General features: G+C 66.6%; 51 protein-coding genes and 1 pseudogene (1 of these 52 running past the window's edge). 22 read left to right on the top strand and 30 right to left on the bottom strand.

From position 1 onward, the window contains the following. From AC1DK4_RS24315 to AC1DK4_RS24295, 5 genes are all read right to left on the bottom strand, one after another. On the bottom strand, positions 1 to 903 hold the 5' portion of the coding sequence (locus AC1DK4_RS24315) for an ABC transporter permease subunit (RefSeq protein WP_441643502.1). It extends 255 nt beyond the left edge of the window; 903 of the gene's 1158 nt are visible here — the first part of the coding sequence; it begins with the start codon at positions 901 to 903; the stop codon falls past the left edge of the window. 11 nt (positions 904 to 914) lie between these two features. Beyond that, positions 915 to 1850 (bottom strand): branched-chain amino acid ABC transporter permease, encoded by a 936-nt coding sequence (locus AC1DK4_RS24310; RefSeq protein ID WP_477131830.1) that lies wholly within the window; start codon positions 1848 to 1850, stop codon positions 915 to 917. Positions 1851 to 2057: 207 nt separating this feature from the next. Then, on the bottom strand, positions 2058 to 3263 hold the full coding sequence (locus AC1DK4_RS24305) for a branched-chain amino acid ABC transporter substrate-binding protein (protein ID WP_441618584.1): 1206 nt from the start codon (positions 3261 to 3263) through the stop codon (positions 2058 to 2060). A 726-nt stretch (positions 3264 to 3989) separates the two neighbouring features. Further along, positions 3990 to 4946, bottom strand: coding sequence for a 4-hydroxy-3-methylbut-2-enyl diphosphate reductase (ispH, locus tag AC1DK4_RS24300; RefSeq protein ID WP_441618582.1), 957 nt, complete (start codon positions 4944 to 4946; stop codon positions 3990 to 3992). A 49-nt stretch (positions 4947 to 4995) separates the two neighbouring features. Further along, positions 4996 to 5487, bottom strand: coding sequence for an FKBP-type peptidyl-prolyl cis-trans isomerase (locus AC1DK4_RS24295; RefSeq protein ID WP_441618580.1), 492 nt, complete (start codon positions 5485 to 5487; stop codon positions 4996 to 4998). A 111-nt stretch (positions 5488 to 5598) separates the two neighbouring features. Here AC1DK4_RS24295 and radC point away from each other — a divergent pair, with 111 nt between their 5' ends. From radC to nadB, 4 genes are all read left to right on the top strand, one after another. Further along, on the top strand, positions 5599 to 6273 hold the full coding sequence (radC, locus tag AC1DK4_RS24290; RefSeq protein WP_441618578.1) for a RadC family protein: 675 nt from the start codon (positions 5599 to 5601) through the stop codon (positions 6271 to 6273). 212 nt (positions 6274 to 6485) lie between these two features. Further along, on the top strand, positions 6486 to 6719 hold the full coding sequence (rpmB, locus tag AC1DK4_RS24285) for a 50S ribosomal protein L28 (RefSeq protein WP_006575661.1): 234 nt from the start codon (positions 6486 to 6488) through the stop codon (positions 6717 to 6719). Between the two features lie 13 nt (positions 6720 to 6732). After that, the gene (gene rpmG, locus AC1DK4_RS24280) at positions 6733 to 6903 is read left to right on the top strand and encodes a 50S ribosomal protein L33 (protein ID WP_477131829.1); all 171 of its coding nucleotides are present in this window, start codon (positions 6733 to 6735) and stop codon (positions 6901 to 6903) included. A 198-nt stretch (positions 6904 to 7101) separates the two neighbouring features. Further along, entirely contained in the window at positions 7102 to 8700 is a 1599-nt protein-coding gene (gene nadB / locus AC1DK4_RS24275) for an L-aspartate oxidase (RefSeq protein ID WP_477131828.1), read from the top strand. Between the two features lie 111 nt (positions 8701 to 8811). Here the strand turns inward: nadB and nadC are convergent, their stop codons facing one another. The 9 genes and pseudogenes from nadC to AC1DK4_RS24230 all read right to left on the bottom strand — a co-directional run bounded on the left by nadC (position 8812) and on the right by AC1DK4_RS24230 (position 20999). Then, on the bottom strand, positions 8812 to 9675 hold the full coding sequence (gene nadC, locus AC1DK4_RS24270) for a carboxylating nicotinate-nucleotide diphosphorylase (RefSeq protein WP_441618574.1): 864 nt from the start codon (positions 9673 to 9675) through the stop codon (positions 8812 to 8814). 32 nt (positions 9676 to 9707) lie between these two features. Next, on the bottom strand, positions 9708 to 10859 hold the full coding sequence (gene nadA / locus AC1DK4_RS24265) for a quinolinate synthase NadA (protein ID WP_441618572.1): 1152 nt from the start codon (positions 10857 to 10859) through the stop codon (positions 9708 to 9710). 150 nt (positions 10860 to 11009) lie between these two features. After that, a complete protein-coding gene (locus AC1DK4_RS24260) occupies positions 11010 to 12200 on the bottom strand; it encodes a DesA family fatty acid desaturase (protein ID WP_441618570.1) in 1191 nt (396 codons plus the stop codon). 369 nt (positions 12201 to 12569) lie between these two features. Next, positions 12570 to 13973: a mechanosensitive ion channel family protein gene (locus AC1DK4_RS24255; RefSeq protein ID WP_441643501.1), complete on the bottom strand. Its 1404-nt coding sequence runs from the start codon at positions 13971 to 13973 to the stop codon at positions 12570 to 12572. Between the two features lie 141 nt (positions 13974 to 14114). Next, on the bottom strand, positions 14115 to 15860 hold the full coding sequence (locus tag AC1DK4_RS24250; protein ID WP_441618566.1) for an alpha/beta hydrolase: 1746 nt from the start codon (positions 15858 to 15860) through the stop codon (positions 14115 to 14117). Positions 15861 to 15914: 54 nt separating this feature from the next. After that, the gene (locus AC1DK4_RS24245) at positions 15915 to 17564 is read right to left on the bottom strand and encodes an amino acid adenylation domain-containing protein (RefSeq protein WP_441618565.1); all 1650 of its coding nucleotides are present in this window, start codon (positions 17562 to 17564) and stop codon (positions 15915 to 15917) included. 479 nt (positions 17565 to 18043) lie between these two features. Next, positions 18044 to 18726 (bottom strand): annotated as a pseudogene (locus tag AC1DK4_RS24240) (CoA transferase). A 95-nt stretch (positions 18727 to 18821) separates the two neighbouring features. Next, positions 18822 to 19799, bottom strand: a complete 978-nt coding sequence (locus AC1DK4_RS24235; RefSeq protein ID WP_441618563.1) for a Bug family tripartite tricarboxylate transporter substrate binding protein — start codon at positions 19797 to 19799, stop codon at positions 18822 to 18824. Positions 19800 to 19838: 39 nt separating this feature from the next. Beyond that, on the bottom strand, positions 19839 to 20999 hold the full coding sequence (locus tag AC1DK4_RS24230; protein WP_441618561.1) for an acyl-CoA dehydrogenase family protein: 1161 nt from the start codon (positions 20997 to 20999) through the stop codon (positions 19839 to 19841). A 170-nt stretch (positions 21000 to 21169) separates the two neighbouring features. Here AC1DK4_RS24230 and AC1DK4_RS24225 point away from each other — a divergent pair, with 170 nt between their 5' ends. Further along, positions 21170 to 21952 (top strand): IclR family transcriptional regulator, encoded by a 783-nt coding sequence (locus AC1DK4_RS24225; RefSeq protein WP_441618559.1) that lies wholly within the window; start codon positions 21170 to 21172, stop codon positions 21950 to 21952. Next, the gene (locus AC1DK4_RS24220) at positions 21949 to 22743 is read left to right on the top strand and encodes an IclR family transcriptional regulator (RefSeq protein ID WP_441618557.1); all 795 of its coding nucleotides are present in this window, start codon (positions 21949 to 21951) and stop codon (positions 22741 to 22743) included. The genes AC1DK4_RS24225 and AC1DK4_RS24220 overlap by 4 nt, the downstream gene beginning before the upstream one ends. A gap of 108 nt (positions 22744 to 22851) precedes the next feature. Here the strand turns inward: AC1DK4_RS24220 and AC1DK4_RS24215 are convergent, their stop codons facing one another. Then, a complete protein-coding gene (locus AC1DK4_RS24215) occupies positions 22852 to 24252 on the bottom strand; it encodes an RsmB/NOP family class I SAM-dependent RNA methyltransferase (RefSeq protein WP_441618555.1) in 1401 nt (466 codons plus the stop codon). After that, entirely contained in the window at positions 24249 to 24905 is a 657-nt protein-coding gene (gene purN / locus AC1DK4_RS24210) for a phosphoribosylglycinamide formyltransferase (protein WP_441618553.1), read from the bottom strand. The genes AC1DK4_RS24215 and purN overlap by 4 nt, the downstream gene beginning before the upstream one ends. Before the next feature lie 241 nt (positions 24906 to 25146). Between purN and AC1DK4_RS24205 the strand changes: the two genes are divergently transcribed. Continuing rightward, positions 25147 to 25806, top strand: coding sequence for a response regulator (locus tag AC1DK4_RS24205; protein WP_441618551.1), 660 nt, complete (start codon positions 25147 to 25149; stop codon positions 25804 to 25806). A 181-nt stretch (positions 25807 to 25987) separates the two neighbouring features. On the opposite strand, the gene AC1DK4_RS24200 is transcribed toward AC1DK4_RS24205, so the two are convergent. Next, complete coding sequence (locus AC1DK4_RS24200; protein WP_441618549.1) at positions 25988 to 27817, bottom strand: sensor histidine kinase; 1830 nt, start codon at positions 27815 to 27817, stop codon at positions 25988 to 25990. 148 nt (positions 27818 to 27965) lie between these two features. On the opposite strand from AC1DK4_RS24200, the gene AC1DK4_RS24195 reads away from it, so the two are divergent. From AC1DK4_RS24195 to lspA, 3 genes are all read left to right on the top strand, one after another. Further along, a complete protein-coding gene (locus tag AC1DK4_RS24195) occupies positions 27966 to 28973 on the top strand; it encodes a bifunctional riboflavin kinase/FAD synthetase (protein ID WP_441618547.1) in 1008 nt (335 codons plus the stop codon). 142 nt (positions 28974 to 29115) lie between these two features. Beyond that, a complete protein-coding gene (gene ileS / locus AC1DK4_RS24190; RefSeq protein WP_441618545.1) occupies positions 29116 to 31995 on the top strand; it encodes an isoleucine--tRNA ligase in 2880 nt (959 codons plus the stop codon). Then, positions 31995 to 32522: a signal peptidase II gene (gene lspA / locus AC1DK4_RS24185; RefSeq protein WP_441618543.1), complete on the top strand. Its 528-nt coding sequence runs from the start codon at positions 31995 to 31997 to the stop codon at positions 32520 to 32522. Before ileS ends, lspA begins: the two co-directional genes overlap by 1 nt. Before the next feature lie 32 nt (positions 32523 to 32554). On the opposite strand, the gene AC1DK4_RS24180 is transcribed toward lspA, so the two are convergent. Then, positions 32555 to 33148 carry a YdcF family protein gene (locus AC1DK4_RS24180; protein ID WP_441618541.1) on the bottom strand — a complete coding sequence of 198 codons (594 nt, stop codon included), beginning with the start codon at positions 33146 to 33148 and terminating at the stop codon, positions 32555 to 32557. Between the two features lie 185 nt (positions 33149 to 33333). Here AC1DK4_RS24180 and coaBC point away from each other — a divergent pair, with 185 nt between their 5' ends. The 3 genes from coaBC to dut all read left to right on the top strand — a co-directional run bounded on the left by coaBC (position 33334) and on the right by dut (position 36153). Next, positions 33334 to 34530, top strand: coding sequence for a bifunctional phosphopantothenoylcysteine decarboxylase/phosphopantothenate--cysteine ligase CoaBC (gene coaBC / locus AC1DK4_RS24175; RefSeq protein ID WP_477131827.1), 1197 nt, complete (start codon positions 33334 to 33336; stop codon positions 34528 to 34530). A 23-nt stretch (positions 34531 to 34553) separates the two neighbouring features. Beyond that, a complete protein-coding gene (locus AC1DK4_RS24170) occupies positions 34554 to 35576 on the top strand; it encodes an LLM class flavin-dependent oxidoreductase (protein ID WP_441618537.1) in 1023 nt (340 codons plus the stop codon). A 76-nt stretch (positions 35577 to 35652) separates the two neighbouring features. Beyond that, a complete protein-coding gene (gene dut, locus AC1DK4_RS24165; RefSeq protein WP_441618535.1) occupies positions 35653 to 36153 on the top strand; it encodes a dUTP diphosphatase in 501 nt (166 codons plus the stop codon). A gap of 25 nt (positions 36154 to 36178) precedes the next feature. Here the strand turns inward: dut and AC1DK4_RS24160 are convergent, their stop codons facing one another. The 4 genes from AC1DK4_RS24160 to clpS all read right to left on the bottom strand — a co-directional run bounded on the left by AC1DK4_RS24160 (position 36179) and on the right by clpS (position 40842). Continuing rightward, positions 36179 to 37021: a VOC family protein gene (locus tag AC1DK4_RS24160; RefSeq protein WP_441618533.1), complete on the bottom strand. Its 843-nt coding sequence runs from the start codon at positions 37019 to 37021 to the stop codon at positions 36179 to 36181. 34 nt (positions 37022 to 37055) lie between these two features. Then, a complete protein-coding gene (locus tag AC1DK4_RS24155) occupies positions 37056 to 38069 on the bottom strand; it encodes a Bug family tripartite tricarboxylate transporter substrate binding protein (protein WP_441618531.1) in 1014 nt (337 codons plus the stop codon). A gap of 146 nt (positions 38070 to 38215) precedes the next feature. Further along, positions 38216 to 40519: an ATP-dependent Clp protease ATP-binding subunit ClpA gene (clpA, locus tag AC1DK4_RS24150; RefSeq protein ID WP_441618529.1), complete on the bottom strand. Its 2304-nt coding sequence runs from the start codon at positions 40517 to 40519 to the stop codon at positions 38216 to 38218. Next, a complete protein-coding gene (clpS, locus tag AC1DK4_RS24145; RefSeq protein WP_006157525.1) occupies positions 40516 to 40842 on the bottom strand; it encodes an ATP-dependent Clp protease adapter ClpS in 327 nt (108 codons plus the stop codon). The genes clpA and clpS overlap by 4 nt, the downstream gene beginning before the upstream one ends. 499 nt (positions 40843 to 41341) lie before the next feature. Here clpS and AC1DK4_RS24140 point away from each other — a divergent pair, with 499 nt between their 5' ends. Then, a complete protein-coding gene (locus AC1DK4_RS24140; protein ID WP_441618726.1) occupies positions 41342 to 41548 on the top strand; it encodes a cold-shock protein in 207 nt (68 codons plus the stop codon). Positions 41549 to 41773: 225 nt separating this feature from the next. On the opposite strand, the gene AC1DK4_RS24135 is transcribed toward AC1DK4_RS24140, so the two are convergent. Together AC1DK4_RS24135 and icd are read right to left on the bottom strand one after the other, a co-directional pair. After that, positions 41774 to 42235: a VOC family protein gene (locus tag AC1DK4_RS24135; RefSeq protein ID WP_441618724.1), complete on the bottom strand. Its 462-nt coding sequence runs from the start codon at positions 42233 to 42235 to the stop codon at positions 41774 to 41776. Between the two features lie 168 nt (positions 42236 to 42403). Next, positions 42404 to 43654, bottom strand: a complete 1251-nt coding sequence (gene icd / locus AC1DK4_RS24130) for an NADP-dependent isocitrate dehydrogenase (protein WP_477131826.1) — start codon at positions 43652 to 43654, stop codon at positions 42404 to 42406. Between the two features lie 350 nt (positions 43655 to 44004). Here icd and AC1DK4_RS24125 point away from each other — a divergent pair, with 350 nt between their 5' ends. From AC1DK4_RS24125 to AC1DK4_RS24115, 3 genes are all read left to right on the top strand, one after another. Then, positions 44005 to 44661, top strand: coding sequence for a pseudouridine synthase (locus tag AC1DK4_RS24125; protein WP_441618525.1), 657 nt, complete (start codon positions 44005 to 44007; stop codon positions 44659 to 44661). Positions 44662 to 44765: 104 nt separating this feature from the next. Next, positions 44766 to 44987: a hypothetical protein gene (locus AC1DK4_RS24120; protein WP_477131825.1), complete on the top strand. Its 222-nt coding sequence runs from the start codon at positions 44766 to 44768 to the stop codon at positions 44985 to 44987. A 207-nt stretch (positions 44988 to 45194) separates the two neighbouring features. Next, positions 45195 to 45644 (top strand): DUF192 domain-containing protein, encoded by a 450-nt coding sequence (locus tag AC1DK4_RS24115; protein WP_441618521.1) that lies wholly within the window; start codon positions 45195 to 45197, stop codon positions 45642 to 45644. A gap of 44 nt (positions 45645 to 45688) precedes the next feature. On the opposite strand, the gene AC1DK4_RS24110 is transcribed toward AC1DK4_RS24115, so the two are convergent. Then, a complete protein-coding gene (locus AC1DK4_RS24110) occupies positions 45689 to 46174 on the bottom strand; it encodes a YajQ family cyclic di-GMP-binding protein (RefSeq protein ID WP_441618519.1) in 486 nt (161 codons plus the stop codon). A gap of 156 nt (positions 46175 to 46330) precedes the next feature. Between AC1DK4_RS24110 and murB the strand changes: the two genes are divergently transcribed. Beyond that, positions 46331 to 47347, top strand: coding sequence for a UDP-N-acetylmuramate dehydrogenase (gene murB / locus AC1DK4_RS24105; protein ID WP_441618517.1), 1017 nt, complete (start codon positions 46331 to 46333; stop codon positions 47345 to 47347). A gap of 36 nt (positions 47348 to 47383) precedes the next feature. Here the strand turns inward: murB and ppnP are convergent, their stop codons facing one another. From ppnP to argF, 3 genes are all read right to left on the bottom strand, one after another. Then, entirely contained in the window at positions 47384 to 47695 is a 312-nt protein-coding gene (gene ppnP, locus AC1DK4_RS24100) for a pyrimidine/purine nucleoside phosphorylase (RefSeq protein ID WP_441618515.1), read from the bottom strand. 138 nt (positions 47696 to 47833) lie between these two features. Then, entirely contained in the window at positions 47834 to 49063 is a 1230-nt protein-coding gene (locus AC1DK4_RS24095; RefSeq protein WP_043349357.1) for an argininosuccinate synthase, read from the bottom strand. A 195-nt stretch (positions 49064 to 49258) separates the two neighbouring features. Further along, positions 49259 to 50182, bottom strand: a complete 924-nt coding sequence (argF, locus tag AC1DK4_RS24090; RefSeq protein WP_441618513.1) for an ornithine carbamoyltransferase — start codon at positions 50180 to 50182, stop codon at positions 49259 to 49261. A 400-nt stretch (positions 50183 to 50582) separates the two neighbouring features. Between argF and AC1DK4_RS24085 the strand changes: the two genes are divergently transcribed. Then, positions 50583 to 50882, top strand: coding sequence for a DUF3579 domain-containing protein (locus AC1DK4_RS24085; protein WP_441618511.1), 300 nt, complete (start codon positions 50583 to 50585; stop codon positions 50880 to 50882). A gap of 296 nt (positions 50883 to 51178) precedes the next feature. On the opposite strand, the gene rpsT is transcribed toward AC1DK4_RS24085, so the two are convergent. Then, the gene (gene rpsT / locus AC1DK4_RS24080) at positions 51179 to 51445 is read right to left on the bottom strand and encodes a 30S ribosomal protein S20 (protein ID WP_006157537.1); all 267 of its coding nucleotides are present in this window, start codon (positions 51443 to 51445) and stop codon (positions 51179 to 51181) included. 362 nt (positions 51446 to 51807) lie between these two features. Between rpsT and murJ the strand changes: the two genes are divergently transcribed. Both murJ and AC1DK4_RS24070 read left to right on the top strand, forming a co-directional pair. Next, a complete protein-coding gene (gene murJ, locus AC1DK4_RS24075; RefSeq protein ID WP_477131824.1) occupies positions 51808 to 53361 on the top strand; it encodes a murein biosynthesis integral membrane protein MurJ in 1554 nt (517 codons plus the stop codon). 151 nt (positions 53362 to 53512) lie between these two features. Continuing rightward, positions 53513 to 54361, top strand: coding sequence for a SirB1 family protein (locus AC1DK4_RS24070; RefSeq protein WP_441618507.1), 849 nt, complete (start codon positions 53513 to 53515; stop codon positions 54359 to 54361). Between the two features lie 42 nt (positions 54362 to 54403). On the opposite strand, the gene AC1DK4_RS24065 is transcribed toward AC1DK4_RS24070, so the two are convergent. Continuing rightward, positions 54404 to 55030 carry a VTT domain-containing protein gene (locus AC1DK4_RS24065; RefSeq protein ID WP_441618722.1) on the bottom strand — a complete coding sequence of 209 codons (627 nt, stop codon included), beginning with the start codon at positions 55028 to 55030 and terminating at the stop codon, positions 54404 to 54406. Positions 55031 to 55189: 159 nt separating this feature from the next. Here AC1DK4_RS24065 and mutL point away from each other — a divergent pair. Beyond that, positions 55190 to 56342, top strand: a 1153-nt coding sequence (gene mutL / locus AC1DK4_RS24060) for a DNA mismatch repair endonuclease MutL (RefSeq protein ID WP_477131823.1), incomplete at its 3' end; no start/stop codon positions are given.

The raw sequence follows: 56342 nt of genomic DNA, 5'->3' as shown, positions 1-56342 counted from the left end.
GCCGCCCAGCACCACGATGGCGAGGATGTAGATCGACTCCCACAGCACGAACGATTCCGGCGAGACGAAGCCCTGGAACGCGCCGAACACCGCGCCCGACGCGCCGCCGAACGACGCGCCCATGGCAAAGGCCAGCAGCTTGATGTTGCGGGTGTTGATGCCCATCGCCTTGGCGGCGATCTCGTCCTCGCGGATGGCCACGAAGGCGCGGCCGATGCGCGAGTTCTGCAAGCGCAGGCAGATGAACACGATGGCGATCACCAGCACCACCAGCAGGTAGTAGTACATGAACACCGGCGTGAACTTGAGCCCGAAGATCTCGTGCGACTTCGAGAAATCGAAGCCGAAGATATGGACCGGGTCCACCGCGGTGATCCCCTTCGGCCCGTTCGTGATGTTGATCGGGCGATCGAGGTTGTTCATGAAAATGCGGATGATCTCGCCGAAGCCCAGCGTCACGATGGCCAGGTAGTCACCGCGCAGCTTGAGCGTTGGTGCGCCGAGCAGCACGCCGAACGTGGCCGCCACCGCCACGGCGATCGGCAGGACGAACCACATCGACAGGTGCAACCCGTTCGGGAACAGGTTGTGGATCCATTCGAACTGGTTGGCCAGGTGCGGCGAGCCGAGCAGCGCCATCAGGTAGGCACCGACCGCATAGAAGGCGATGTAGCCGAGATCGAGCAGGCCGGCGAAGCCCACCACGATGTTCAGGCCCAGGGCCAGCATGATGTAGATCAGCGCGAAGTCGAGCACGCGCACCCAGTAGTTGCCGCCCAGCGTCTGCACGAGGAACGGCGCGCACAGGGCGATCACCAGGAAGGCAAGCAGCGCGGCCATGGTCTTGGCCGGCGTCTTGGTCAGCGGCGCGGGTTGCGCCGTGGATGGAATCGGGGCATTCATGGATTCTCTCCTCAGGCGCGTTCGGAAACCCGCTCGCCCATGATGCCGGACGGTCGGAAGACAAGGACGATGATCAGCACGATGAAGGCGAACACGTCCTGGTAGTTGGAGCCGAATACTCCGTTGGTGAGGTCGCCGATATAGCCGGCGCCCAGCGCTTCGATCAGGCCCAGCAGCATGCCGCCGACCATGGCGCCGGCGAGGTTGCCGATGCCGCCCAGCACCGCGGCGGTGAACGCCTTCAGGCCCGGGATGAAGCCCATGTAGAAGTGGGCGTTACCGTAGTTGGTGGCCATCATCACGCCGGCCAGCGCGGCCAGCGTGGCGCCGATCATGAAGGTGGCGGAGATCACGAAGTTCGGGTTCACGCCCATCAGGCCCGCCACCTTCTGGTTCTCGGCGGTGGCGCGCATCGCGCGGCCGAGCTTGGTGCGGTTGACCAGGGCCAGCAGGCCGGCCATGACCATCACGGCCATGCCGATGATGACCATTTCCTTGCCCGTGATCGTCGCGCCGGTCGACCCGATATCGATCGGCTCCGACGGCAGCAGTTGCGGGAAGGTGAGCGGGTTGCGCGACCAGATCAGCATGCCCATCGTCTGCAGGATGATGGATACGCCGATGGCGGTGATCAGCGGGGCGAGCCGCGGCGCATTGCGCAACGGCCGGTAGGCAACCCGCTCGATGGTGTACGCGAGCACCGCGCAGACCGGCATGGCGATCAGCGTGGCAATGACGAGGGTGAGCCACTCGGGCAGGCCCGGGGCGATTTTCTGGATGCCGAGAATGGCTGAGAGGGCGGTCAGCGCGCCGATCATCAGGACGTCGCCGTGGGCGAAGTTGATGATCCCGAGAATGCCGTAGACCATGGTGTAGCCAAGTGCAATCAGCRCATAGATGCTGCCGAGCACCAGACCATTCACGATCTGCTGGATAAAGATATCCATGAAAACTCCTTGCTCCGTCCGAAGTCCCGCGGCATGGAGTGGTTGCCGGGCGGACGGTGGTGTGTGAGTGGTTTGGTAGTGTGTTTATGTGCTGGTAAGCGGCCTGCCTAGTTCACCCATGGTAAGGATGCTGTACGTTTGGCGAGGCTAAAAAAACGGCACCGCAAAGTGCTCGCGGTGCCGTTCGGATGGGCCGGTAAGCCCGGATTACATCTTCACGACGTCGAGGACGGTCTTTTTCTTGTCCTTGTACTCGTAAAGGGTGATCGTGCCTTCCTTCATGTCGCCCTTCTCGTCGAAGGCGATGTTGCCGATCAGGCCCTTGTAGTTCGTCTTGGGCACTTCGGCCAGGATGGCAGCCGGTTCGGTCGAGTTGGCGCGCTTCATGGCGTCGACGATGACCATCACGGCGTCATAGGTGAACGGTGCGTAGATCTGCACCGGCGCGTTGAAGCGAGCCTGGTAGCGCTTGTCGAAGTCGGCGCCCTGCTCCATCTTCGACAGAGCCAGACCGGCTTCCGAGCAGATGATGTTGGACACGGCATCGCCAGCCAGTTCGGCCACCTTGTCGGTACACACGCCGTCGCCGCCAACGATCTTGGCGCCGATGCCGAGTTCCTTGGCCTGCTTGGCGAACGGGCCGCCGGTGGCGTCCATGCCGCCGTACATGATCACGTCCGGCTTCTTGCCCTTGATCTTGGTCAGAATGGCCTTGAAGTCGGTGGCCTTGTCGTTGGTGGCTTCACGCGCCACCACGTTCACGCCCGAAGCCTTGGCGGTCTTCTCGAACTCGTCGGCCAGGCCCTTGCCGTAGGCGGTGGCGTCGTCGACGATGGCCACGGTCTTGGCGTGCAGGCTCTTGGTGGCGTAGTTGGCCAGTGCCGGACCTTGCTGGGCGTCGGTCGCGACCACGCGGAACGTGGTCTTGAAGCCTTGCTTGGTGTAGTCGGGGTTGGTCGACGACGGCGAGATCTGGACGATGCCGGCATCGCTGTAGATCTTGGAGGCCGGGATCGATACGCCCGAGTTCAGGTGGCCGACCACGGCCACGACCTTCTCGTCGACCAGCTTCTGCGCCACGGAGGTGCCGGTCTTCGGATCGCCCGCGTCGTCTTCGCCGACCAGTTCGAGCTTGATCTTCTTGCCGTTGATCTCCAGGCCTGCCTTGTTGACTTCTTCGACGGCCAGGCGGGCGCCGTTTTCATTGTCCTTGCCAAGGTGGGCGATACCGCCGGTGAGCGGAGCCGCGTGGCCGATCTTGACTACGGTTTCGCCGGCGCCGGCAGCGGGTGCCGCTGCGGCTGCAGGTGCGGACGCTGCCGCGTCAGCCGGCTTTTCTTCTTTCTTGCCGCAAGCAGTAACCAGCGCCACTGCGGCTGCGATCGGCAGAATCTTGGCAAACGTGATTTGCATGAGTGATCTCCTAGGATTCACATGATCAGGGTAAACCAACGCCCCCCGGACGTTTCCCCTGAACCGCCTTAGTTTAGTTTCAATTTGAAACGCGCGAATTGTATCCCCTTTTTTTGCGGATGCAATATGCGACGCAACAACCTGAATGATTAACCCACGAAATGAGCTAGGGAATTTCCCCAATGCACAGATTGGGGCAATTCCCGCCTACTTGTGGGCTAGCCTTCGTAACTAACAAGATTCGTGCCCGCCTTTGCCCGCACATGGCTTTTGCAGCGTTTGCATCACTCCCGGGCCAGCCGTATTAAATAGGCGTTTCATTTAATATGAGCCCGCCTCTGCCTCTCCTAATAGAAGACGCTATTTGTCCGGCACCATAATAGGGAAACTCCTAATTCTAGGGAATTCCCTAATTTGTCTTATAGTTCAGACAAGCATAAGAAAACGACGCACCGCGATTGTGCATTATTGCGTGTTGGACGGCGATATACCCGTGCAATATATCGGTGCACTTCGGCACTGGGGCCGCGCATTGGCATGAGGCAAGGCGGATGGCCCGCGCGCACGGCGTCTGCGCCGCCGACGGAATGCGGCACGGCGTCACGCATGCAGCGCAGCGGAGGAAACCAGCGAGGGAAACGGAAGAGACTCAAGGGGGCGCGCGGCGCGTTGCGCCGGCGCGCTGGCATGGCCCGGAGCGGGCCATGCCAGCGATCGCGGCAGCGATCAGGCCGGCGTGACCAGGCCGCGCGGCAGGGGGAACGACATCTTTTCCTCGATGCCGTCGAGCGCGCGCACATTGCGCACGCCAAGCAGGCGCAGGCGTTCGACGATGGACTGCGCCAGCGCTTCGGGCGCCGACGCGCCGGCGGTCAGGCCGATGCGGCGCTTGCCTTCCACCCATTCCGGCTGGAGCTGGTCGGGTGAATCGATCATGTAGGCCGGCACGCCCAGGCGCTCGGCCAGTTCGCGCAGGCGGTTGGAGTTCGAGCTGTTGGGGCTGCCCACCACGATCACGACCTCGACCTGCGGCGCCATGAACTTCACCGCGTCCTGGCGATTCTGCGTGGCATAGCAGATATCCTGCTTCTTGGGCTCGCGGATCTGCGGGAAACGCGCCTTGAGCGCGGCGACGATCTCCACCGTCTCGTCCACCGACAGCGTGGTCTGGGTCACGAAGGCCAGGCGATCCGGATTGGACACCTCCAGCCTGGCCACATCGGCGGCGGACTCGACCAGCAGCATGCCGCCTTCGGTCTGGCCCATGGTGCCCTCGACCTCGGGGTGACCGGCGTGGCCGATCATGATGATCTCGCAACCCTCGGCGCGCATCTTGCCCACTTCGACGTGCACCTTGGTCACCAGCGGACAGGTGGCGTCGAACACGTTGAGGCCGCGCACGGTCGCATCGGCACGCACTTCCTTGGACACGCCGTGCGCGCTGAAGATGACGGTGGAGCCGGACGGCACTTCCTCGAGTTCCTGTACGAAGATCGCACCCTTGCGGCGCAGGTCCTCCACCACATAGGCATTGTGGACAATCTCGTGGCGCACGTAGATCGGTGCGCCGTAGCGGGCAAGGGCACGCTCGACGATCTCGATGGCGCGATCCACGCCGGCGCAGAAGCCGCGGGGCTGCGCCATCAGGATCTCGGCATCGGCGGCTGTGGTGAGTTCGGACATGCAGGAATTCAGTTCAATGCGGCCGGCGCTGGGCCGGCCTGGTTCAGCATCAGAGAATGCCGATCAGCTGGACGTCGAACAAGATAGTCTGTCCGGCGAGCGGGTGGTTGAAATCGAACAGGGCCGAGGTCTCGCCGATTTCCTTGAGCACCCCGGCGTACTTGCCGCCGCCGGGCGCGTTGAACTCGACCAGGTCGCCCGGGGTGTAGTCCTCTTCAAACGAACTGTTTTCACGCAGCGTGTTCAGCGAGACCCGTTGCAGCAGCTCCGGGTTGCGCGGGCCGAACGCGTGCTCGGGCGCCAGGCGGTAAGTCATGCGCTCGCCCTCGGGCATGCCCAGCAGGGCTTGCTCCAGGGTGGGCGCGAACTGCCCCTGGCCCAGCAGCAGCGTTGCGGGCTTCTCTTCGAACGTGCTGACGATTTCCGTGCCGTTCTCGAGGGAAATGCTGTAGTGCAGGGTCAGGAAGGAGTCCGGCTGCACGGTCTTGCGACCGTCAGCGGCGCCGTCCTGCGGCCCTGACGCAAAAGTTTGCAAATTCATGGGTGCTCAACCTGTCGACAACCCGTATTGTAAGCGACTCGACCGCGCGCCGCCTTGTCTGCGCCCGGCGTGCACCGCCATGCAGTTCCATTCTCACGGGGGGATCGTGTCATGCGCATTACGGACTGGCCCAGCAGCGAACGCCCGCGCGAAAAACTGCTGCGCGACGGTGCCACGGCGCTTTCGGACGCCGAACTGCTCGCCGTCTTCCTGCGCGTGGGCGTGGCCGGCAAGAGCGCGGTCGACCTGGCGCGGGAGCTGCTGAACGACTTCGGCACGCTGAGCGGCCTTTTTTCCGCCGGGACCGACGAATTCGCCCGGATCAAGGGCATGGGCGCGGCCAAGTATGCCCAGTTGCAGGCCGCCCAGGAGCTCACCCGGCGCGCCCTGGCCGAGCGGCTTGCCCTGCCGGGCGGCCTCGATTCACCGGCGGCGGTGCGCGACTACCTGCGCCTGACGCTGGCGGCACACCCGCATGAGGTCTTCATGTGCCTGTTCCTCGATGCGCGCAACCGGCTGCTGGCCAGCGAAGAGCTGTTCCGCGGCAGCCTGACGCAGACCAGTGTCTATCCGCGTGAGGTGGCGCGCCAGGCTTTGCTGCATAATGCGGCCTCCGTGATCGTCGCGCACAACCATCCGTCGGGCAATGCACTGCCGAGTGGGGCCGATCTGGCCATGACCCGCTCGCTCACACGCTCGCTGGCCCTGATCGACGTGAAGGTGCTCGACCACTTCATCGTGGCGGGCACCACCATCCACTCGTTCGCGGAACATGGCGAACTCTGATGGTGATGGGCCATATGCGCCGGCTGATTGTGCAGCAGACGCCACCAATGTGGCATCTGTGCACGGTAAACCACGGAAGGCATTGATCGGTTGAGGTTTTCCGGTCTATAATGCTCGTTTTGCTGAAGTCTYAACCGCTGCAGTCCGGGCCGCGCGCCTTTTGTTGATCTGTTGCGAACATTGTCCACGAATAGAAGAGTTAGGAGTGCTTCATGGCACGCGTCTGTCAAGTGACCGGGAAAGCGCCGATGGTCGGCAACAACGTTTCCCACGCAAACAACAAGACCAAGCGCCGTTTTCTGCCCAACCTGCAGAATCGTCGTTTCTTTGTTGAATCGGAAAACCGCTGGGTGAGCCTGCGCGTCTCGAACGCCGGCCTGCGCCTGATCGACAAGAAAGGCATCGACTCCGTGCTCGCCGACCTGCGCGCACGCGGCGAAGTCTAATTAGGAGTACATCATGGCCAGCAAAGGCGGACGCGATAAGATCAAGTTGGAGTCGACTGCAGGTACGGGTCACTTCTACACGACCACCAAGAACAAGCGCACCATGCCGGAAAAGATGGAGATCATGAAGTTCGATCCCGTCGCCCRCAAGCATGTGTCGTACAAGGAAACCAAGATCAAGTAATTGATCCTGGCTTTCCGCATGCCGATTCGCGCGGCATGTCTGTAAAAACCCCGCATCTGCGGGGTTTTTGCTTTTTCGGGCCTGCAATGGCCGTCAATCGCGGGGATGCCCGCGGTGCCCCACGCAAAGTCGCGGCGGGTGTACACTTTCCAGCTTTCCTGCCTCCCGACCGCGTTTCGCGCGCGCGTCTCTCGCATCATGAACTTCGATGTCGCCATTGTCGGCAGCGGACTGGCCGGTCTGACGGTCGCGCTGCAACTGGCCGACACCCATCGGGTTGTCATTATCTGCAAACGCGCCATGACGCAGGGCGCCAGCGACTGGGCCCAGGGCGGCATCGCGGCCGTGCTGGATTCCGGCGACAGTCATGACGAGCACACCCAGGACACGCTGGTGGCCGGTGCCGGGCTGTGCGATGACGGTGCCACGCGCTGCATCGTGGAGCATGGSCGCGAGGCGATCCAGTGGCTGATCGACCGKGGCGTGCCGTTCACGCGCGACGACCAGGCCGAACTGGGTTTCCACCTGACGCGCGAAGGCGGCCACAGCCGCCGCCGCATCATCCACGCGGCGGACGCTACCGGGCACGCGGTGGTGACCACGCTCACCGAGCAGGCGCGCCGGCACCCGAACATCACCGTGATCGAGGATCACTTCGCGGTAGACCTGATCACTTCGCGCAAGCTCGGCATGCCGGGCAATCGCTGCTACGGCCTCTACGTGCTGGACGATGCCAGCGGTGAAGTGCGCACCATCACCGCCACCCACACGGTGCTGGCCACCGGCGGCGCGGGCAAGGTCTATCTCTACACCACCAATCCCGACACGGCCACCGGCGACGGCATCGCGATGGCATGGCGGGCGGGCTGCCGGGTCTCGAACATGGAGTTCATCCAGTTCCACCCGACCTGCCTCTATCACCCTTACGCCAAGTCCTTCCTGATCTCGGAAGCGGTGCGCGGCGAAGGCGGCCTGCTGAAGCTGCCCGACGGCACGCGCTTCATGCCCGAGCATGACGAGCGCGCCGAACTGGCTCCGCGCGACGTGGTGGCGCGCGCGATCGACTTCGAAATGAAGAAGCGCGGCCTGGACTATGTGCACCTCGACATCAGCCACCAGCCTGAGTCCTTCCTGCGCGAGCACTTTCCCACCATCCACGCGCGCTGCCTGGAACTGGGCATCGACATCACGCGCGAGCCGATCCCGGTGGTGCCTGCTGCGCACTACACCTGCGGCGGCGTGGTGACCGACACCACCGGCCGCACTGACCTGACCAACCTGTATGCCGTGGGCGAGACCGGCTGCACCGGCTTGCACGGCGCGAACCGCTTGGCTTCGAACTCACTGCTGGAATGCATGGTGATCGGGCGCGCCGCGGCCCTCGATATCGCCTCGCAGGACAAGGCCGGCCAGCCGGACATTGCCCTGCCGAAGTGGGATGAGAGCCGCGTGGCGGATGCCGACGAGGAAGTCGTGGTGTCGCACAATTGGGACGAACTGCGCCGCATGATGTGGAACTACGTCGGCATCGTGCGCACCAGCAAGCGGCTCGAACGCGCGCAGCATCGCATCAGCCTGCTGCGCGAGGAAATCGCCGAGTACTACGCCAATTTCCGCGTGACGCGCGACCTGCTGGAACTGCGCAACCTGGTCGAGGTGGCATCGCTGATCGTCGATAGCGCCTATTCGCGCCACGAGAGCCGCGGCCTGCACTACAGCCGGGATTATCCGGAGACCTTGCCCAAGGCGCTGCCGACGGTCATGCAGCCGGAATTCAAGCGGGAGCGAGGGAAGTAGGAAAGCGTTGCGTCCGGCAGCGAAGCTGCCGAACTAAGCCCCGCCAGGCCACCCTTCCCCCGCCCTCTTCCTCGAAGGCAGAGGATGGAAGCGAAGCGTGGCCGGCCGCGCTCAGGCCAGGATCCGCAGCGAGTAGTCCGTCGCCCGCACATCCTTTGTCAGCGCACCGACCGAGATCCGGTCCACGCCGGTTTCGGCAAAAACGCGGATGGTGTCGGCATTGACCCCGCCCGAGACTTCCAGCAGCGCACGTCCATCATTGATGCGCACGGCGTCATGCATCATCGCCACGGTGAAGTTGTCGATCAGGATCGACTTTGCACCGGCGGCCAGCGCTTCCTCCAGCTCCGCCAGGGTTTCCACTTCCACCTGCACCGACACGCCGGCCTGGAGCGCCAGCGCCGCCTGCATCGCCGCGGTGATGCTGCCGGCGGCGGCAATGTGGTTCTCCTTGATCAGGATGCCGTCGTACAGTGCCAGCCGCTGGTTTTCGCCGCCGCCCATGCGCACCGCGTACTTCTGCGCCAGGCGCAGGCCGGGCAGCGTCTTGCGCGTGTCGAGCACGCGCGCGCGGGTGCCCTCGATGATATCGGCGTAACGCCGCGTGGCGGTGGCCACGCCGGACAGCAACTGCAGGAAATTCAGCGACGGGCGTTCGGCGGTCAGCAACGAACGCGCCGGGCCCGCAATCTCGCACACCACGGAATCGGCCGCCATGCGCGCACCTTCTGCCTGCAGCCAGTGCACCTCGAGCGCCGGATCGATGGCGCTCATGCACGCCTCGAACCAGGCCTGGCCGCACAGCACAGCCTGCTCGCGCACGATCACGCGCGCGTGCGCGGGCTTGCCCTCGGGCACCAGCAGGCCAGTCAGGTCGCCGCTGCCGACGTCCTCGTCAATGGCGGCGCGCACATTGGCCTGCAGCGCCTCGACGAGCGCCGGACCGAAGCTATCGAAGACGCGGTTGGCGTTCATGCTGCTCGTATTGTTCGTTTTGCTTGCGTCGCTCATGCCGGACCGATTCCCTTGAACAATGCCTGCTCGGCGGCGAGATCCGCGCGCGGGCGCACATTGGCCTTCTGCTGGGCGGCGAAGTCGAGCATGCGGTCGATGCAGGTCACCGCCTGCCGGCCGATCGATGCATCGACGTGAATTTCGTTGTGGCCGTGCTCGAGCACCTCGGCCAGGTTGGTCAACGCGTTCATGGCCATCCACGGGCAGTGCGCGCAACTCTTGCAGGTGGCGCTGTTGCCGGCGGTGGGCGCTTCGATGAAATGCTTGCCCGGCGCTGCCATGCGCATCTTGTGCAGGATGCCGTTGTCGGTGGCGACGATGAACTCGGTGGCGTCCAGTTCCCGCGCGGCCGCGATCAGCTGCGAAGTGGAGCCGACGACATCGGCCTGCTCCACCACGTTTGCCGGCGATTCCGGGTGCACCAGGATCTTGGCCTTGGGGAATTCGCGGCGCAGCAGGTCCAGCTCGATGCCCTTGAATTCGTCATGCACCAGGCAGGAGCCCTGCCACAGCAGCATGTCGGCGCCGGTCTGCTTCTGGATATAGCTGCCGAGGTGCTTGTCCGGCGCCCACAGGATCTTCTCGCCGCGCGCGTGCAGGTGCTCGACGATCTTCAGGCCGATGCTGGACGTCACCATCCAGTCCGCGCGCGCCTTCACGGCGGCGCTGGTATTGGCGTAGACCACCACGGTACGGTCGGGGTGCGCGTCGCAGAACGCCGCGAACTCGTCGGCCGGGCAACCCAGGTCCAGCGAGCAGGTCGCGTCCAGGTCCGGCATCAGCACGGTCTTTTCCGGGCTCAGGATCTTGGCGGTCTCGCCCATGAAGCGCACGCCCGCCACCACCAGCGTCTTGGCCGGATGGTCGCGGCCGAAGCGCGCCATTTCGAGCGAATCCGACACGCAGCCGCCGGTTTCCTCCGCCAGGTCCTGCAGGTCGGCATCGACGTAATAGTGCGCGACCAGGACAGCGTTGCGCGCCTTGAGCAGCTCCCTGATGCGCGTCTTGAGCGCAGTGCGCTCGCCGCTGGAGAGCACTGGCGGTACTTTCGCCCAGGCATGGGCGACGCAGCTGGCGCCGTCGGGGGACTCCGTCGAAATATTCGGTTTCTCGAACTCGACGGTCTTTATCGTTTGGGGGGTCATCTCCGATACTCCTCTTGGCCGCCGCGCATCATGCCGCCGGCCTGTACATGGGGGAGTTTAACTAAAACAAAAGCCCCGCCATGGGCGGGGCTTTTGGGCGCGGTGCTTTGTAGCAGCCACGCCGGCTCGGGCTTCAGGCCACGACAGCCATCATGCGTAGCGGCGCAGGCGCAGCGAAAAGTCATGCAGGGCCTGGATGCCGCTTGCCTCGGCGCGATGGCACCAGGCTTGCAGCTGCTGCAGAAGCTGTTCGCGCGTCAGGTTGGAACGGCCCCAGATCGCGGCCAGTTCGCGGCGCATTTCCACGAAGGTGTGCAGCGACTTGTTCTGCTCCACGATGCTGGCCAGCTGCTTGCGCTGCGGATCGGCCAGCTTGGCTTCCTCGCGGTGGAACCACTTGCGCGCCGGCTTGAAGCTGCTGTATTCCGCCACGCGGGCTTCCTTCAGCTTTTCCAGTTCCTGCTTGTAGGCGCTCTTGACGGCCTTGGCGTAGCGCGCCATCACGTCGTAGCGGTTGGCGATGATGGCTTCCAGCGTGTTGTGGTCCACCGGGCGGGCATCCACCAGGCGTGCCTTGGGCGGGGTCTTCTTGACCTTGGCCAGGCCGACCGCCTGCATCGCGCGGATATAACCCCAGCCGATATCGAACTCGTACCACTTGACCGAGAACTTGGCCGAGGTCGGGTAGGTGTGGTGGTTGTTGTGCAGTTCTTCGCCGCCGATGATGATGCCCCAGAACGAGACATTGGTCGAAGCGTCCTCGCAATCGTAATTGCGATAGCCCCACCAGTGGCCAAGACCATTGATGATGCCGGCGGCATGGATCGGGATCCACAGCATCTGCACGGCCCACACGGTCAGGCCGATCACGCCGAACAGCGCCACGTCGATGATCAGCATCAGGCCCACGCCTTGCCAGCCGAAGCGCGAGTACACATTGCGCTCGACCCAGTCGTTGGGCGTGCCGTGACCGAACTTGGCGACGGTTTCCTTGTTCTTGGACTCGGCGCGATAGAGTTCCGCGCCTTCCAGCAGCACCTTGCGGATGCCGCGGGTCTGCGGGCTGTGCGGATCGTCCTCGGTCTCGCACTTGGCGTGGTGCTTGCGGTGGATGGCGGTCCACTCCTTGGTGACCATCCCGGTGGTCAGCCACAGCCAGAAGCGGAAGAAATGCGAAGCAATCGGGTGCAGATCCAGCGACCGGTGCGCCATGCAGCGGTGCAGGTAGATGGTGACGCCCGCGATGGTGATGTGCGTCACCACCAGGGTGTAGATCACGATCTCCCACCAGGACCAGTTGGCAAGGCCGTTCGAGGCCCAGTCAAGAATAGTGTCGAACAAACTGTTCTCCGTCGGTTAAACAGGTGCATTCATCGCGGCACGACACGGCGGGCCGCAAACAGGGTGCAGAAAAAGGACTGCAAACTCAGTGATTGCGTCGTATGGCGTCTGCCTGAAACCCCGGCACTCGCCGGAGCCCCCATGGCATGCGCGTCTGGCGCCGTGGGCAGATGCTGCCTCCCGGCGGGACTGGCACGAGCCGCTGCAATCTGGCGGCTGTCTGGTGTGGGGGCGGGAGGTCGAAAACTCGGAACCCGCAACTACTATGATTCTACCGGAACGCCAACAAGGGAACATCCGTTTTTCCCCGAGTTTGATGTCAAGCAACACATAACGTTCCGCAAGGTGCCCCAAACGCCCCGCGAAAGTTCAGTTCGCACTGCCCACCACAACCCCGGGAGACGCCGAAAGCGTCTTGTTTGCGACTTTTTCCGGTTCATTGCCGTCAACCGCTGCCTCGCGCCCAAGGACGCGCACCTCGCGCTGGGGGTAGGGGATCGAGATCCCATGTTCCCGGAATTTGCGCCAAATTGCCCGGTTCATCGCTGACTGGACCCCCAGCTTGCCGTTCTGCGGATCGGCAATATAGCCTGCCAGCTCGTATTCGATGCCATTGTCGGCGAACAGCACCAGAAACGCCGAGGGCGCCGGTTCGGCCAGCAGGCGGGGAATTCCCTGGGCGGCTTCCACCAGCAGGGCGAGCACCGTCTCCGGATCGGCGGCGTAATCAGCCTGCACACGTGTCGCCACGCGCACATTGGTGTTGGAGAACGAATGGTTCTGGACCGCCTGCGCCACCAGTTGTTCGTTCGGCACCAGGGTTTCGCCGTCACCGTTGCGGACCACGGTGTAGCGCGTGCGGATCTGCGAGACCGTGCCGCTGAATTTATCCACCGTGATCTGGTCGCCGAGCTTGACCGAGTGATCCAGGAGGATGATGAATCCCGAGATGTAATTGCTGGCGATCTTCTGCAAGCCCAGGCCCAGGCCCACGCCGAGCGCGCCGCCGAATACCGACAGCACGGTGAGGTCGATACCGACCAGCGAAAGGCTCAGCAGCAGCGAGACCAGCAGGAGCAAGGCCTTGGAAAGTCGCGTCAGAACCACTTTCAGGTTGCTGTCCAGCCCACGGGACCGCATCAGGCGCTCTTCGAGCCACGAGCCGAACCACATCGCCACCAGCACGGTGAGCAGGATCCACACCACCGCCACCAGCGTGTCGGCCAGGTTGATCTTCTGCTTGCCGCCGACGGAGAAGCGGATGGATTCCATCCAGCCGACCACCTCCCACAGCACACCAAGCACATAGAGCGCCATGGCCACCCATACCAGCGTGGTCAGCACCTTTTCCACCAGCAGCAGCATGCCGTGCAGCTGGCCATTGCCGGACAGCACGCGCCGCAGGATATAGAAGGCGAAATACAGGAAGGTGATGCCGAACAGCGGCACCAGCGCCAGCCGCAGCACGCTGGCCGACATCAGTTGCTCCAGCCCGAAGCGCGCGGCCATCACCAGAAGCCAGCCGAACAGCGGGAACATGGCGCGCTCGAGGCTCGAGGCGGCGAAACGCAAGGCAAAGCTGGAGCCGTCGTAGCGGGCTTCCAGCCGCTTCACCACCAGCCGCGCCAGCGGCCAGGCCACGGCGAGGCAGCCGGCCAGCACCACCAGTTGCCAGATGAAGCCGGGGCCGCCGGCATCGCGGATGAGGTCGTCGAGCATCCGGCCAAAAGCCGGATGCGCCACATGGAGTTCGTTCAAGGGATTCGGATTCATGCTCAGGCGTGGCTGGCCGGGCACGCGGATGCAATCGGCGCGGGCCGGCGGGCAGGCAAGGCGCCTGGCGCCCTGCCCGTCGGAAACCAGCCATTCTAGCCGCCCGCGGCCTGCACGCGCCGTGCTGCGGGGTCGGGACCCTCAGCCGCACCGTCCCCGGCAGCCCGGCTCGCGGCGCCACGGTTCGGCCGCGCGCTGCAGCCGCGCCGGCAAGTCCGAGCCCGGATGAAAGGGGCCGCACAGCAGACTGACGCAATAGTCGATCACGCGCGCGCGCCCCGGCGGATTCAGCATGCCATGGTCAAGGCCTTCGACGGTCTCGATCTGCAGTTGCGCGAACCCGGCCAGGCCTTCCAGCTTCGGCCCGAAAAAACGGGCCAGCTCGAATGGCCCGGGATCCGCCGGGCCGAACAGCAGGCGCAGGACCGTGCCGCGCGCATCGAGCGCGCGCAGCAGGGCCTCGATCTCCTGCTGCTCCGGCGGCGCCGGCCTGGGCAAGACCGTGGCGGCGTCGAAGCCGGCCCCGCCCTCTTGCTCCGTGGGCGCGCTGCGGCCATGGATCAGCCAGCGTGGCCGGGTAAAGGTCTCCCTGCGCAGCAGGCGCTGCAGGTTCACCAGGACGGCCCCCACCACGCCGGGATGGGCCGCGGCTGCATGCAGGCTGACATTCGCACCGTAGCTCACGCCGAACGTCACGATTTCCCGGTGCCCGTGGGCCTGCAGCCAGTCGCAGGCGGTCACCGCATCGAGATAGCCATCCGGATCGGCAGGTACGGCCGGCACCGCCTGCGCGCCGACCGATGCATCGCCGATGCCACGCACATCGATGCGGAACGAGGCAATGCCGTGCGCGGCAAGTTGCCGCGCCAGCATGACGCTGCCGCGACCGGCGCCCACATGGTGCGTGCCTCCCGAATTGTTGATCAGCACGGCCGGCCGCTCGAGCCGCTGGGCGCGCGGCTCGCACAGCATGCCGAACAGGCCCTGGCCAAAGCGGACCGGCGTTTCCACCCAGTCGCCCGCGCGCAGGCAGGGTTCCACTGCGGCCACGGCAAGGCGTGCCGCCGCCGCGCGATGCCCTTGCCCGACGCTACCGCCGGCCGGCGCCAGGGCAGCGAACCAGTCTGAGACGGCCGCGAAGGTCGCGTCGGGTGGCGTGCAGTACAGCGGATCCTGCAGCCAGCCGACCACTTCGGGAAACGGCGCCGTGCGGACCCGCGCGCCCAGCGCGGCATAGTGCCGCGCCAGCGGTTCGCCCTGCGCCGCACCGGCAATGAAAACATGCGGCGCCGGCGCGCGCCCGGCCTCCAGCAGATCAATCCGCGCGAACGCGTCGATGGCAGCCGCCGGGAAATGAATGCCAAGGATGTCCGTGCCGTCCTGCCGGTGCCCCGGCGCCGTCTGCTCCACCGCGCGCCCGGCCAGCGAGCGCCAGGTCTGCGCGATCATCTTCATCTCGCGCACCAGCATGCGCCCCTGCGCCACGGGCGCGAGCAGCGCCAGCCCGGCGACGTCGAGCCCGCCCGCGCGACGCGCGGCCGCCAGCGCGGCCAGCGATGCCCCGCCACGCACGCCGAGCAGTACGATCTCGCGCGCGCCGGACAAGCGCAGCAGCAGCTTGCCTGCCCCGCCGATCGACGCCACGCACGAATCGACGCAGGACGGCGGCGCTTCATCGCCGGCATCGCATTCGCCCGAATCCCCGGTCCCGGGATAGTCGAACCGCAGCACCGGCACGCCCTGCGCCGCCAGCTGCTCGGCCAGGCGTGCCAGGCCGGCATGGGTCCACAAGGCCTCGTGGCCRATCGCGTTGCACACCAGCAGCGCGCGCGGACCGCGCGCGGCGTGATACCAGCCGAAACATCCGTTGAAATGCAAAGGCGTCATGGACGAACTCCGTGCGCGCCGGGGGCCCGCGGGTACGACGGGAACATGCGGATATCAGAGCGCAAGGGCGTCATTGCGGCGGCGCTCGTTCCCCCCTTCTTTGCCACCAGCCAGGCGCTCGTACCGGGCCAGCAACAGGGCGCGATCGATCTTGCCGTTCACGTTGACCGGAAAGTCGTCGAGACACACGATGCGGTCGGGCCGTGCATAGACCGGCAGGCTTTGCTTGCAGGCGTGGCGGATACGCGCCGTGCGCGCGCCCCTTGCCCCCTGGGCCTCGGCAGCGGGCGCCAGCACGAATGCCACCAGGCCAACCGGCTTGCCGGCCTCGTCCAGCGGCCACGCCAGCACCGCACACTGGGCGCTGCCGCTGGCGGCCTGCACGACCTGTTCGATCTCCTGCAGTTCGATGCGATTGCCACGGATCTTGACCTGCGTATCGATGCGCCCGTGGTAAAGCAGGCCATCGGGCGACGCGCTCACGGCATCGCCGGTGCGGTACCAGCGGCGATAGCTGCGCCCGGGATAGGCGCGCGCAAAGAAGCGCGTGTCGTCGAGCGGGTTGTCCGACAGGTAGCCGCTCGCCAGTTGCAGGCCGCCGACCAGCAGTTCACCTCGCGCGCCCGCTGGCACCGGCACGAGATACTTGTCGGCCACCACGACCTCGATGCCCGGGTAGGGCTGGCCCAGCGGCACCGCGGGGCGCGATGCATCCGCGAGAAATGCCGGCGTCAGCTCGAAGGTCAGCACGATGACCGTCGTTTCCGTGGGGCCGTAGCCATTGACGATGCGCGTGTTCGGCGCTGCCTGCGACCATGCCTGGGCAAGCGTCTTGGGCAGCGCCTCGCCGCCCATCAAGGTCATCTTCACGCTTGGAAAGGCACCCGGCGCCAGCTTGCGGAACTGCTGCAGCAAAGCCAGGACGGAGGGCACGCTGGCCCAGTGGGTGATCTGGTGCTCGCGGATGAAGCCCGCCAGGTAGAGCGGATCCTGCAGCGCCGGCACATAGAGGCAGCCGCCGGTGGCCCAGCACACATGCACGTCGTGCACGGAAAAATCGAAGGTGAGATCGGCGAACTGGCTGAAGCGGCCGCCGGGCTCGCAAGGATAGCGCTGCATGTGCGCGCTGACGTAAGCCACTGCGCTGCCGTGCGGGATCATGACCCCCTTGGGCGGCCCGCTGGTGCCCGAGGTGAAGATCAGGTAGGCCAGGTCATCCTGCGCGACGAGGGCCGGCCAGGGCGGCGGATCGTGAACGAATGGCGCGGACGGGGTCGGCGCATGTTGTGGGTCGCCGCCCGGAGAATCCCACGCTTGCGCATCGAGCATGACGATGCGCAGGTCCGGCGGCAGCAGCGGCATGAGCGCGGCCAGTTGCGGCGCGCAGACATGGTCGACCAGCATGACGCGCGCACCGGAGCGCGCCACGATGGCCGCGTTGCGCGCAGCGGGAAAGCGCGGGTGGATCGGCACGTAGGCCATGCCGGCGGCCAGCACGCCGAGCAGGCCGGCGTAGGCGCACGCGCTGCGATGCGCGAAAAGGATGCAGTTGCGGTTCGCGCCGCCGGCAAACGGGGTCAGCGCGGCGCTGACGCCTTGCGCACGGGCGCGGACTTCCTCGTAGGTGTAATAGCGCCCCTCGACCCACAATGCATGATCAGCCGGGCTCTGCGCGGCCGAATTGAAGAAAAATGCGTGCAGCATCCTGCCTGCCTCCCACCCCTGGGTACCGGCCCGGGAAGACGCCGGCACGACTGCTTCCCCACTGAAATGGCACCGGCTCGCAGGGCCGTGCTCTATCGCCCGCCATTGCTTTCACGGCGCCGCGCTGTCCTGCCAAGGTATGCCGCTTCGCAATTCAAAACAAGCTGCGATGCTTTCAATGTATTGAACCTATACCTACAAGGGGGTAGTCCGAATGGCGGATAGGCGTGTGGCCAATCGCACGCTGGGGCCAAAACGCCGCAGCGTCATATGCCGTGGCGCGGCGGCGCACGCCGCGGCCCGCGGCTCGTTTCGCCATTGTCACGCGAGGCGCGGCCCGTAAGCGGCCGCCGGCACCGGGCGATGGTGGCAGGACGACTGCGCGATGGGCACGCCGGCCCTTCCGCCAGACGGCTTAGTCCACCGAAACAGGCAGTGCGCACAGACATTCGCCAGCCGATTGTGACGTGCCCGACAGTTCAGATCACGCCCTGCCCGCGCAGCGTCCGCAAGGACTCCTGCGTCAGCCCGAGCGCGCCATAGATATCCGCGTTGTGCTCGCCGACTCCGGGGCCGCTGCGCGGCGCAGGCGCGTCGTGTCCGGAAAAGCGCGGCACCACGCAGGGCGCCGGCACGGTGCCGAGGTCGGGATCGGGCAGGCGCACGACGGCCCCGCGCGCCTGGAAGTGGGGGTCGTCCAGGATATCGGCGATGGTGAAGATCTTGCTGAACGGAACCTCGTGCGCCGCCAGCGTGGCGGCGGCGTCCGCATAGGCATGCGCGGCGAACCAGGTGGCGATCTCTGCGTCGAGCGCATCGATATGGCGCACGCGCGAAGGATTGCTGGCGTAGCGCGCGTCCTGCGCCATCGCCGGCTGCCCGAGCGCGGCGCACAGGCGCCGGAAGATCGGGTCGGACGACGCCACCAGCGCTTGCCGCGGTTGGTGATCTTCCAGTAGAGCGACAGATCGCCCTTGACCGGCGCCAGCCCGCGCAGCGGGTCCGAGCCGTCGGGCAGCTCCAGCTTGACCACGTCGGCRCCCATGTCGGCGCACAGCGTGCTTGCGAACGGCGTGGCCACCACGGTGGCCATGTCGAGGATGCGGATGCCGGCCAGCGGGCCGGCGCGGCGGGAAGGCTGTTGAGCGCTGTCTTGTGTCATGTCTTTCTCAGGGTTGCCCGCAGGCCCGGGCAGCGCGGCAGGCGCGGCGGCGCAAGAGGTGGCGGCAGAGGTGGCGGCATGCATCGTGACGGCCCTCAATCCAGCGTGGTGCCGGTCGACTTGACCAACGCGGCCCACCAGCGCGAATCGTTGCGGATCTGCGCGGCGAACTGTTCCGGCGTGTTGCCGACCGGCTCGGCGCCGAGATCGGCAAGGCGCTTGCGCATGGCCTGCGACGCCAGGATCTTCACGCTCGCCTGGTTCAGCCTTGCGATCACCGCCGGTGGCGTGCCGGCCGGTGCCATCAGGCCCTTCCATGCGGTCACCACGAAGCCCTTGACGCCGGCTTGCTCGGCGGTCGGCACGTCCGGCAGCGCGCTTGCGCGCTGCTCGCTCGCCACCGCCAGCGCGCGCAGCTTGCCGGATTGCATATGCGGCATCAGCGCGGGCATGTTGTCGATCATGAGGTTGATGTGGCCGGCGATGAGGTCGGCCACCGCCGGGCCGCTGCCCTTGTAGGGCACGTGCTGGAGCTTGAGGCCGGTGAGCTGGTTGAACAGCTCGCCGCCGAGCTGGGCCGGCGAGCCATTGCCGGGCGAGCCGAAACTGAGCTGCGCGGGATGCGCCTTGGCATAGGCGATGAATTCCTTCAGGTTGCGCACCGGCAGGCCCGCGTTCACCACCATCAGGTTGTGCTCGCGCACCAGCATGACCACGGGTGCCAGGTCGCGCGCCGGGTCGAACGGCATCTTGGCGTAGAGACTGGGATTGATCACCGTGGGACCGGCGGCGGCCAGCAGCAGCGTGTAGCCGTCCGGCGCCGCGCGCGCGACGAGCTCTGCGCCGATATTGCCGCCGGCGCCGGGCCGGTTCTCCACGATCACCGTCTGGCCGAGTTCGTCCTTGAGGCGCTCCGACAACAGCCGCGCCAGGATGTCGGTGGAGCCGCCGGGCGCGAACGGCACCACCAGCCGGATCACCTTGCCGGGATACGGCGCGTCCGCCAGCGCGGGCCGCAGCGGGACCAGCGCGCCCAGCAGCATGGGCAGGGCGGCGAGAATGTGTTTGATCATGGTGTCTCCTCGGACGATGGGCGCACGCCGCGGGCAGGCTCAGCCGCGCGCGGCGGCAAGCGCGAGCGTGCGCTTGGCGATATTGAGCTGGTGGATCTGGCTGGTGCCTTCGTAGAGGCGGAACAGCCGCACGTCGCGATAGAAACGCTCGATGCCGAAATCGGCGATATAGCCGTAGCCACCGAACATCTGCACGCAGCGGTCCGCCACCCGACCGCACATTTCGGACGCAAAGTATTTGCAGATCGACGCCTGCATGGTCACGTCCTCGCCGCGGTCGCGTGCGCGCGCCGTTTCCAGAACCAGCGCGCGCGCGGCGTGGATCTCGGTCTGGCAGTCGGCGATCAGGGCCTGCACGAGCTGGAAATCGGCCAGCGGCTGGCCGAACTGGCGGCGCTCGCTGACGAAGCGCACGGCTTCGTCGAGCATGCGGATGGCGGGCCCCGTGCACAGTGCCGCCAGGTGGATGCGTTGCTTGTTGAGCACCTTCATCGCGGTGCGGAAGCCCTGCCCTTCCTCGCCACCGATCAGGCTGGCGGCCGGCACGCGGCAATCCTGGAAATGCACTTCGGACACGGGCGATCCGGCCTGCCCCATCTTCTGGTACGGCTGGCCGGTGCTCAGGCCCGGCGTGTCGCGCTCGACCAGGAACGCGGAGATGCCGGCGGCGCCGCCGCGCTCCGGGTCGGTGCGCGCCAGCACGGTAAACAAGCCGGCGATGGGCGCATTGGTGATGAAGCACTTGCTGCCGTTGAGCACGTAGTGATCGCCCTCGCGGCGCGCGGAAGTACGCAGCGCTGTGGCGTCCGAGCCGGCCTCGGGCTCGGTGAGCGCGAAGGCGCCGGTGAGCGCGCCGCTGGCCAGCAGCGGCAGGTAGCGCTGCTTCTGCTCGGGCGTGCCGTCGGCCACCAGCGCTTCCGAGCCGATGCCGGTATTGGTGCCGACGCGCGCGCGGAACGCCACCGAGCACTGCGACAGCTCGATGGCGGCCAGCACCAGTTCCTCGGTGGTCATGCCCGCGCCGCCGTAGGCCTCCGGAATGGAATAGCCGAACAGGCCGGCCCCGGCCATCTCGCGCACCAGTGCCGCCGGCACCTCGTCGCGCGCGGCCACCTCGGCCTCGCGCGGCACCAGCCGTTCGCGCACGAAACGGCGCAGCTCCGCCAGGAAAGGCTGGAAGGTTTCCGGGTCCCTGATCATCTGTCTGTCTCCACTGTTCTTTCCGCCCTGGGGGGACGGTGTGCGAAGCAGCGTAGTAAGCGGCGCGCGGAAACAGGACCGTTGTTTCGCTATCTTGAACCCCAGATCCGCCGCGCGAGGCGGCGATGGCTATGATGGAGGCTCGTTCCCCACAGCCCTGCCGCCCATTCATGCCAAGCCGCCCGCATCATCCCGATCCGGCCTTCGCCACCACGCTGGCGCACGGGCTGGCGCTGCTGCAGTGCTTCCGCATGGGCGAGCCGGTGCTGAGCAACAAGGAGCTGGCCGAACGCACCGGGCTGTCCAAGGCCACGATCTCGCGCCTCACCTACACGCTGGCCGCGCGCGGGCTGCTGCACTACGACGGCGAACTGCGTCGCTACCGGCTCGGCACCACCACGCTGTCGCTCGGCTATCCGCTGCTGGCCAGCATGCGCGTGCGGCAGCTGGCGCGGCCGCTGATGAAAGCGCTCGCCGACCGCGTCGGCGGCTCGGTCTCGCTCGGCCTGCGCGACCGCTTGGAGATGGTCTATGTGGAAACCAGTCGCGGCCATGAAGCCATCGCGTTCCGGCCCGACATCGGCGCCACGCTGCCGATGCTGGCCACGGCGATGGGCCGCGCCTGGCTGTGCCGGGCGCCGCAAGATGCACGAGAGAGCGTGCTCGCGGCCTTGCGCGAGACCGAGCCCGCGCAGTGGCGCGAACACGGCGCGGCGCTGGAAGAGGCCGCGCACGACCTGGCCACGCGAGGCTTCTGTCTTGCGCGCGGCGAATGGCAGTCAGACGTGCATGCGGTCGCGGTGCCGATGCACGAGCCGATCGACGGGGAGATCCTGGTGTTCAACTGCGGCGTGCCCGGCGCGCGCATGGCGCCGCGCAAGCTCGAACGCGACATGGGCCCGCGGCTGCTGCGGCTGGTGCACGGCGTCGAAGCCGCACTGGCAAAGGCATGACGATGCAGCCTGCAGGGCAAACCGGCGAACGCGACCGCCAGTTCGCCAGCACGCTGGCCCGCGGCATCGACATCCTGCTGGCCTACCGGCCCGGCGAGGCCCTGCTCGGCAACGCAGACTTCGCGCGGCGCGCGGGCCTGTCGAAATCCACCGTGGCGCGGCTCACGCACACGCTCTGCGCGCTGGGCTACCTGCGCCACGATGCGGCGCTGGGCAAGTACCGGCTAGGTGCTGCCGTGGTGTCGATGGGCTATCCGCTGCTGGCGGGCATGCAGGTCCGCCAGATCGCGCGACCGCTGATGAAAGCGCTCGCCGACCACGTCGGTGGCGCCGTGTCGCTGGGCATGCGCGAGCGCACGCGGATGATCTACGTGGAGACCGCGCGCTCGACCGACAGCCTGGTGGTCACGCCCGATATCGGCGCGGCGCTGCCCATGCTCGCCACGGCGATCGGGCGCGCCTGGCTGGCCCGCGCGCCGGCCGCGGAGCGCACGGCGGTGCTCAACCGGCTCAGGCTGGAGGATCCGGAGATGTTCCGGCGACTCGCACCGGCGGCGGAAAGAGCCCGGCAGGATTTTGCGCGGCGCGGCTATTGCATCAACCGCGGCGAATGGCGCGATGAGGTGTACGGCTTCGCGGTGCCTTTGCTGCAACCCGTGGACGCGCAACTGCTCGTGCTCAACTGCGGGGTGCCGGCACGCGCGGGCAGCTTCGCCGCGGTCGAGAAGGACGTGGCGCCCCGGCTGGTGACGCTGGTGCAGACGGTCGAAGGCCTGCTCGGGATGCGCTGAACGACAGAGACGCTGCGTGGCAGCGTCCCTGTCCTGTCACCGGCGACAGGACGCCGGTGACTGGACGCCGGCTAAGCCCGGCTAACCCGGGCCAACCCTGGCCAACGCTTAACTGACGCGCTCCAGCACTGCGGCAAAGAAGCCGTCGGTCTGGTGCACGTGCGGATAGAGCGCCAGCATTTCGGCATCCTCGGGCAAGCCCGGCACCACGATCTTCTGCTCGGCCAGCACCTGCGAGGCCGGCACCAGGCGGAAGCCCGGATGCGAGCCGAGGAAACCGCGCACGATGCCCTCGTTCTCGGCCTCCAGCACGCTGCAGGTGGCATAGACCACGCGCCCGCCGACCTTCACCAGGCGCGCGGCGGACTCGAGGATCGATGCCTGCTTGGCGGTCAGCTCCAGCACCGACTGCGGCGACTGGCGCCACTTCAGGTCCGGATTGCGCCGCAGCGTGCCGAGGCCGCTGCAGGGCGCGTCCACCAGCACGCGGTCGATCTTGCCGGCCAGGCGCTTGATCTTGGCGTCGTGCTCGGAATCGATCTGCACCGGATGCACGTTGGACAGCCCGCTGCGCGCCAGGCGCGGCTTGAGGTTGGCCAACCGCTTCTCGGACACGTCGAATGCGTAGAGACGGCCGGTCGAGCGCATCAGCGCGCCCAGCGCCAGCGTCTTGCCGCCCGCGCCCGCGCAGAAATCGACCACCATCTCGCCGCGCTTGGGTGCAACCAGGTTGCACAGCAACTGGCTGCCTTCATCCTGCACTTCGACCAGGCCATTGACGAACAAGGGCAGCTGGTTCAGCGCAGGCTTGCCAGCCAGGCGGATGCCCGCGGGCGCCATCGGCGTGGCCTCGGCCTTCAGGCCTGCGGCCTCCAGCTCGGCCAGCGCGGCTTCGCGCGAGGTCTTGGCCAGGTTGGCGCGCAGGTCCAGCGGAGCCGGGCGCAGCCAGGCATCGCCCAGCGCTTCGACGAAGGCCGCGTCGTGGCGCGCCGCGAGCTCGTCGAACAGCCACTCGGGCAGGTTGGCGCGCACGCGCGGGGCCAGGCTGGCGCGTTCGATGGTGGTCAGCCGGTCCAGCCACTCGCCTTCCTCGGGCAGCAGGAAGGGGGTCAGCACGTCGCGGCCGAGCGTGGCTGCCAGGCCCAGCAGGGCGAGGCGGCGCTGCGAGGCGCCCGTGCCGGAAGCGGCGAACTGCGAGAACTCGACCCGCCGGCGCAACACCGCGAACACGGCTTCGGCGATGATGCCGCGCTCGCGGTGCCCCAGTTTCGGGTTTTCGCGGAAGTAATAGCTCACCACCACGTCGGACGGGCGCGTGAACATCAGCACCTTGCCCAGCAGGCGGTCGATGTGCTGGATATGGACGGCGTGCAGGCCGCCGTGCGGCGCGCGGCCCTGCTGCGGCGCGTGGCCGTCGCGGCTGTCGCTGGTGCGCGCGGCCTGGCGGATCGGCGTGGCCTTGCGCTTGTTGCGGACGGGCTGGCGTGCCCCTGCGGTATTCCGGCTCATGACTGCACCTCCTTAGCGGCAGCAAAGGCCGTGAAAAGCTGGGATTCGGCGGGGTCGACGCTGACCACGCCGGCATGCACGCGCAGCCGGTCCTCGACGAACCAGCGCACTGCGCGCGGGTAGATTGCGTGTTCGGCCGGCAACAGGCGCTCGGCCAGGCTCTCGGGCGTGTCGCCGGGCAGCACGTCGAGCGCGGCCTGGACGATCACCGGGCCGTGATCGAGCTCGGGTGTGACGAAATGGACGCTTGCGCCATGCACTTTGACGCCTGCCTCGATGGCCTGGCGATGCGTATGCATGCCGGGAAAGCAAGGCAGCAGCGAAGGATGGATATTCAGCATGCGCCCCGCATATTTGTCGACAAACCCCGGCGTCAGGATACGCATGAAGCCGGCCAGCACGACCAGATCGGGGGCATGGGCATCGATGGCAGCACCGAGCGCCGCGTCAAAAGAGGCGCGATCTGCATATTTCTTGTGATCGACCACGCCGGTCGGCACGCCATGATCGGCGGCGAACTGCAGGCCTTCGGCATCAGGCCGGTTGGACAGGACGGCCGCCACGCGCGCCGGCCAGCCCTCGGCGGCACAGGCGCGGACGATGGCTTCCATGTTGGAGCCACGCCCTGAAATCAGGATAACGATATTTTTCATCGCGCAATTCTACCAAGGGAGGACCCGTACACGACCAAAGCGAGCGCATTAGGCACTTAAAACACGCTAAACCCCCGTCGGCGCAACGATTTGCATGGCCTGCGCGCAACGGTGTTCCTTGTCGCATGATTGTGACGCCTCGCCCGCTCTGCTAGAGTGGCTGCTATCGTCCACGCGCAGACCGTTTCACGCGGCTTCAAGTGACAACAAGGACGAAGTGAGAAATTAGACGGGATATCGCATGTCGAACGCTGCACCGACCTTGCTGGTGGTCGATGATCATCCAATGGCCTTGTCCGGCACCACCGCCTTCCTGGCGGAAGTGATGCCCGACGTCGCGGTCCATGCCGCCGGGAGCGCCAAGGAGGCGCTCACCACCTTGCAACAGGGGTTGCGCCCGGACATCGTGCTGCTCGATATCTGGCTGACGGACGGCACCGGCTTCGATGCCATGCAGGCGCTCAAGACGCTGGTCCCCTCCGCGCGCTTCATCTTCATGTCGGCCGAAGCCACGCCCGAGATCGTGGGCCGTGCGCGCGCGCTGGCCGCCTACGGCTTCGTCGGCAAGCACCTCGACGCCAATGCCTTCACCGCGGCGGTACGCAAGGTGCTGGCGGGCGACACCTCCTTCCCCTCCGACGAAGCCCTCAACGGCCGCGCCCAGTCCTTCGGGCCGGCCCACGGCATTCCTGTCACTCCGGCCGAACTGGGGCTGACCCCGCGCCAGGGCTCGGTGCTCGCGCTGGTGCTCGAAGGCCTGCCCAACAAGGTCATCGCACGGCGCCTGGGACTGACCGAGAACACCGTCAAGGAACACGTCTCGGCCATCCTGCAACGGCTCGGCGTGCGCACGCGCATGCAGGTGATGTCGCGCATGGAGCGGTTCCGCCTGCGCCAGTAAGCGCACGAAGCCCGGCGGATCGGGCCGGGAAGCACGATCAGCACGATCAACTCGATCAGCGCGATCGGATATCTGCATGATCGGAATGTTCGGAACAAGGCGAAGCGCTGGGCGTGCAACTTTGCAAACGGCGCTGGCCGTGGCCGCGTAACGCGGCGCCGGGACCTTCCGATGGCGCCTGTCAGGCCGGGCGCAGCCAGCGCCGCAGCAACAGGCGCAGCGCCGCCGGATCGACCGGCTTGGGCAGCACGAAGTAGCCGGCTTCCTCGGCCGCCGCCAGCGCGTCGGATTTCAGGTCGCCGGACAACAGCGCGCTGCGCGCCTGCGGCTGCGTGTTCTGCCAGCGCTCGAGCAGGTCCAGGCCATTCTCGCTGCCAGGCAGGCGCAGGTCGCAGAAGATGATGTCCGGCTTGAGCCCCTGCCCGAACAGGTGGTCGGCGTCCGCGCCGTGGGCCGCGCAGGCTACCTCGATACCCCAGGCTTCCATCAGCGCGATCCAGGCCTTGCGGATCTGCGTATCGTCGTCCACCACCAGCACGGTGCCGCGCAGGCGGTCCGGCTTGGCGTCCTCGGCCTGCGCCGAGGCGCGCACGGCCCGGATCGTGGCGACGGTCTCGGCCTCCACCGGCGCCAGCGAGAACCAGAATACCGACCCCCGCCCCGGCACCGAGCGCACACCATAGGTGCCGCGCATCAGGCGCACGCACTCCTTGAAGATGGCCAGCCCCAGCCCCAGCCCCTGGGACGGATCGCGCTGCGGGTTATGCACCTGGTAGTAAGGCGAGAAGATATCGGGCAGGTGCTCCGGCGTGATGCCGGCGCCGGTGTCCCACACCTCCACGCGGATATGCTTGCGGCGCTCGCGCGCGGTCACCAGCACGCCGCCGCGGCGCGTGTAGCGCAGCGCGTTCTGCACCAGGTTGAACAGCGCGCGGCGCAGCAGCACCGGCTCGGCCATGGCATACAGTTCCTCAGGCACGCGCGGCGTCAGCGTCAGCCCGCTTTCGCGCGCATCCGCGGCGAACTGGCTCATCACCTCGTTGATGAGATGGCCGAGTTCGCACGGCTCCAGCGTGGGCAACACCTTGCGGCCTTCGAGCTTGGACAGGTCCAGCAGCGAGCGGAACAGCAGGTCGATGGTCTGGGTGCCGGCCGCCACCTGCTCGACCAGCGGATGCAGCGAAGACGACTTGTTGCGCGCGCGCAGCGCCTCGACCAGCATCACGAGCGCATGCACGGGCTGGCGCAGGTCATGGCTGGCGGCGGCGAGGAAGCGGGATTTCTCCTCGCTGGCGTGCAGCGCCCTTTCCTTTTCTTCCTGGAACTGCTTGGCCAGTCGCCGGCTGTCGCTTTCGAGCTGGATCGCCCGCACCAGCGTGCGCTGCAGGTTCAGCGCATGGCGCGTGAGCATGATGGCGTAGACCATCAGCAGCAGTTGCACGTAGGTGCCGTGACCGGGAAATGCATAGTCGGCCAGCAGGATATTGGGCACCAGGATCGGGACGCCGGCGTAGACCAGGTTCGACGGCACCGGCGACTGGGCGGTGACCCCGCCCGCCAGCACGCCGAGCGCCAGCAGGTACAGCACGCTGGAGAACACGGTCGAGCCGGTAAAGAGATGCAGCAGGGCGGAGCTGCCCCAGGTCAGGCCGGTCAGGAAGGCCATTGCCCGCATATTGGCCCACCACTTGCGCGTATGCGCCGAGCGGCTCATGGTGGCGCCGTCGCGCAGGTAGCCGAAATAGAACCAGCCCGTAGCGGTGGTCAACACCAGCATCACGCCGCACCAGCCCAGCAGCGCGGCATGGTCGGCAGCGGACCAGAAGGCGATCGCGGTCAGGACCGGCAGCACCAGCGAGGCGACGATGGCGGTGGGAGAGACGCGGTGGATGGTCGCCAGCAGCTTGGCCCGCGTGTCGGTATCGAGCGGAGGCCCTGGCGGCGGCAGGATTCGGTTGAGCAGCGCGATCAAGGGAAGGGCTGGGGCGTCGGAAGCGATCCGCCGTATCATGCCGCCTTTTGGGGCGCGGCGCCACGCCGATGGGTCGATCCGTGCACAAAAACGCCAGCTCCCGGCCCCGCTGCGGCGCGGCCGGGCGAAACTTGCCCCCCATTCGCCTTATAATGCTCGCTTTATCCGAACGCCTGACGCCGTCCTCGTGAAAGTCTTCCGTGGCCTGCCCAATGCCGAGAGCCGTGCGCCCTGCGCCCTCACCATCGGCAATTTCGACGGTGTCCACCGTGGCCACCAGTCGCTGCTCGCCCGCGCGCGCGCGGCGGCAGACGCGCGCGGCCTGCCGCTGTGCGTGATGACCTTCGAGCCGCACCCGCGCGAGTTCTTCACCCCGGACAAGGCGCCCACGCGCATCGCGCTGCTGCGCGACAAGCTCGAGAGCCTGCGCCGCAACGGGGTCGACCGCGTCGTCGTCGAGCATTTCAACGCCCATTTCGCCGCCCAGTCTCCGCAAGCGTTCGTGGAGAACGTGCTCTGGCATGGCCTGCACACGCGCTGGCTGCTGGTCGGCGACGATTTCCGCTTCGGTGCCAAGCGTGCCGGCGACTTTGCCTACCTGCAGCAGGCCGGCGGCCAGTTCGGCTTCGACGTGGAACAGATGGGTTCGGTCTCCGAAGGCGGCGTGCGCATCTCCAGCTCCGCGGTGCGCCAGGCGCTGGCCGACGGCGATCTCGAGCATGCGCGCCGCCTGCTCGGCCACGGCTACGCCATCAGCGGCCACGTGATCCATGGCCGCAAGCTGGGGCGCGACCTCGGTTTCCCCACCCTCAACCTGCGCATCTCCCACAAGCGGCCGGCGGTCAGCGGCATCTTCGTGGTGCAGGTGCACGGGCTGGGCGAGCATCCGGTACCGGGCGTGGCCAGCATCGGCGTGCGCCCGACCATCGAGGATGCCGGCCGGGTCCTGCTGGAAGTCCACCTGTTCGACTTCAGCGAGAGCATCTACGGCAAGCTGGTGCGGGTCGAATTCATGAAGAAGCTGCGCGACGAGGCCCGCTTCGACGGCCTCGAAGCGCTGACCGCGGCCATCGCCAAGGACAGCGCGGACGCCCGCGCCTTCTTCGGCCTGACCGCGCCGGGCTCGCCCGCGGGCACCACGCTGGCAGCGGGCGGGCGCGACTTCGCCACTTCCGCCACCGACCGAATTAGCTAGCGCCCCGTTCCCGCGCAGCGGGACCCGGGTCGCTACCCCTTCAAAACCGTGGCTTCCCCGCAGCCTGCCCACGCCGTACCGCGCGCCCGCACCCAGCCGAGCTAGTGCCCCGCGCGGCAACCGAATTGCCCCGAGAATCGACATGTCCAACGACAAACGCGCCAAGCCCGAAAAAAGCAAGTATCCGGTCAACCTGCTCGAGACCCCCTTCCCGATGCGCGGCGACCTGCCCAAGCGCGAGCCGCTGTGGGTCAAGCAGTGGCAGGAAAAGCAGATCTACAAGAAGATCCGGGCCGCCCGCAAAGGCGCCAAGAAGTTCATCCTGCACGACGGCCCGCCGTACGCCAATGGCGACATCCACATCGGCCACGCCGTCAACAAGATCCTCAAGGACATGATCGTCAAGGCGCGCGGCCTGTCCGGCCTCGACGCGGTCTACGTGCCGGGCTGGGACTGCCACGGCATGCCGATCGAGATCCAGATCGAAAAGCAGTTCGGCAAGGGCCTGCCGGTGCAGGAAGTCCAGTCGAAGGCGCGCGCCTACGCCACCGAACAGATCGCCCGCCAGAAGCTGGACTTCGAGCGCCTGGGCGTGCTGGGCGACTGGGAACACCCCTACCTGACCATGAACTACAGCAACGAAGCCGACGAGCTGCGCGCGCTGGGCAAGATCATGGAAAAAGGCTACGTGTTCCGCGGCCTCAAGCCGGTGAACTGGTGCTTCGACTGCGGCTCGGCGCTGGCCGAGGCCGAGGTCGAGTACAAGGACAAGACCGACCTCTCGATCGACGTGGGCTTCCCCTTCGCCGAGGCCGACAAGCTCGCGCATGCGTTCAAGCTGCCCGCGGCACAGCTGGCCGCCAAGCCCGGCTGGATCGTGATCTGGACCACCACGCCGTGGACCATCCCGTCCAACCAGGCGCTCAACGTGCACCCGGAAGTGGAGTACGCGCTGGTCGACACGCCGCGCGGCTACCTGATCCTGGCCACCGAGCGTGTCGAGGAACAGCTCAAGGTCTACGAGCTCGAAGGCAGCGTGCTGGCCACCACCACCGGCGCGGCGCTGTCGGAGATCCGCTTCCACCATCCGCTGGCCAAGATGGACGCGGGCTACGACCGCCTCTCGCCGGTCTACCTGGGCGACTACGTCACCACCGATACCGGCACCGGCATCGTGCACTCGGCGCCGGCCTACGGCGTGGAAGACTTCCAGTCGTGCAAGGCGCACGGCATGAAGGACGCCGACATCATCAGCCCGGTGATGGGCGACGGCGTCTACGCCAGCACCCTGGCGCTGTTCGGCGGCGAGAAGATCTGGGACGCCAACCCGAAGATCGTGGACACGCTCAAGGCCTCGGGCAACCTGTTCAACTCGCACAAGTACACCCACAGCTACATGCATTGCTGGCGCCACAAGACGCCGATCATCTACCGCGCCACCTCGCAGTGGTTCGCGGGCATGGACGTGGACCCGGTCGACGATGGCCCCACCCTGCGCGAGACCGCGCTGGCCGGCATCGAGGCTACCGAGTTCTTCCCCGCCTGGGGCAAGCAGCGCCTGCACAACATGATCGCCAACCGGCCCGACTGGACCCTGTCGCGCCAGCGCCAGTGGGGCGTGCCGATGGCCTTCTTCCTGCACAAGGAAACCGGCGCGCTGCACCCGCGCACGCCGGAACTGCTGGAAGAAGTGGCCAGGCGCGTGGAGCAGCACGGCATCGAAGCCTGGCAGACGCTGGACCCGAAGGAGTTGCTCGGCGACGAGGCCGCCCTCTATGAGAAGAACCGCGACACGCTCGATGTCTGGTTCGACTCCGGCACCACGCACTGGAGCGTGATCCGCAGCTCGCACCGGGAAGACCTGTACGATCCGTCGGCCGACCTGCCCGAAGGCCGCCTGGCGGACCTGTACCTGGAAGGCTCGGACCAGCACCGCGGCTGGTTCCACTCCTCGCTGCTGACCGCCTCGATGCTGTATGGCAAGCCGCCCTACAAGGCGCTGCTGACGCACGGCTTCACCGTGGACGGCGAAGGCCGCAAGATGTCGAAGTCGGTCGGCAACACGGTCTCGCCGCAGGATGTGTCGAACAAGATGGGCGCCGAGATCATCCGCCTGTGGGTGGCTTCGACCGACTACTCCGGCGAACTGTCGATCTCCGACGAGATCCTCAAGCGCGTGGTGGAGGGCTATCGCCGCATCCGCAACACGCTGCGCTTCCTGCTGGCCAACCTGGCCGACTACGACCACGCGCAGCATGCGCTGCCGGTGTCGGAATGGCTGGAGATCGACCGCTACGCGGTGGCGCTGGCCGACCGCCTGCAGCGCGAGATCCTGTCGCACTACGACGGCTACGAGTTCCACCCGGTGGTGGCCAAGCTGCAGACGTTCTGCTCGGAAGACCTCGGCGGCTTCTACCTCGACGTGCTCAAGGACCGCCTCTACACCACGGCCGCCGGCTCCAAGGAGCGCCGCGCCGCGCAGAACGCGATCTACCACATCACCCAGGCCATGCTGCACTGGATGGCGCCCTTCCTCTCGTTCACCGCCGAGGAAGCCTGGCAGATCTTCGGCCACGGCACCGAGCACCGCGACACCATCTTCACCAGCACCTACTACGAGGTGCCGGCGGTCGACCAGGCCGACGAGCTGCTGCAGAAGTGGCACGCCATCCGCGAAGTACGCGCGGAAGTCACCAAGCAACTGGAGTCGGTGCGCGTGGACGGCGAGATCGGCTCGTCGCTGCAGGCCGAGGTCACCATCCAGGCCGGCGGCCCCGTGCTGGCCGCGCTGCAAAGCCTGGCCGACGACCTGCGCTTCGTGCTGCTGACCTCCGCCGCCAAGGTGGCGCCCGCGCCGGAAGGCGGCGACCTGCTGGTCACGGTCACGCCGTCGGTGCACGCCAAGTGCGAGCGTTGCTGGCACTACCGCGCCGACGTCGGCCGCGACCCGGCCCACCCTACCCTCTGCGGCCGCTGCGACAGCAACCTGTTCGGCGCCGGTGAACACAGGAGCCACGCCTGATGGCCACCACCACCACGCGTAGCGCGCGCGGCACCAAGCGCGCCAGCAAGGGCAGCAGCACCACGCCGCTGCTGTGGCTGGCGTTCGCCCTGCTGGTGATCGTGCTCGACCAGTTCTTCAAGATCGTCATCGTCCGGACCTTCGCCTACGGCGAGTCGCGTCCCGTGACCGGCTTCTTCAACCTGGTGCTGGTCTACAACAAGGGCGCGGCGTTCAGCTTCCTGGCCGACGCCGGCGGCTGGCAGCGCTGGTTCTTCACCGGGCTCGGCGTGGTGGTGGGACTGTTCATCGTGTGGATGCTGTACCGCCACACCGGCCAGCGCCTGTTCTGCTTCGCGATCTCGCTGATCCTGGGCGGCGCCATCGGCAACGTGGTGGACCGGGTGGCCTACGGCCATGTGATCGACTTCCTCGACTTCCACATGCGCAACTACCACTGGCCCGCGTTCAACGTGGCGGAYTGCGCSATYACGGTGGGCGCSGTRYTGCTGATCGTSGAYGAACTGCGSCGCGTGCGCCGSCACTGAGGGCGGCCGCCGGCGGCAGGCACGCGCCCCGCTCAATAGCGGATCGCGTACCAGGCATGCTTGAGGTATTCGGCAAGCACGGCGCTGCCCTCGTAGATCACCAGCGAGTTCGTCAGGCTCGCGCCGGGATAGACGCCATGAGCGCCCCACTCGACCTCGCCCCAGGTCTGGCGGAACGATTGCAGGGCCCGGCTGGTGTGATACCAGCTGGTCACCAGCACCGCCTGGCGGGGCGCGAAGCGCTCCAGTTGCGCCCGCGTCATGCGGGCGTTTTCCATGGTGCTGCGCGAAAAGCACTCGTAGCCGATACGCCCGCGCGGCACACCGGCCATGACCAGCCGGCGCACGTTCAACAGGCAGTCTCCGGTGCCGGTGACGAACACGAAGGGCGCCACGCCGGCGTGGTACAGCTCCGCCGCGCCGATCACGCGCTCGCCCGACTCCCCGCCCAGCACCACGATCCAGTCCGCCCGCGCCGGTACGTCCTCGCGCGGCAGCCATTGCCTGGCGAAGGCCAGCAGCAGCACGGCGAGCGCCAGCGCGCAGGCCAGCAACAGCAGGATCAGGTTCTGCAGGCGCAGGGGCCGCTGCGGGCGGTGCTGGCGAAACAAGGGACGTGGCGACATGAGGACGGCGAGGAAGGTGGCTCGGCAGAGGCGGCAACGGGGGCGGGAGCGCCGGTGACGGCGCGCCCGCCAACGCGCACGCGGGCAAGCCGGTATTATTGACGTTTCTCCGGCGCGGCGGAATGCAATCGATGGGCAACCCGGCCGCGGCACCCGGATCACAACTTCGAGCAAAGAGCATATCCATGGATCTGCGAGGCAAGCATCTCGTCCTTGGCATGACCGGCGGCATCGCCTGCTATAAATCGGCCGAGCTGGTCCGCCTGCTGACCAAGGCCGGCGCCACCGTGCAGGTGGTCATGACCGAGGCCGCCACCCAGTTCATCACCCCGGTCACCATGCAGGCGCTGTCCGGCCGCACGGTGTTTACCTCGCAATGGGACGCGCGCGTGGGCAACAACATGGCCCATATCGACCTCTCGCGCGAAGCCGACGCCATCGTGATCGCGCCCGCCTCCACCGATTTCCTTGCATGGCTGGCCMAYGGCCTGTGCGACGACCTGCTGTCCACGCTGTGCATCGCGCGCGACTGCCCGCTGCTGGTGGCACCCGCCATGAACCGGCAGATGTGGGCGGCACCGGCGACCCAGCGCAATGCCGCGCAGCTGCGCGCCGACGGCGTGACGGTGCTGGGCCCGGGCAGTGGCGACCAGGCCTGCGGCGAAGTCGGCGACGGCCGCATGCTGGAGCCGGCGGAGCTGGTGGAGGACATCGTCGCATTCTTCCAGCCCAAGCCGCTTTCCGGGCGCCGCGTGGTGATCACCGCCGGACCCACCTTCGAGGCCATCGACCCGGTGCGCGGCATCACCAACCGCTCGTCCGGCAAGATGGGCTTCGCCATTGCGCGCGCGGCCCGCGAGGCCGGCGCCGACGTGATCCTGGTGGCCGGCCCGACCGCCCAGCCGACGCCGCGCGGCGTGGCGCGCACCAACGTGGAAAGCGCCCAGCAGATGCACGACGCGGTGCTGGCGAGCCTGCCCGCCGCCGACGTGTTCATCGCCGTGGCGGCCGTGGCCGACTGGCGCCCGGCCGAGGTGGCCACGCAGAAGCTCAAGAAAGCCAACGACACCGACACGCCGACGCTGCAATTCGTGCAGAACCCGGACATCCTCGCCGCCGTGGCCGCGCGGCCGGACGCGCCCTACTGCGTGGGATTCGCCGCCGAGAGCGAGAAGCTCGAGCAGTACGGCGAACAAAAGCGCCAGCGCAAGAACGTGCCCTTGCTGGTAGGCAATATCGGCCACCACACCTTTGGCCTGGACGACAACGAGATCGTGCTGTTCGATGCCAAGGGCATGACGCGCCTGCCGCGCGCCGACAAGCTGACGCTGGCGCGCGACCTTGTCGCGGCCATCGGCCAGCGCCTGCCCGCCCGCGGCTGAACCCCCTCGCACGAGCCCCGACCATGTCAGAAAGCAAACCCAAGCTGCGCCTCTCGGTGCTGGACCAGAGCCCGGTCATCGCGGGCCATAGCGCGCGCGATGCACTGGCCGCCACGGTGGATCTGGCCCAGGCCGCCGATGCGCTCGGCTACACGCGCTACTGGTGCGCCGAGCACCACGGCCTGCGCGGCGTGTGCAACCCCGCGCCGGAAGTCATGCTGGCGCGCCTGGGCAGCGTCACGCAACGGATCCGGCTGGGCTCGGGCGGCGTGATGCTGCCCTACTACAGTCCCTTCAAGGTGGCAGAGCAATTCCGCATGCTGGAGGGCCTGTTCCCCGGCCGCATCGACCTCGGCGTGGGCCGCGCGCCGGGCGGCGACATGCGCACCGCGCAGGCGGTGGCGATGGGCGACTACAACCGCGGCGACCGCTTTGCCGAGCAGGTGCAGGATCTGTCCTGGCTGGTGCGCGGCGAAGTGCCGCCGGGACATGTCGCCGAGGGCGTGGTGCTGCAGCCGGAGATCGATACCCGGCCCGAGCTCTGGGTGCTGGGTTCGAGCGACTACGGCGGCGCGCTGGCGGCCCGGCTGGGGCTGCGTTTCGCCTTCGCCCATTTCATCAATCCGCATATGGGCCACGCGGTGGCGCGCCATTACCGCGAGGATTTCGCGCCCGCCTATGAAGAGCGGCCGTACAGCGCGGCGGCGATCTTCGTGATCTGCGCCGACACCGAAGCCGAGGCCGCGGAGCTGGAGCGCGCCGTGGACCTGCGCCGGCTGCAGATGGCCTATGGCGTCAACGCGCCGATCCCTTCGCTGGCGCAGGCCGCACAGCACGAACTGACGGAACGCGACCGCCTGATCGTCGAGCGCGAGCGCCCGCGCACCATTTGCGGCACGCCGGAGCAGGTGGCGCAGCGCATGCTGGACCTGCGCGAGCGCTTCGAGGCCGATGAACTGGTGGTGCTGAGCGTGGCCGCGAGCTATGCGGCGCGGCTGCGCACCTACGAGCTGCTGGCGCAGGCCTTCGCGCTCCCGGCGGCCTGAGTCCGGTGGCCGTCCGGGTCCGCTCGGCTATCATCTCGGGTTGCCAACGTTTTTAGTTTTCCGGAACCGACCAGCCATGACCATCGAAGCGAACCCCACCGTCGAAATCAAGGTGCTCGACGCACGCCTGCACGAGTGGGGCCTGCCCGCCTACCAGAGCGACATGGCGGCGGCGATCGACCTGCACGCCTGCCTGGACGCGCCGCTGGCCATCGAGCCCGGCACGCCGGCGCAACTGGTGCCGGCCGGCTTTGCCGTGCACATGGCCAACCCCTATATGGCGGCCACCATCGCGCCGCGCTCGGGGCTGGGCCACAAGAAGGGACTCGTGCTGGGCAATTCCATCGGTGTGATCGATGCAGACTACCAGGGCCCGATCATGGTCAGCGTATGGAACCGCAACGCGCCCGGCACCGAGCCGATCGTGATCCAGCCGGGCGAGCGCATCGCGCAGATGATGTTCGTGCCGGTGCTGCGGCCGGTGTTCAAGACGGTGGAAGATTTCTCCGCCGACACCGCGCGCGGCGCGGGCGGATTCGGCTCGACCGGCGTGCATCACGCCGGCAAGGGCGCCTGAGCGCCCCGGCAGGGATCCGGCGCGCTCAGCGCGCCTGTTCGAACAGCAGCGCCACGCCGCCGGCCACCGAGGCCGGTATCAGGCTTTCTTCGGGGCCCAGGTCCAGTGCGCCCACGCCGGCGGCGCGCCAGCCCGCGCGAGCCGCGGCCAGGTCGCCGGTGCTCAGCCGGATGGCCGCATAGCCCGGCACCGCGCGCCGGACGTGCTCCGTGCCGGTGGCGGCCGGCAGCGCCTGCGGCGTGGTCACCACCAGCGTGGCGCCATCCAGCGCCAGGCTGCAGATGTGATCGCTGAGCTGCGTCATCTCGCCGCCGGTGAGTTCGGCATAGGCGCGGCCAGCCGCTTCCACCAGCGCCGGCGCGACCACCAGGAACATCGCGGCGATACCGGTGGCGCCGTTGGCGTGCGTGGTCCATTCGGGGCGCCACAGCAACTCCGGGGTGCGGTGCTCGCACAAGAAAAAGCGGGCGCCGGGAGCGTCGTCGATGGCGGTGACGCGGAACGTGGCAGGATGCTCGCTGCCGTCGTCCAGGCGCACCGGGCGCGAGAATTCGATCGGATCCGAGGTGTGCCAGCCGCCGCGACGCAGTTGCGCCGAGGCCTCGAAGCTGTCGGCGCTCTTGCAGGACAACGCCGCGCATCCGCCGCCGGCTTGCTGGGCATCCCAGTAATACTGCCGCGTGGGGCTGGGGGCCGTGACATGCAGCAATTCGAGATAGTCGCTCCCCAGCATCACGCAATGGTTTTGCGAGCCGAGCGTATGGTAGCCGCGCGGCGTCAAGGTAAAGCCGAGCCCGCGCCACGCCTGCGCCGCGGCATCGAGGTCTGGGCACACCATCACGGCATGGTCTAGCGGTTCCGTCGTCATCGCTGCCTCGGCAATTCTCTGCAAATCTCTGTCATCAATCGAACTGGATATTGGCCTTGCGCGCCACGGCCTGCCATTTGTCGTGCTCGTGCCGCACCAGGCTGGCGAGTTCGGCGGGGCTGCCACCGACGATCTCGAACCCCTGCGTGGCCAGCGCGTCCATCACGCGCTGCTGGCGCAGCGCGCGCACCAGCGCATCGTGCAGCCGCATCACCGTCGCCTCGGGCAAGCCGGCCGGGCCGAACACGCCGATCCAGGAATAGGCCTCGAAGCCACGGTAGCCCTGCTCGCTCACGGTGGGCAGTTGCGGGAACTGGCGCAGGCGCGTGGTGCCGGTCACGCCCAGCAGCTTGACCGTCTTGGCCGCCACGTGCGCCTGCACGGCGGCATAGCTCGAGAAAAAGACGTCGACTTCGTTGGACAGCACGGCCTGTACCGCCGGGCCACCCCCTTTGTATGGAACATGGAGGAAACGCACCCCGGCTTCCGTCGCCAGGGCTTCCGCAGCCAGCTGGTTCAGGCTGCCGATGCCCGACGACGCATAGTGGATGCTCTCCGGCTTCTCGCGCGCCATCTGCACCAACTCCTTCACATTGGAGGCGGGCAGCGAGGGATTGGCCGCAATCACAAGAGGGAAGCGCACCAGCTGCGAGATCGGCGTGAAATCGCGGAAGGTGTCGTAAGGCAGGTGCTTGTAGGCAAACGGGTTGATCGCGTGGGTATCGAACGCCATCAGCAAGGTGGTGCCGTCCGGCTTGGCGCGCGCCACCGTGCTGGATGCGATCAGGCCACCCGCGCCTGGCTTGTTGTCGATCACCACGGTCTGGCCCAGCAGGCTCTTGAGGCCAGGCTGGAGCTGGCGGGCGACGATGTCGACGCTGCCGCCCGGGGGGAAAGGCAGCACCATCGAGATCGGGTGGCCGGCACCGCCGATTGCGGCTTCGCCACCGGCGGCGGCCAGGCCGGGCACGGGAATCAGGGGCATCGCGCCCAGCGGCAGCGATTTGAGGAGCAGGCGGCGCAGCCGCGAGCAATCGGGTCGGGACATCGGGTACTCAGGCGAATGGCGGGCTCGCGCGGCTGCAGCGGCAGTCGCACCCGGCCATAACAAAAAGGGCGGCATTGCTGCCGCCCTGTATTTTGCCCGAGGATAGCACGGATTGCAGACGACGGCCCGGCCGCCGTCCACACGCCTCAGACTTCTGCCTTCTCGTTTTCCGGCGCCTCCGGCGGTTCCGGCGGTTCGGCCGCAGCCTCCGCGAAGTCCAGCTTGATCTGGTCCTGCTCGTCGAGATCGACCACGACCTTGCCGCCCGAAACCAGCTTGCCGAACAGCAGTTCGTCGGCCAGCGCCTTGCGGATCAGGTCCTGGATCAGGCGCTGCATCGGCCGCGCACCCATCAGCGGATCGAAGCCCTTCTTCGCCAGGAACTTGCGCAGTTTCTCGCTGAAGCTGGCTTCCACCTTCTTCTCGTGGAGCTGTTCCTCGAGCTGCATCAGGAACTTGTCGACCACGCGCAGGATGATTTCCTCGTCCAGCGAGCGGAAGCTGATCATGGCGTCCAGGCGGTTGCGGAACTCCGGCGTGAACATGCGCTTGATGTCGGCCATCTCGTCGCCTTGCTCGCGCGACGAGGTGAAGCCGATGGTGGCGCGGTTCATGGTCTCGGCTCCCGCATTGGTGGTCATGATGATGATCACGTTGCGGAAGTCGGCTCGGCGACCGTTGTTGTCGGTCAGCGCGCCATGGTCCATCACCTGCAGCAGGATATTGAAGATATCCGGATGCGCCTTCTCGATTTCGTCCAGCAGCAGCACGCAGTGCGGCTTCTTGGTGACGGCCTCGGTCAGCAGGCCGCCCTGGTCGAAGCCGACGTAGCCCGGGGGCGCGCCRATCAGCCGGCTCACCGCATGGCGCTCCATGTATTCGGACATGTCGAAGCGCAGCAGCTCGATGCCCATGATGAAGGCGAGCTGCTTGGCGACTTCGGTCTTGCCGACGCCGGTCGGGCCCGAGAACAGGAAGGAGCCGATCGGCTTGTCGGTCTTGCCCAGGCCAGCGCGCGACATCTTGATGGCCGAAGCCAGTGCCTCGATGGCGGGATCCTGGCCGAACACCACCGACTTCAGGTCGCGGTCCAGGGTCTGCAGCTTGCTGCGGTCGTCCTGGTTGACGCTCTGCGGCGGGATGCGGGCGATGCGCGAAACGATGTCCTCGATCTCGCTCTTGCCGATGGTCTTCTTCTGCTTGGACTTCGGCAGGATGCGCTGCGCGGCGCCTGCCTCGTCGATCACATCGATGGCCTTGTCCGGCAGGTGGCGGTCGGTGATGAAGCGGGCCGACAGCTCGGCTGCGGCAGTCAGCGCCGCCGCCGCGTACTTGACGCCGTGGTGCTCCTCGAAGCGCGACTTCAGGCCGCGCAGGATCTGCACGGTCTGGTCGACCGACGGCTCCACCACGTCGATCTTCTGGAAGCGGCGCGACAGTGCCGCGTCTTTCTCGAAGATGCCGCGGTATTCCGTGAAGGTGGTCGCGCCGATGCACTTGAGCTGGCCCGACGACAGCGCCGGCTTGAGCAGGTTGCTGGCGTCCAGCGTGCCGCCCGAAGCGGCGCCCGCGCCGATCAGCGTGTGGATCTCGTCGATGAACAGGATCGCGTTCGGATTGTCCTTGAGCGACTTGAGCACGCCCTTGAGGCGCTGCTCGAAATCGCCGCGGTACTTGGTGCCGGCCAGCAGCGCGCCCATGTCGAGCGAGTACACGACCGCCTTTTCCAGGATGTCGGGCACTTCGTTCTTGGTGATGCGCCACGCCAGGCCTTCCGCGATGGCGGTCTTGCCTACGCCGGCCTCGCCCACCAGCAGCGGGTTGTTCTTGCGCCGGCGGCACAGCACCTGAACCACGCGCTCGACTTCGCTCTCGCGGCCGATCAGCGGATCGATCTTGCCGGCCTTGGCCAGCACGTTCAGGTTCTGGGTGAACTGCTCCAGCGGGCTTTCCTTGCCATCGCCGCCCTCGCCCTCGGCCGTGCCGTCGCCATGCTTGGCCGGCTCGGCCTGGTCCTTGCGGATACCATGGCTGATGAAATTGACCACATCCAGCCGCGTCACGCCCTGCTGCTGGAGGTAGTACACCGCGTGCGAGTCCTTCTCGCCGAAGATCGCGACCAGCACATTGGCGCCGGTCACTTCCTTCTTGCCGTTCGAAGTGGACTGAACGTGCATGATGGCGCGCTGGATCACGCGCTGGAAACCCAGCGTGGGCTGGGTATCCACCTCGTCGGTGCCGGGCACCACCGGGGTGTTGTCCGCGATGAAATTCTTCAGACTGGTGCGCAGATCCTCGATATTGGCTGCGCAGGCGCGCAAGACTTCCGCTGCCGTGGGGTTGTCAAGCAACGCCAATAGCAGGTGCTCCACGGTAATGAACTCGTGGCGTGCCTGCCGCGCTTCAACAAACGCCATGTGCAGGCTGACTTCCAATTCTTGCGCAATCATGCTTCCTCCATCACGCACTGCAACGGATGACCCGCCTGCCGCGCGTGCGTTGACACCAGCTCGACCTTCGTCGCCGCGATATCCCTGGTATAGATACCGCAAACCCCCTTGCCTTCCCGGTGGACGGTCAGCATGATCTGCGTCGCCGTCTCCCGGTCCCTGCTGAAATACTGCTGCAGGATCATCACGACGAACTCCATCGGGGTGAAGTCGTCATTCAGCAGCAGGACCTTGTACATCGCGGGCGGCTTGAGCGCCTGCTCTTTCCGCTCCAGTACGGTGCCTGCTTCGCGTTGTGGGACATTTGCCAGCCGTGTAGCCATGGCTTTATTCTAACCCTTACGCACAACTCTGCAATTTGGGGAAAAGACGCCGGATTCAAGAGGCCGATGCAGCGACCGTCGAAATTCCGGAGATGCCGAATGCATCCGGGTACACCTCGCGGGAGCCGCGGCGCTGCCGGGCTCCAGTCCCCTCCAAAATACCACCGACCGCCGTTCCTTTCCCGCCACACCCTACGGGGAGTGGGGAATCTGCCAACTTGACAGGGGTCAGGTTTGACAGAAGAATCGTTCGCACATTCACGTCTGGTTACGCGAGCCAAAGCAACAAGCCGGACCTGGGTGATCCGTGAGCAGGGAGGCCCACGAATCCGGCGGCGGCGAGTCAGATACAGAAACTGGCCGCCACGCGGTACCCGCAAGTCGTGCCATCGTGCCCGGCCCGGTCTGACCGGTCCGAGCGCGAGGCCGCATGCCGGGTGCCCGGCTGGCCGCGGCGCTTTCCCCCGCTCGTATCCTGCTTTTTCTGTTGGGGGAGTTTATGGCAAGCGGTATCGTCAAATGGTTCAATGACGCCAAGGGCTTTGGGTTCATCAAGCCGGACGACGGCGAAGAGGAACTGTTTGCGCACTTTTCGGCCATCCAGATGAGTGGCTTCAAGACCCTGAAAGAGGGTCAGCGCGTGTCCTTCGAAGTCATCCAGGGGCCCAAGGGCAAACAAGCCACCAATATCCAGGACGGCGCCTGAGGCCTCTGTGCGCGGCCGCACCCGCCGACAGAGCGCGAGGCGGCCACGAAAGGATGCGGGGGAAGCTCTCCCCGGAACGGGATCGGTCCGCGCCCCCCGGACATCGCCTGGCCTAGACAGCCAGCGCGCCATGGACGGAAAAGCAGGCTGAACAGCAGTACGCAACGCATCCGTCAAAAAGCCCGGTCAGGTCAATGCCGGGCTTTTTGTTTGCCATGCGCCGCGCTACACCCAGCCCTCGATGTGCAGCCCGCTGGCCTGCTCGGCCGCCTCCCGCGTGACCGCGCGCACGGTCTGGCCAAAGGTCCAGACATGGCCTTCGGGATCCCGCGCGCCATAGACCCGGTCGCCGTAGAACTGGTCTGCCGGTTCCCTGACGATTTCCGCGCCGGCGGCCCGCGCCCGCTCGCAGTGGGCATCGATCCCCTCCAGCAAGTGAACATGGACCGACTGCGTGTTCATGCCGCCTGCCGCGGCGGGACTGGCGGTGTAATCCGTCCAGGCGCTGCCGATCATGATATAGCCGCCGCCGAAGCGCATCTCGGAATGGACCAGCTTGCCTTCGCGGTCGGTGATGACCATGGCGCGCTCGAAGCCGAACGCCTTTTCCAGCCAGTCCAGGGCCGCGAGCGGGTCGCGGTAATAGAGCGCGGAGCCGAAGGCCGCGCGCCGGAACGGATCTTCCATCATGCCTCCCCGGGCAGTTTCCCTCGACACTGAACAAGCTAGGTAACGCCCTGCCCGATTGCAAGGCGGCCCGGCGCGGCCTCATGAAAAAACCCCGGGCCTGCTTGCGCGGGACCGGGGTTGGTCGGTGTGCGGCGGCGCCTGGGCGGCGCGGAGGCCGGCAGCCGCTTACATATTGTCGATCAAGACCTGGCCAAAGCCCGAGCACGACACCTGGGTCGCGCCTTCCAGCAGGCGGGCGAAGTCATAAGTGACCTTTTTCGACAGGATCGATTTCTCCATCGACGCGATGATCAGGTCGGCAGCTTCGGTCCAGCCCATGTGGCGCAGCATCATTTCGGCGGAAAGGATTTCGGAACCCGGGTTCACGTAGTCCTTGCCGGCATACTTCGGCGCGGTGCCGTGGGTCGCTTCGAACATGGCCACGGAGTCCGACAGATTGGCGCCGGGGGCAATGCCGATGCCGCCGACCTGCGCGGCCAGCGCGTCGGAGATGTAGTCGCCGTTCAGGTTCAGCGTGGCGATCACCGAGTACTCGGCCGGGCGCAGCAGGATCTGCTGCAGGAAGGCGTCGGCAATGGCGTCCTTGATCACGATCTCGCGGCCGGTCTTCGGGTTCTTGAACTTGCACCACGGGCCGCCGTCGATCAGTTCCGCACCGAACTCCTTCTGCGCCAGTTCGTAGGCCCAGTCACGGAAGCCACCTTCGGTGAACTTCATGATGTTGCCCTTGTGCACGATGGTCACCGACGGCTTGTCGTTGTCGATCGCGTACTGGATCGCCTTGCGCACCAGGCGCTGGGTGCCCTGGCGGGAAACCGGCTTGACGCCGATSCCSGAGGTGTYSGGGAARCGGATCTTCTTGACGCCCAKTTCRTYCTGCAGGAAGGCGATCAGCTTCTTGGCCTGGTCGCTTTCGGCTTCCCATTCGATGCCGGCGTAGATGTCTTCCGAGTTCTCGCGGAAGATGACCATGTCGATCTTCTGCGGCTCGCGCACCGGCGAAGGCACGCCCTTGAAATAGGCGACCGGGCGCAGACAGACGTACAGGTCCAGTTGCTGGCGCAGCGCTACGTTCAGCGAACGGATGCCGCCGCCGACCGGCGTTGTCAGCGGGCCCTTGATCGACACCACGTATTCCTTCAGGGCCGCGAGGGTTTCTTCCGGCAGCCAGACATCGGGACCGTACACCTTGGTGGACTTCTCGCCGGCGTAGATCTCCATCCAGGAAATCTTGCGCTTGCCTGCGTAGGCCTTGGCCACGGCAGCGTCAACCACCTTGATCATCACCGGGGTGATGTCCAGGCCCGTCCCGTCACCCTCGATAAAGGGAATGATCGGATTGTCCGGAACATTCAGCGAAAAATCCTGGTTGACCGTGATCTTTTCGCCGGCCGGAACCTTGATGTGTTGATACATGACGTCTCCAGTGCGGAACGGGGGATTGAAACTGCCGCCAGGCCCGTGACCGGACGGCGAGATGTGGGTGACGCGCGGGGGCATTTTAACGGGGAACGGCATGGCCACGATGCTGCGTCGCATCACGACGGAGCGTCCGCGCGCACCCCGGTGCGCGCAAATCCTCTATCCCTATGTGCAAAATTTGGTCTTATATAAGACATAAGACCGTTTTGTATTATGCAGCAAAATTTCATGATCCGCCATCTCCGCGGCACCCCCGAATCCTGCCACCGCCCCGCAACCGGGCGCCCGGCTGCGGCATACTGGCGCCGGCGGGCGCCCGGCCTGCACCGTTTCCTCGTATCCGCATGACCCTGATTGCCCTGAACAAGCCCTTCGGCACCATGAGCCAGTTTTCCGCCCACCCCACGCGGCCGACGCTGGCCGACTGCGTGGCGCTGCCCGGCGTGTATCCGGCGGGCCGGCTCGACGCCGACAGCGAGGGCCTGCTGCTACTGACCGATGATGGCGCCCTGCAGGCGCGTATCGCGGATCCACACCATAAGTTGCCGAAGACCTACCTGGCCCAGGTGGAGAACATTCCGCAAGACCAAGCGCTCGCGCGCCTGCGCGAGGGCGTCGATCTTGGCGATTTCCGCACGCTGCCGGCACGGGCGCGCTGCATCGAGGAGCCCGTCTTCCTGTGGCCGCGCAATCCGCCGGTGCGGTTTCGCGCCGCCATCCCGACGCAGTGGCTGGAGCTGGAGATCCGCGAAGGGAAAAACCGGCAGGTGCGGCGCATGACGGCGGCGGTGGGCTTTCCCACCCTGCGGCTGGTGCGGCTGAAGATCGGCGCGCTCGACCTGCGCACGCTCGGGCTGGCGCCGGGACAATGGCGCGAAATCGCGCCCGCGGACCTTGGCCTCGACACCCCGGGCTCGCCACGCGCAGGCGCACCAGGCGGGTCCGCCGCCCCTCAGGGACGGCGCCCCGCGCGCCCCCGCCCAGGAAGTTACAAAAATTAACAGAGAGAAGGTCAACGACTCACCACTCGGTTTCGTTTTTGACACTGACGCGTCGCATACGAGTCACTCTTTCGAATCGAATTCAACCTTCCAAGGTAGATAGCATGAACAAACTGATCGCTGCTCTGGTTGCCGGCCTGTTCGCCACCGGCGCTTTCGCCCAAGCCGCCGCTCCCGCACCGGCAGCACCGGCTGCCGCAGCACCGGCAGCTGAAGCTCCGGCCGCAAAGCCCGCGACCAAGAGCACCAAGAAGACCCACAAGAAGCACGCTCACAACAAGACCAAGGCTGCTCCGGCTGCCAAGACCGACGCTGCTCCCCAGTAAGCGCATTGCTGGCACGCCGGGTCCTTTGGGTCCGGCATGAGAGAGGCAGGCTGCCCGTCGGGTGCCTGCCTTTTTTGTTGTCCGCCCCGGCGTGCCGCGCGCGTGGCACGCCCGTGCAACGCGGCGAAATATGCGAGCCAGCCGCCCGCCTCGCAGCTGCGTTATGCTGGCGGCTGTCCTGAACCCGTCATACGCCGCCTCCCTTTCATGCGCCCTGTCCTCCCGTTACTTCTCGCCGGCGGCTGCGCCGTTGCCGCCCTGACTTCCGCGTTTGCCCAGGCGCAGGCCAGCCTGCCGGTCAGGCAGCTCACCGCAGGCATGTACGCGATCAAGGCGGAGATTGCCGCCACGCCGGAATCCCGCGAACTCGGGCTGATGTACCGCAAGACCATGCCCGCCAACGAGGGCATGCTCTTTGTCTTCGAGGAGAAGGCAGGGCATTGCTTCTGGATGAAGAACACCGACCTGCCGCTGTCGATCGCCTTCCTCGCCGATGATGGCGCCATCGTCAATATCGAGGACATGGCGCCGCAGACGGAAGACAACCATTGCCCGCGCGCAGCCGTGCGCTATGCGCTGGAAATGAACAAGGGATGGTTTGCGCAGAAGGGCCTGAAGGCCGGCGCGAAGATCGGCGGCCTGCCGCAGCCGCGCTGAAGGCGCAGGGCGCGGCGGTCCGGCCGCCGCGCCCTGCGACGAGATCAGTCGCGGAAGTTGTTGAAGTCCAGCGGCGCCTCGGGAACGTCCTTGCGCAGCAGGGCGATCACGCTCTGCAGGTCGTCGCGCTTGGTGCCGGACACGCGCACCGCATCGCCCTGGATGCTGGCCTGCACCTTGATCTTGCTGTCCTTGATCATCCGCACGATCTTCTTGGCCAGGTCGCCGGTGACGCCCTTCTTGATGGTGATGACCTGCTTGACCTTGTCGCCACTGATCTTGTCGGTCTTGCCGTAGTCGAGGAAGCGCACGTCCACATTGCGCTTGGCCATCTTGCTGATGAGCACGTCCTTGACCTGGCCGAGCTTGAAATCGTCATCGGCGAAGGCGGTCAGCTCGTTTTCCTTGTGCTCGACCCGGGCGTCCGATCCCTTGAAGTCGAAACGGGTGGTGATCTCCTTGTTGGCCTGTTCGACCGAGTTCTTCACCTCGACCATATTCGCTTCGCACACTACGTCAAACGACGGCATTGCATTCTCCTTTGTCTTGCGTGTTGCTGATGTTGCTGATGTTGCGGTGTAGCGCCGTTCGCCCGCAGCGGCAGGCCGATGGCGGCGCTTACGTATAATCCAGCCTACCCTGCAGTCCGGCGCCGCCGCGCGGCCGCCGCTTCACCTTTCCCTTGCATGGCAGATTTCCACGAATTTTATCCCCTGCGCCGCCACAATACATTCGGATTCGACGTGCGCGCGCGCTTCGCCGTCCATGTGCGCAGCGAAGCCGACCTGCTGCATGCGCTGGCGGATCCCCGCGCGCATGGCTTGCCGCTGGTGGTGCTGGGCGGCGGCAGCAATGTGGTGCTGACGCAGGACCTGGATGCCCTGGTCCTGCTGATGGAAATCCCCGGCTACACCGTGAGCGCGGCCGACGATACCTTCCTGGTGACCGCCGGCGCCGGCGAGAACTGGCACGCGCTGGTCTGCCGCACGGTCGCCGACGGCATGCCCGGCCTGGAAAACCTGGCGCTGATTCCCGGCACGGCGGGCGCCGCGCCGATCCAGAACATCGGCGCCTACGGCGTGGAACTGCGCGAGCGCTTCGAGCGCCTGCGCGCATGGGACCGCCGCGCCGGCGAATTCGTCGACCTGACGCTGGACCAGTGCCGTTTCGCCTATCGCGACAGCCTGTTCAAGGGCGAGGGCCGCGACCGCTACATCATCACCGCCGTCACGCTGCGCCTGCCGCGACCGTGGCAGCCGGTGCTCGGCTACGCGGAGCTCGCGCGGGAAGTCGCGCAGGATCCGGCCGCGCCGGCCACGGCCAGCCGCATCCGCGATGCCGTCATCGCCATCCGCTCGCGCAAGCTGCCCGACCCGGCCGAAATCGGCAACGCGGGCAGCTTCTTCAAGAATCCGGTGGTCGGCGCCGGGCAACGCGATGCGCTGCTGGCGCAGCACCCCGGCCTGGTCAGCCATGCCCAGCCGGACGGCAGCTACAAGCTGGCAGCCGGCTGGCTGATCGACCAGTGCGGGTTCAAGGGCCTGAGCGACGGCGCGGTCGGCGTCTACGGCAAACAGGCCCTGGTGCTGGTGCACCACGGCGGCGGCAGCGGGCAGGAACTGCTGGCGCTGGCAAGCCGCATCGCCGATACCGTGGCGGCGCGCTTTGGCGTGCGCATCGAGCCCGAGCCGGTCGTCCTGTAAGAGCGGCGCAGCCGGGCCCGGCTGCGCTGCCGTTCTTCAGGCGAAGTGGCAGACGTAGTCCAGGGTTTCCTGCACGTCGATGTCGAAGCTGCTGTTGCCCGGCACATTGAACTGCTGGCCTGCGCCGTACGTGTTCCATTGCTCCTCGCCCGCCAGGCGCACGCGGCAGCTGCCCGCGTTGATTTCCATGATTTCCGGCGCGCCCGTGCCGAAGGTCAGCGTGGCGGGGAAGATCACGCCCAGCGTCTTGCGGGTGCCATCCGGGAACAGCACGGTGTGGCTGACGCACTTGCCGTCGAAGTAGAGGTTGGCTTTCTTGACGACGGAAACGTTGTCGAACTGGCTCATGCTTTTTCTCCTTTGATGCGGGTTCTGGGTGTCTGGATGGGCGGCACGGCGACGCGGGCGCGGCGCAAAAAAGGGGCCGTGACGGCCCCTCTTCCTTGCTGCCACGCCCGGACCGTGCCGGGGCGGGATCAACTCGCCTTAYTCGCCRCGCTGGCGRCGKGCGTTYTCRGCGATGCGCATGCGCAGCGCATTGAGCTTGATGAAGCCGCCGGCGTCGGCCTGGTTGTAGGCGCCGCCGTCGTCGTCGAAGGTCGCGATGGTCTTGTCGAACAGCGTGTCCTTCGAATCGCGCGCGACCACGATCACGTTGCCCTTGTACAGCTTCACGCGAACCCAGCCGTTGACCTTGGCCTGGGTATGGTCGATCAGGACCTGCAGCGCGCGGCGCTCCGGGCTCCACCAGTAGCCGTTGTAGATCAGGCTGGCGTAGCGCGGCATCAGGTCGTCCTTCAGGTGCGCGACTTCGCGGTCGAGCGTGATCGACTCGATGGCGCGGTGGGCCTTCAGGATGATGGTGCCGCCGGGGGTTTCGTAGCAGCCGCGGCTCTTCATGCCGACGTAGCGGTTTTCCACCAGGTCCAGGCGGCCGATGCCGTGCTTGCCGCCCAGGCGGTTCAGCTCGGTCAGCACTTCGGCCGGGGTCATGCGCTTGCCGTTCAGGCCGACGATGTCGCCGCCCTCAAACTCGACGTCCAGGTATTCGGCCGCGTCCGGTGCGTTCTCCGGCGACACGGTCCAGCGCCACATGTCTTCCTCGGCCTCGGCCTTGGGATCTTCCAGGTGGCGGCCTTCGAAGGAGATATGCAGCAGGTTGGCGTCCATCGAGTACGGCGCGCCGCCCTTCTTGTGCTTCATGTCGATGTCGATGCCGGCCTTTTCAGCGTAGGCCAGCAGCTTTTCGCGCGACAGCAGGTCCCATTCGCGCCACGGGGCGATGACCTTCACGCCCGGCTCGAGGCCGTAATAGCCCAGTTCGAAGCGGACCTGGTCGTTGCCCTTGCCGGTGGCGCCGTGCGACACGGCATCCGCGCCGGTGCTGCGCAGGATCTCGATCTGGCGCTTGGCGATCAGCGGACGCGCGATCGAGGTGCCCAGCAGGTATTCGCCTTCGTAGACCGCGTTGGCGCGGAACATCGGGAAGACGAAGTCGCGCACGAACTCTTCACGCAGGTCGTCGATGAAAATGTTTTCCGGCTTGATGCCGAACTTGAGCGCCTTCTGGCGGGCAGGTTCGAGTTCCTCGCCCTGGCCGATGTCGGCGGTGAAGGTCACGACCTCGCATTGATAGGTGTCTTGCAGCCACTTCAGGATCACCGAAGTGTCCAGCCCGCCGGAGTAGGCAAGCACGACTTTCTTGATATCGCTCATGTTCGACTCGATGCGCAAAGTAAGCGCGGCCGGCATGGTTGCCGGACACGCGAGAGATTGATGCGGAAAACCGCTATTTTGACACGTCCGCCCGGGCTTGGGCGGCACTTGCGGCCCTCAGGCGGCGCGGGGTCGCCGCCCCGGCGTGACCGATGTGCGCCATGCGCTGCGCACGGCGCCTCCGGCCGGCCCTGCTCAGTAACGGCCGCAGAGCAGGTATTCCATCAGGGCCTTCTGCACGTGCAGGCGGTTCTCGGCCTCTTCCCACACCACGCTCTTGGGCCCGTCGATCACCGCCGCTTCGACTTCCTCGCCGCGGTGGGCGGGCAGGCAGTGCATGAACAGCGCGTCGGGGCCGGCGCGGTCCATCATGGCCGTGGTCACCATCCAGTCCTGGAAGGCGCGCTTGCGCACGTCGTTCTCGGCCTCGAAGCCCATGCTGGTCCACACGTCGGTGGTGACCAGGTCCGCGCCCTGGCAGGCGGCCAGCGGATCGGCAAATACCTTGACCAGGTGCGCGGCCGAAGGCGGCACCATGGCCGGGTCGAGCTGGTAGCCCGGCGGCGCCGAGAAATGGAAGGTGAAGCCAAGCCGCTCGGCCGCCTGGATCCAGGTGTAGGCCATGTTGTTGGCGTCGCCGATCCAGGCCACGATCTTGCCGCGGATACTGCCGCGCTGCTCTATATAGGTGAACACATCCGCCAGCACCTGGCAGGGATGGTATTCGTTGGTCAGGCCGTTGATCACCGGCACGCGCGAATGCGCGGCGAAACGCTCGATGATCTCCTGGCCGAAGGTGCGGATCATGATGATGTCGACCATGCGCGAGATCACCTGCGCCGCATCCTCGATCGGCTCGCCGCGCCCGAGCTGGGAATCGCGGGTGTTCAGGAAGACCGCATGGCCACCCAACTGGTGGATGCCGGCCTCGAACGACAGGCGCGTGCGCGTCGAATTCTTCTCGAAGATCATGGACAGCGTGCGGTCGTGCAACGGGTGCCATGTCTCGTAATTCTTGAACTTGGCCTTCAGAATCCGCGCGCGGTCCAGCAGGTACTCATACTCGTCGGGAGTCAGGTCGCTGAACTGGAGGTAATGCTTGATCGAAGTTGGGCTCATAAAACAAAGAAGGCGGCTCGGTTGGGGCACACCGTCATGAAGGATTCATGACCCGAGCATGCCGCGGAGCCGCCTTTCGCGTCGCTTGCGCAATTTAACTGTAAGAATCATAAGGGATTATTTCTGCTTTGGCGAGCCTGCGGCGCGCGGAGGACCGGCGCCGGAGCTTATGCGCCAGTCTTATATAAGATATAATACTGGCTGATTCACGCGGGGCCAGGCATACCCATGCCCCCGCCCGCTGCCGGCATCAAAAGTGCCCCCGCCGACACCGACGCCCCCGCTGCCCCTGGCCGGAAAAGAAACGAACCAAACGTTTCCTGGCCGCGTCAAAAGGGCTTCCGTCTGGTCAAGTCTGGCGGGTTTACCGTCGAGTCACCCGTCTTATCCCCGCAGTCCAATGAAGCCCATCGTTCGCGAATATTTCATCCAAGGCATTACCAAGGAAGGCAAGACCTTCCGTCCAAGCGACTGGGCTGAACGGCTGTGTGGCGTGATGGCGCAATTCCGCCCCGAAGGGGACACCGGGGATCCACGCCTCACCTACTCCCCTTACGTGCGGCCCGTGATGACCAGCAACGTGAAGACCGTGGTGGTGGACGCGCGCCTGCGCGACATCGAACCCAAGGCGCTAGACTTCGTGCTCAACTTCGCGCGCGACAACGACCTGCAACTGGTCGAGGCCTGCTCGCTCGAGTAAGCGGGCGGGGCCGGCCGGTCGCCCCGCAGCGGCGGCACCGGCGTGAACGGCGATGCGCCCGGCGAAGGGATAGCGAAGCGACAAGGAAAGGCGCGGCAACGGCAAAGAGAAGCGGAAAATAAAAAAGCTCGTCGAATGACGAGCTTTTTTATCGTGCGGAATCGCGCAATGCGATTCGCGCTCCCGGCTTGCCACCGGACCGCCGCGCTACGTACCCACCAGAAGGCCGGTATGGAACACGATGGCCGGCGTGGTGCCGGAAGGCGCCTGGCATGCGCCGGGCGCAGCGGCTGCTATCAGGCAGCCATCGACTTGATGGCCGACGACAGGCGCGACTTGTGGCGTGCAGCCTTGTTCTTGTGCACGATCTTCTTGTCGGCGATGGCGTCGATGATCGATTGCGAGTTCTTGAAGATCTCGGCGGCGGCGGCCTTGTCGCCAGCTTCGATCGCCTTGCGGACGGCCTTCACGGCGGTGCGCAGACGCGAGCGCAGGCTGGAGTTGTGAGCGTTTTGGGCGACGGCCTGGCGAGCGCGCTTACGGGCTTGTGCGGAATTTGCCATTTAAGTAGATATCCTGAATTCAGATGCGTGCCCCACGGACAAAACCGCAGACACAATTAAGTGCACATCAAGCGACCCGGGATGCACTGGCACACGAATCCGGAACGCAACTATCCTTGTGAATCGGCAATTATACACAGAAGAAAAAGCAGCTGGCAAGCCGGACCACGTCCGAACACTGGCGGGGTGACGCAAACGGCCGCGGACGGGGAGCCGCCGGGCCAAACCGTATAATACGCGCCACACCGGCCCCGCCCCGCGTGGCCCCGATGCAACTTTGGCGCGCGCCCGGCGTCTCAAGCCGGTCCGCCCGGTGGCACGCAGCATGCCACCGCCGCCTCTCCCCTTGCCGCCGACCCATCTTGAACCTGCTCAAAGCGCTCGCCACCATCAGCAGCCTGACGATGCTGTCGCGCATCACCGGCCTCGTGCGCGAGATCCTGATCGCCCGGGCCTTCGGTGCCTCGGACATGACCGACGCCTTCAATGTGGCGTTCCGCATCCCCAACCTGCTGCGGCGCATTTTCGGCGAAGGCGCGTTCTCGCRGGCCTTCGTGCCGATCCTGGGCGAATATCACAGCAAGCGCGGCGAAGGCGAGACCCGCGCCCTGATCGACGCAGTCGCCACGGTGATGACCTGGGTGCTGATGGGCGTGTCGCTGCTCGGCGTGATCGGCGCGCCGCTGGTGATGCTGGTGGTCGCTACCGGCTTCCACCGGCAAGGCGGCGAGACCTACGACGCGGCGGTCTTCATGACCCGGGTGATGTTCCCGTACATCGGCCTGATCTCGCTGGTGGCGCTGGCCTCGGGCATCCTCAATACCTGGCGCCGCTTTGCCATGCCGGCCTTCACGCCGGTGCTGCTCAACCTGTGCCTGATCGTGGCCGCGCTGTTCGTCGGGCCGCACATGGCGCAGCCGATCTACGCGCAGGCGTGGGGCGTGCTGGTGGGCGGCATCCTGCAGCTGGCGGTGCAGGTCCCCGCGCTGCGGCGGCTCGGCGTCATGCCGCGCCTGACCTTCGACCTGCGCGCGGCCTGGTCGGACCCCGGCGTGCGCCGCGTCATGCGGCAGATGGCACCGGCGCTGCTGGCGGTCTCGGTGGCGCAGATCAGCCTGATCATCAATACCAATATCGCCTCGCGCCTGGCCGCGGGCAGCGTGTCCTACCTGACCTACGCCGACCGCCTGATGGAGTTTCCCACCGCGCTGCTGGGCGTGGCGCTGGGGACCATCCTGCTGCCCAGYCTGTCCAAGGCCAGCGCAGACGACAACCGCGCCGAATACTCCGGCCTGCTCGACTGGGGCCTGCGCCTGACCTTCCTGCTGGCCGTGCCGTGCGCGGTGGGGCTGTTCGTGTTCGGCGCGCCGCTGACCGCGGTGCTGTTCAACTACGGCAAGTTCGACGCCCACGCGGTGGAAATGACGCGCCAGGCGCTGGTTTCCTACGGCACGGGCCTGCTCGGACTGATCCTGATCAAGATCCTGGCGCCGGGCTTCTACGCGCGCCAGGATATCCGCACGCCGGTCAAGATCGCCTTGCTGGTGCTGGTGATCACGCAGCTGTCCAACTATGTGTTCGTGCCGCGCTTCGGCCATGCCGGGCTGGCGCTGTCGATCAGCTTCGGCGCCACGGTCAACGCGCTGCTGCTGTTCCTGGGCCTGCGCAAACGCGGTTTCTACACGCCGGCCAAGGGCTGGCTGCTGTTCCTGGCCCAGCTGCTGACTGCGGTCCTGTTGCTGGCCGGCATGCTGCTGTGGTTCGCGCGTACCTTCGACTGGGTGGCCCTGGGTGCCACGCCGCTGTTGCGCATCGCGCTGCTCGCTTCCTGCCTGGTACTTGCAGCGGTCGTCTACTTCGGTACACTGTGGCTCATGGGGCTGAGATACTCCGCATTCAAGCGGAGAGCCGGCTAGGAAGCCCCGCCTGTCTATCGGCCGGATGCAGCGGCGCCGTATGCGTGCGTACGCGCCGCACAGAACCGGGAGACAGCGCGCGGTACAGGGTCAAGGCAGTCGAGGTCGTGCCGGCAGGCATGGCCAACACGCCGTATTCAGGAAAGCCGCAATGACAACCACGAAAGTCCTGGATTACTTCGCCAGCCTCGTGGCAGACGAGCACGGTATCCCACTGACCGAGGCCGTGCTCTCGCTCGCCCAGGATGCCTATCCGGACCTGGACCTGCAGGCCGAGCTGGCCGCCCTGGACGTGCTCGCGGCACGGCTCAAGCGCCGCGTCGCGGAGGGCACGCCGGCCATCCAGCGCCTGCGCCTGCTCAATCATTTCTTCTACCGCGACCTGGGCTTCGGCGCCAACGCGAACGATTACTACGACCCCGACAACTCCTACCTGAACGTGGTGCTCAAGCAGCGCCGCGGCATCCCCATCTCGCTGGCGGTGCTCTATATGGAGCTGGGGCAGCATATCGGCCTGCCACTCAAGGGCGTGTCCTTCCCCAATCATTTCCTGGTGCGGATGTCGATCCCGGCGGGCGAGGTGGTGGTGGACCCGCTCACGGGCGAGACGCTGTCGAAGGAGCAATTGCAGGAGATGCTGGACCCGCATCTCGAACGCGAGGGCATCGCCGATCCCAACGAAGTGCCGCTGGGCCTGTTCCTGCAGGTGGCCAGCCACCGCGAGATCGTGGCGCGCGTGCTGCGCAACCTCAAGTCGATCTATCTGCAGGAGTCGCGCTGGCAGCGCCTGCTGGCGGTGCAGAACCGCCTGGTGATCCTGTTGCCGGGCTCGATCGAGGAGGTGCGCGACCGGGGCCTGGCCTATGCCAACCTGGAGTGTTTCCGCCCGGCGCTGGAAGACCTGGAAGCCTATGTGATAGCGCGCCCCGATGCGGCCGACACGACCCAGATCCGGGACCGCATGCCGGCGCTGCGCATGATGAGCCGCAGCGTGAACTGAGCCAGGCGGGCCGCGCGCCGCGCAGCCCGCCCATTGCCACCCTCAGGAAGGCCGGCGCTTGCCGCCGCGCACCAGCTTCCACAGCCCGCCCAGCACCAGCGGCACGACGGCCGCGCCGATGCCTGCCAGCACGATCAGGTTCAGGTATTGCTTGATGAAGGGCAGGTTGCCGAAGAAATAGCCCGCGAACACCAGGCCCAGCACCCAGGCCGCCGCGCCCAGCACGTTGAAGAGCTGGAACTTGGCGAAGGTCATCTGCGACACGCCGGCGACGAACGGCGCGAAGGTGCGCACGATCGGCAGGAAGCGGGCCATCACCAGGGTCTTGCCGCCGTGCCGTTCATAGAAATTGTGCGTCTTGCGCAGGGCAGTCTGGTCGAGGAAGCGCCAATGGCCGTCGAACACCTTCGGCCCCACCCAGCTTCCCACCATGTAGTTGACGGTATTGCCGCCGATGGCCGCCACCAGCAGCAGGCCCACCAGGGCCCACTCGTTCATGGCGCCCGTGGCGCAGAAGGCGCCGGCGATGAACAGCAGGGAATCGCCCGGCAGGAACGGCAGCACCACCAGCCCGGTTTCCGCGAAGACGATCGCGAAAAGAATGGCATAGACCCACGCGCCATAGTTCTGGATGACGGTGCCAAGGTATTTGTCGACGTGCAGCAACATGTCGATGAACTGCAAAGCGATATCCAATTCGATCCCCGTTCTAGATTMAGCCCACATCATACAAGAGCGGACCGGCTTCAAAGTCACCCGATCCGTTCGCTTCCGCAGCCGCCGCGCTGACCTGCCGGCCGGGCGCGCCGCCCACGTATAATTCCGCCCATGCCTGCCGAAGCCACACGCCCCGCCCAGCCGCCCCGCCCCATCCGCCCCCTGCCCGACCAGCTGATCAGCCAGATCGCTGCCGGCGAGGTGGTGGAACGCCCCGCCTCCGTGGTCAAGGAGCTGCTGGAGAACGCGCTCGACGCGGGCGCCACCCAGCTCAATATCCGTCTCGAGGAAGGCGGCGTGCGCCGCATCGTGATCGCCGACAACGGCTGCGGCATCCCCGCCGCCGAACTGCCGGTCGCGCTGATGCGGCACGCCACCAGCAAGATCGCCTCGCTCGACGAGCTGGAGTCCGTGCTCACGCTGGGCTTTCGCGGCGAAGCGCTGGCCTCGATCGCCTCGGTTTCCGAGCTGACCCTGACCAGCCGCACCGCCGACGACGCCCATGCCACGCAGGTCGCCGCCGATACTGGCAGCGTGCAGCCGGCATCCGGGGGCGTCGGCACCACCGTCGACGTGCAGCACCTTTACTTCAACACGCCGGCGCGCAGAAAGTTCCTCAAATCGGAACAGACGGAGTTCGGGCATTGCCTGGAGATGGTCCGGCGCGCCGCGCTGGCGCGCCCGGACGTGAGCATCACGGTCCATCACAACGGCCGCCCGATGGAGCACTGGAACAGCGGCGACGTGGCCACGCGCACGGCGCAGGTGCTCGGCGCCGACTTTGCGCGGGCCCGCCTGCCGCTCGACGAGGAAGCCGACACCCTGCACCTGTACGGCTTCGCCGGCCTGCCGACCGCCTCGCGCGGCCGCCCTGACCAGCAGTTCTTCTTCGTCAACGGCCGCTACGTGCGCGACAAGCTGCTGAACCACGCGGTGCGCAGCGCCTACCAGGACGTGCTGCACGGCGACCGCTTTCCGTCCTACGTGCTGTGCATGGACCTGCCGCCGGAAATGGTGGACGTGAACGTGCACCCGTCCAAGATCGAAGTGCGCTTCCGCGAATCGCGCGCGGTGCACCAGTTCGTCTACCACGCGGTGCAGCGCTGCCTGGCCCGCCAGGCCGGCGAACAGGGCGACAGCCTGCATAGCAGCGCGGTCGACGAAGGCGCGCCCGCCATGGTGCCGCGCGCCGGCCCCGGCAGCTTCGGCAGCGCCGCCGCGGCACGAGGCAGCGCGCCGGGTGGCGGCATGGGTCGGCATGGGT

This window comes from Cupriavidus sp. 05N38 (genome assembly GCF_056397345.1).
This window is presented reverse-complemented; position numbering and strand designations above follow the sequence as displayed.

Coding starts and splice junctions, on each gene's coding strand:
- ispH (WP_441618582.1), bottom strand. CDS start 4,946: ATGTCCGAACTCACCACAGCCGCCGATGCCGAGATCCTGATGGCGCAG.
- AC1DK4_RS24235 (WP_441618563.1), bottom strand. CDS start 19,799: ATGATCAAACACATTCTCGCCGCCCTGCCCATGCTGCTGGGCGCGCTG.
- AC1DK4_RS24180 (WP_441618541.1), bottom strand. CDS start 33,148: ATGTCGCCACGTCCCTTGTTTCGCCAGCACCGCCCGCAGCGGCCCCTG.
- AC1DK4_RS24070 (WP_441618507.1), top strand. CDS start 53,513: ATGACAACCACGAAAGTCCTGGATTACTTCGCCAGCCTCGTGGCAGAC.
- radC (WP_441618578.1), top strand. CDS start 5,599: ATGCGCATTACGGACTGGCCCAGCAGCGAACGCCCGCGCGAAAAACTG.
- AC1DK4_RS24155 (WP_441618531.1), bottom strand. CDS start 38,069: ATGTCCCGACCCGATTGCTCGCGGCTGCGCCGCCTGCTCCTCAAATCG.
- AC1DK4_RS24295 (WP_441618580.1), bottom strand. CDS start 5,487: ATGAATTTGCAAACTTTTGCGTCAGGGCCGCAGGACGGCGCCGCTGAC.
- AC1DK4_RS24140 (WP_441618726.1), top strand. CDS start 41,342: ATGGCAAGCGGTATCGTCAAATGGTTCAATGACGCCAAGGGCTTTGGG.
- clpS (WP_006157525.1), bottom strand. CDS start 40,842: ATGGCTACACGGCTGGCAAATGTCCCACAACGCGAAGCAGGCACCGTA.
- AC1DK4_RS24225 (WP_441618559.1), top strand. CDS start 21,170: ATGCCAAGCCGCCCGCATCATCCCGATCCGGCCTTCGCCACCACGCTG.
- rpmB (WP_006575661.1), top strand. CDS start 6,486: ATGGCACGCGTCTGTCAAGTGACCGGGAAAGCGCCGATGGTCGGCAAC.
- argF (WP_441618513.1), bottom strand. CDS start 50,182: ATGAGCCCAACTTCGATCAAGCATTACCTCCAGTTCAGCGACCTGACT.
- murB (WP_441618517.1), top strand. CDS start 46,331: ATGGCAGATTTCCACGAATTTTATCCCCTGCGCCGCCACAATACATTC.
- AC1DK4_RS24065 (WP_441618722.1), bottom strand. CDS start 55,030: ATGTTGCTGCACGTCGACAAATACCTTGGCACCGTCATCCAGAACTAT.
- AC1DK4_RS24120 (WP_477131825.1), top strand. CDS start 44,766: ATGAACAAACTGATCGCTGCTCTGGTTGCCGGCCTGTTCGCCACCGGC.
- AC1DK4_RS24125 (WP_441618525.1), top strand. CDS start 44,005: ATGACCCTGATTGCCCTGAACAAGCCCTTCGGCACCATGAGCCAGTTT.
- AC1DK4_RS24245 (WP_441618565.1), bottom strand. CDS start 17,564: ATGCTGCACGCATTTTTCTTCAATTCGGCCGCGCAGAGCCCGGCTGAT.
- AC1DK4_RS24085 (WP_441618511.1), top strand. CDS start 50,583: ATGAAGCCCATCGTTCGCGAATATTTCATCCAAGGCATTACCAAGGAA.
- nadA (WP_441618572.1), bottom strand. CDS start 10,859: ATGACCCCCCAAACGATAAAGACCGTCGAGTTCGAGAAACCGAATATT.
- AC1DK4_RS24110 (WP_441618519.1), bottom strand. CDS start 46,174: ATGCCGTCGTTTGACGTAGTGTGCGAAGCGAATATGGTCGAGGTGAAG.
- AC1DK4_RS24230 (WP_441618561.1), bottom strand. CDS start 20,999: ATGATCAGGGACCCGGAAACCTTCCAGCCTTTCCTGGCGGAGCTGCGC.
- AC1DK4_RS24170 (WP_441618537.1), top strand. CDS start 34,554: ATGTCAGAAAGCAAACCCAAGCTGCGCCTCTCGGTGCTGGACCAGAGC.
- rpsT (WP_006157537.1), bottom strand. CDS start 51,445: ATGGCAAATTCCGCACAAGCCCGTAAGCGCGCTCGCCAGGCCGTCGCC.
- AC1DK4_RS24160 (WP_441618533.1), bottom strand. CDS start 37,021: ATGACGACGGAACCGCTAGACCATGCCGTGATGGTGTGCCCAGACCTC.
- AC1DK4_RS24215 (WP_441618555.1), bottom strand. CDS start 24,252: ATGAGCCGGAATACCGCAGGGGCACGCCAGCCCGTCCGCAACAAGCGC.
- purN (WP_441618553.1), bottom strand. CDS start 24,905: ATGAAAAATATCGTTATCCTGATTTCAGGGCGTGGCTCCAACATGGAA.
- AC1DK4_RS24255 (WP_441643501.1), bottom strand. CDS start 13,973: ATGAATCCGAATCCCTTGAACGAACTCCATGTGGCGCATCCGGCTTTT.
- nadC (WP_441618574.1), bottom strand. CDS start 9,675: ATGAACGCCAACCGCGTCTTCGATAGCTTCGGTCCGGCGCTCGTCGAG.
- AC1DK4_RS24305 (WP_441618584.1), bottom strand. CDS start 3,263: ATGCAAATCACGTTTGCCAAGATTCTGCCGATCGCAGCCGCAGTGGCG.
- dut (WP_441618535.1), top strand. CDS start 35,653: ATGACCATCGAAGCGAACCCCACCGTCGAAATCAAGGTGCTCGACGCA.
- AC1DK4_RS24135 (WP_441618724.1), bottom strand. CDS start 42,235: ATGGAAGATCCGTTCCGGCGCGCGGCCTTCGGCTCCGCGCTCTATTAC.
- ileS (WP_441618545.1), top strand. CDS start 29,116: ATGTCCAACGACAAACGCGCCAAGCCCGAAAAAAGCAAGTATCCGGTC.
- AC1DK4_RS24115 (WP_441618521.1), top strand. CDS start 45,195: ATGCGCCCTGTCCTCCCGTTACTTCTCGCCGGCGGCTGCGCCGTTGCC.
- AC1DK4_RS24205 (WP_441618551.1), top strand. CDS start 25,147: ATGTCGAACGCTGCACCGACCTTGCTGGTGGTCGATGATCATCCAATG.
- ppnP (WP_441618515.1), bottom strand. CDS start 47,695: ATGAGCCAGTTCGACAACGTTTCCGTCGTCAAGAAAGCCAACCTCTAC.
- AC1DK4_RS24220 (WP_441618557.1), top strand. CDS start 21,949: ATGACGATGCAGCCTGCAGGGCAAACCGGCGAACGCGACCGCCAGTTC.
- AC1DK4_RS24200 (WP_441618549.1), bottom strand. CDS start 27,817: ATGATACGGCGGATCGCTTCCGACGCCCCAGCCCTTCCCTTGATCGCG.